This window comes from Victivallaceae bacterium (assembly GCA_036659455.1).
In the GTDB taxonomy this organism is placed as follows: Bacteria; Chlamydiota; Chlamydiia; order Chlamydiales; family Chlamydiaceae; genus JAVXCN01.
Genome location: JAVXCN010000001.1, coordinates 576886 through 634238 on the forward strand (window position 1 = coordinate 576886; position 57353 = coordinate 634238).

Annotated in this window: 66 protein-coding genes and 2 tRNA genes (2 of these 68 only partly in view); 13 read left to right on the plus strand and 55 right to left on the minus strand. The window is 39.8% G+C overall.

Annotated elements, in window-relative coordinates; genetic code table 11:
- The 3 genes from dnaB to RSA43_02685 all read left to right on the plus strand — a co-directional run.
- Positions 1-1274, plus strand: the 3' portion of a protein-coding gene (dnaB, locus tag RSA43_02675) for a replicative DNA helicase (GenBank protein ID MEG2496189.1). Its footprint begins 136 nt before the window's first position; the window shows 1274 of its 1410 coding nt (coding positions 137-1410); its start codon lies off the left edge, out of view; its stop codon occupies positions 1272-1274.
- A 214-nt stretch (positions 1275-1488) separates the two neighbouring features.
- Positions 1489-3324 carry a tRNA uridine-5-carboxymethylaminomethyl(34) synthesis enzyme MnmG gene (gene mnmG, locus RSA43_02680; protein ID MEG2496190.1) on the plus strand — a complete coding sequence of 612 codons (1836 nt, stop codon included), beginning with the start codon at positions 1489-1491 and terminating at the stop codon, positions 3322-3324.
- Positions 3311-4039 (plus strand): lipoate--protein ligase family protein, encoded by a 729-nt coding sequence (locus tag RSA43_02685; protein ID MEG2496191.1) that lies wholly within the window; start codon positions 3311-3313, stop codon positions 4037-4039. Before mnmG ends, RSA43_02685 begins: the two co-directional genes overlap by 14 nt.
- Here RSA43_02685 and ndk read toward each other — a convergent pair.
- The 5 genes from ndk to RSA43_02710 all read right to left on the minus strand — a co-directional run bounded on the left by ndk (position 4020) and on the right by RSA43_02710 (position 7742).
- Positions 4020-4454, minus strand: a complete 435-nt coding sequence (gene ndk, locus RSA43_02690; GenBank protein MEG2496192.1) for a nucleoside-diphosphate kinase — start codon at positions 4452-4454, stop codon at positions 4020-4022. The two genes, RSA43_02685 and ndk, sit on opposite strands and share 20 nt — an antisense overlap.
- 75 nt (positions 4455-4529) lie before the next feature.
- Complete coding sequence (ruvA, locus tag RSA43_02695) at positions 4530-5141, minus strand: Holliday junction branch migration protein RuvA (GenBank protein MEG2496193.1); 612 nt, start codon at positions 5139-5141, stop codon at positions 4530-4532.
- Positions 5134-5667, minus strand: coding sequence for a crossover junction endodeoxyribonuclease RuvC (gene ruvC, locus RSA43_02700; GenBank protein MEG2496194.1), 534 nt, complete (start codon positions 5665-5667; stop codon positions 5134-5136). Before ruvC ends, ruvA begins: the two co-directional genes overlap by 8 nt.
- Entirely contained in the window at positions 5664-6878 is a 1215-nt protein-coding gene (locus RSA43_02705) for a hypothetical protein (protein ID MEG2496195.1), read from the minus strand. The genes ruvC and RSA43_02705 overlap by 4 nt, the downstream gene beginning before the upstream one ends.
- 129 nt (positions 6879-7007) lie before the next feature.
- On the minus strand, positions 7008-7742 hold the full coding sequence (locus RSA43_02710) for a hypothetical protein (protein MEG2496196.1): 735 nt from the start codon (positions 7740-7742) through the stop codon (positions 7008-7010).
- A 294-nt stretch (positions 7743-8036) separates the two neighbouring features.
- On the opposite strand from RSA43_02710, the gene RSA43_02715 reads away from it, so the two are divergent.
- On the plus strand, positions 8037-9035 hold the full coding sequence (locus tag RSA43_02715) for an aspartate kinase (GenBank protein MEG2496197.1): 999 nt from the start codon (positions 8037-8039) through the stop codon (positions 9033-9035).
- A gap of 125 nt (positions 9036-9160) precedes the next feature.
- Entirely contained in the window at positions 9161-10207 is a 1047-nt protein-coding gene (asd, locus tag RSA43_02720; GenBank protein ID MEG2496198.1) for an aspartate-semialdehyde dehydrogenase, read from the plus strand.
- Between the two features lie 14 nt (positions 10208-10221).
- On the opposite strand, the gene RSA43_02725 is transcribed toward asd, so the two are convergent.
- The 42 genes from RSA43_02725 to RSA43_02930 all read right to left on the minus strand — a co-directional run bounded on the left by RSA43_02725 (position 10222) and on the right by RSA43_02930 (position 41310).
- Entirely contained in the window at positions 10222-10797 is a 576-nt protein-coding gene (locus RSA43_02725; protein ID MEG2496199.1) for a hypothetical protein, read from the minus strand.
- Positions 10798-10933: 136 nt separating this feature from the next.
- Positions 10934-11016 (minus strand) — tRNA-Leu (locus RSA43_02730).
- A 51-nt stretch (positions 11017-11067) separates the two neighbouring features.
- The gene (locus tag RSA43_02735) at positions 11068-11907 is read right to left on the minus strand and encodes a hypothetical protein (GenBank protein ID MEG2496200.1); all 840 of its coding nucleotides are present in this window, start codon (positions 11905-11907) and stop codon (positions 11068-11070) included.
- A 20-nt stretch (positions 11908-11927) separates the two neighbouring features.
- Positions 11928-12932, minus strand: a complete 1005-nt coding sequence (gene gap / locus RSA43_02740; GenBank protein MEG2496201.1) for a type I glyceraldehyde-3-phosphate dehydrogenase — start codon at positions 12930-12932, stop codon at positions 11928-11930.
- Positions 12933-12983: 51 nt separating this feature from the next.
- The gene (gene rplQ, locus RSA43_02745; protein ID MEG2496202.1) at positions 12984-13412 is read right to left on the minus strand and encodes a 50S ribosomal protein L17; all 429 of its coding nucleotides are present in this window, start codon (positions 13410-13412) and stop codon (positions 12984-12986) included.
- Between the two features lie 7 nt (positions 13413-13419).
- Positions 13420-14550: a DNA-directed RNA polymerase subunit alpha gene (locus tag RSA43_02750; GenBank protein MEG2496203.1), complete on the minus strand. Its 1131-nt coding sequence runs from the start codon at positions 14548-14550 to the stop codon at positions 13420-13422.
- A gap of 15 nt (positions 14551-14565) precedes the next feature.
- Positions 14566-14964 (minus strand): 30S ribosomal protein S11, encoded by a 399-nt coding sequence (gene rpsK, locus RSA43_02755; protein ID MEG2496204.1) that lies wholly within the window; start codon positions 14962-14964, stop codon positions 14566-14568.
- A 36-nt stretch (positions 14965-15000) separates the two neighbouring features.
- Positions 15001-15369, minus strand: coding sequence for a 30S ribosomal protein S13 (gene rpsM / locus RSA43_02760; protein MEG2496205.1), 369 nt, complete (start codon positions 15367-15369; stop codon positions 15001-15003).
- Positions 15370-15439: 70 nt separating this feature from the next.
- Entirely contained in the window at positions 15440-16795 is a 1356-nt protein-coding gene (gene secY / locus RSA43_02765; protein ID MEG2496206.1) for a preprotein translocase subunit SecY, read from the minus strand.
- Between the two features lie 13 nt (positions 16796-16808).
- Complete coding sequence (rplO, locus tag RSA43_02770) at positions 16809-17249, minus strand: 50S ribosomal protein L15 (protein ID MEG2496207.1); 441 nt, start codon at positions 17247-17249, stop codon at positions 16809-16811.
- Positions 17246-17746 carry a 30S ribosomal protein S5 gene (gene rpsE / locus RSA43_02775; protein MEG2496208.1) on the minus strand — a complete coding sequence of 167 codons (501 nt, stop codon included), beginning with the start codon at positions 17744-17746 and terminating at the stop codon, positions 17246-17248. Before rpsE ends, rplO begins: the two co-directional genes overlap by 4 nt.
- A 12-nt stretch (positions 17747-17758) precedes the next feature.
- A complete protein-coding gene (gene rplR, locus RSA43_02780) occupies positions 17759-18130 on the minus strand; it encodes a 50S ribosomal protein L18 (GenBank protein ID MEG2496209.1) in 372 nt (123 codons plus the stop codon).
- Positions 18131-18154: 24 nt separating this feature from the next.
- A complete protein-coding gene (rplF, locus tag RSA43_02785) occupies positions 18155-18706 on the minus strand; it encodes a 50S ribosomal protein L6 (GenBank protein ID MEG2496210.1) in 552 nt (183 codons plus the stop codon).
- A 23-nt stretch (positions 18707-18729) separates the two neighbouring features.
- The gene (rpsH, locus tag RSA43_02790; GenBank protein ID MEG2496211.1) at positions 18730-19131 is read right to left on the minus strand and encodes a 30S ribosomal protein S8; all 402 of its coding nucleotides are present in this window, start codon (positions 19129-19131) and stop codon (positions 18730-18732) included.
- Between the two features lie 15 nt (positions 19132-19146).
- Positions 19147-19686 (minus strand): 50S ribosomal protein L5, encoded by a 540-nt coding sequence (rplE, locus tag RSA43_02795; protein ID MEG2496212.1) that lies wholly within the window; start codon positions 19684-19686, stop codon positions 19147-19149.
- A gap of 1 nt (position 19687) precedes the next feature.
- Positions 19688-20029: a 50S ribosomal protein L24 gene (gene rplX / locus RSA43_02800; protein ID MEG2496213.1), complete on the minus strand. Its 342-nt coding sequence runs from the start codon at positions 20027-20029 to the stop codon at positions 19688-19690.
- On the minus strand, positions 20030-20398 hold the full coding sequence (gene rplN, locus RSA43_02805; GenBank protein ID MEG2496214.1) for a 50S ribosomal protein L14: 369 nt from the start codon (positions 20396-20398) through the stop codon (positions 20030-20032).
- Between the two features lie 27 nt (positions 20399-20425).
- Positions 20426-20683, minus strand: a complete 258-nt coding sequence (gene rpsQ / locus RSA43_02810) for a 30S ribosomal protein S17 (protein MEG2496215.1) — start codon at positions 20681-20683, stop codon at positions 20426-20428.
- Positions 20676-20900, minus strand: a complete 225-nt coding sequence (rpmC, locus tag RSA43_02815) for a 50S ribosomal protein L29 (protein ID MEG2496216.1) — start codon at positions 20898-20900, stop codon at positions 20676-20678. The genes rpsQ and rpmC overlap by 8 nt, the downstream gene beginning before the upstream one ends.
- A 5-nt stretch (positions 20901-20905) precedes the next feature.
- Positions 20906-21322 (minus strand): 50S ribosomal protein L16, encoded by a 417-nt coding sequence (gene rplP, locus RSA43_02820; protein ID MEG2496217.1) that lies wholly within the window; start codon positions 21320-21322, stop codon positions 20906-20908.
- A 43-nt stretch (positions 21323-21365) separates the two neighbouring features.
- On the minus strand, positions 21366-22016 hold the full coding sequence (rpsC, locus tag RSA43_02825) for a 30S ribosomal protein S3 (protein MEG2496218.1): 651 nt from the start codon (positions 22014-22016) through the stop codon (positions 21366-21368).
- A 16-nt stretch (positions 22017-22032) separates the two neighbouring features.
- Positions 22033-22365 (minus strand): 50S ribosomal protein L22, encoded by a 333-nt coding sequence (gene rplV, locus RSA43_02830; protein MEG2496219.1) that lies wholly within the window; start codon positions 22363-22365, stop codon positions 22033-22035.
- A gap of 20 nt (positions 22366-22385) precedes the next feature.
- Complete coding sequence (gene rpsS, locus RSA43_02835) at positions 22386-22652, minus strand: 30S ribosomal protein S19 (GenBank protein MEG2496220.1); 267 nt, start codon at positions 22650-22652, stop codon at positions 22386-22388.
- A gap of 5 nt (positions 22653-22657) precedes the next feature.
- Positions 22658-23512 carry a 50S ribosomal protein L2 gene (rplB, locus tag RSA43_02840; protein MEG2496221.1) on the minus strand — a complete coding sequence of 285 codons (855 nt, stop codon included), beginning with the start codon at positions 23510-23512 and terminating at the stop codon, positions 22658-22660.
- Between the two features lie 32 nt (positions 23513-23544).
- Entirely contained in the window at positions 23545-23877 is a 333-nt protein-coding gene (gene rplW / locus RSA43_02845) for a 50S ribosomal protein L23 (protein ID MEG2496222.1), read from the minus strand.
- Positions 23878-23897: 20 nt separating this feature from the next.
- On the minus strand, positions 23898-24554 hold the full coding sequence (rplD, locus tag RSA43_02850) for a 50S ribosomal protein L4 (protein MEG2496223.1): 657 nt from the start codon (positions 24552-24554) through the stop codon (positions 23898-23900).
- 14 nt (positions 24555-24568) lie between these two features.
- Complete coding sequence (rplC, locus tag RSA43_02855; protein MEG2496224.1) at positions 24569-25249, minus strand: 50S ribosomal protein L3; 681 nt, start codon at positions 25247-25249, stop codon at positions 24569-24571.
- A 368-nt stretch (positions 25250-25617) separates the two neighbouring features.
- A complete protein-coding gene (locus tag RSA43_02860; protein MEG2496225.1) occupies positions 25618-26592 on the minus strand; it encodes a hypothetical protein in 975 nt (324 codons plus the stop codon).
- 81 nt (positions 26593-26673) lie between these two features.
- Positions 26674-27624 carry a methionyl-tRNA formyltransferase gene (gene fmt / locus RSA43_02865; GenBank protein MEG2496226.1) on the minus strand — a complete coding sequence of 317 codons (951 nt, stop codon included), beginning with the start codon at positions 27622-27624 and terminating at the stop codon, positions 26674-26676.
- The gene (lpxA, locus tag RSA43_02870; GenBank protein ID MEG2496227.1) at positions 27614-28459 is read right to left on the minus strand and encodes an acyl-ACP--UDP-N-acetylglucosamine O-acyltransferase; all 846 of its coding nucleotides are present in this window, start codon (positions 28457-28459) and stop codon (positions 27614-27616) included. The genes fmt and lpxA overlap by 11 nt, the downstream gene beginning before the upstream one ends.
- Positions 28460-28471: 12 nt before the next feature.
- A complete protein-coding gene (fabZ, locus tag RSA43_02875) occupies positions 28472-28942 on the minus strand; it encodes a 3-hydroxyacyl-ACP dehydratase FabZ (GenBank protein ID MEG2496228.1) in 471 nt (156 codons plus the stop codon).
- Positions 28943-28972: 30 nt separating this feature from the next.
- On the minus strand, positions 28973-29821 hold the full coding sequence (gene lpxC, locus RSA43_02880; GenBank protein ID MEG2496229.1) for a UDP-3-O-acyl-N-acetylglucosamine deacetylase: 849 nt from the start codon (positions 29819-29821) through the stop codon (positions 28973-28975).
- Positions 29822-29841: 20 nt separating this feature from the next.
- Complete coding sequence (lnt, locus tag RSA43_02885; GenBank protein MEG2496230.1) at positions 29842-31560, minus strand: apolipoprotein N-acyltransferase; 1719 nt, start codon at positions 31558-31560, stop codon at positions 29842-29844.
- Positions 31496-31963 (minus strand): acyl-CoA thioesterase, encoded by a 468-nt coding sequence (locus tag RSA43_02890; protein ID MEG2496231.1) that lies wholly within the window; start codon positions 31961-31963, stop codon positions 31496-31498. The genes lnt and RSA43_02890 overlap by 65 nt, the downstream gene beginning before the upstream one ends.
- Before the next feature lie 166 nt (positions 31964-32129).
- Entirely contained in the window at positions 32130-33557 is a 1428-nt protein-coding gene (locus tag RSA43_02895; protein MEG2496232.1) for a DUF687 family protein, read from the minus strand.
- The gene (locus RSA43_02900) at positions 33518-33856 is read right to left on the minus strand and encodes a hypothetical protein (protein MEG2496233.1); all 339 of its coding nucleotides are present in this window, start codon (positions 33854-33856) and stop codon (positions 33518-33520) included. Before RSA43_02900 ends, RSA43_02895 begins: the two co-directional genes overlap by 40 nt.
- A 330-nt stretch (positions 33857-34186) precedes the next feature.
- Positions 34187-35068, minus strand: coding sequence for a DNA cytosine methyltransferase (locus RSA43_02905; GenBank protein MEG2496234.1), 882 nt, complete (start codon positions 35066-35068; stop codon positions 34187-34189).
- Between the two features lie 299 nt (positions 35069-35367).
- Positions 35368-37260 (minus strand): DUF687 family protein, encoded by a 1893-nt coding sequence (locus RSA43_02910; protein ID MEG2496235.1) that lies wholly within the window; start codon positions 37258-37260, stop codon positions 35368-35370.
- 42 nt (positions 37261-37302) lie between these two features.
- A complete protein-coding gene (locus RSA43_02915; protein ID MEG2496236.1) occupies positions 37303-39348 on the minus strand; it encodes a hypothetical protein in 2046 nt (681 codons plus the stop codon).
- A gap of 34 nt (positions 39349-39382) precedes the next feature.
- A complete protein-coding gene (locus RSA43_02920; GenBank protein MEG2496237.1) occupies positions 39383-40132 on the minus strand; it encodes a DUF3820 family protein in 750 nt (249 codons plus the stop codon).
- Between the two features lie 33 nt (positions 40133-40165).
- Positions 40166-40615 carry a tRNA (adenosine(37)-N6)-threonylcarbamoyltransferase complex ATPase subunit type 1 TsaE gene (tsaE, locus tag RSA43_02925; protein MEG2496238.1) on the minus strand — a complete coding sequence of 150 codons (450 nt, stop codon included), beginning with the start codon at positions 40613-40615 and terminating at the stop codon, positions 40166-40168.
- Positions 40594-41310 (minus strand): DUF2709 domain-containing protein, encoded by a 717-nt coding sequence (locus RSA43_02930; protein ID MEG2496239.1) that lies wholly within the window; start codon positions 41308-41310, stop codon positions 40594-40596. The genes tsaE and RSA43_02930 overlap by 22 nt, the downstream gene beginning before the upstream one ends.
- Positions 41311-41557: 247 nt before the next feature.
- Between RSA43_02930 and RSA43_02935 the strand changes: the two genes are divergently transcribed.
- Positions 41558-41638, plus strand: a tRNA-Leu gene (locus RSA43_02935).
- The gene (gene trxA, locus RSA43_02940; GenBank protein ID MEG2496240.1) at positions 41612-41980 is read left to right on the plus strand and encodes a thioredoxin; all 369 of its coding nucleotides are present in this window, start codon (positions 41612-41614) and stop codon (positions 41978-41980) included. Before RSA43_02935 ends, trxA begins: the two co-directional genes overlap by 27 nt.
- Here trxA and RSA43_02945 read toward each other — a convergent pair.
- Genes RSA43_02945 through hisS form a run of 5 tightly spaced genes read right to left on the minus strand, consistent with a single transcriptional unit; the run spans position 41958 to position 46503 of the window.
- On the minus strand, positions 41958-42428 hold the full coding sequence (locus RSA43_02945; protein ID MEG2496241.1) for a tRNA (cytidine(34)-2'-O)-methyltransferase: 471 nt from the start codon (positions 42426-42428) through the stop codon (positions 41958-41960). The genes trxA and RSA43_02945 overlap by 23 nt on opposite strands.
- A 2-nt stretch (positions 42429-42430) precedes the next feature.
- Entirely contained in the window at positions 42431-43249 is an 819-nt protein-coding gene (locus RSA43_02950; GenBank protein MEG2496242.1) for an FKBP-type peptidyl-prolyl cis-trans isomerase, read from the minus strand.
- Positions 43250-43302: 53 nt separating this feature from the next.
- Positions 43303-43455: a hypothetical protein gene (locus tag RSA43_02955; GenBank protein ID MEG2496243.1), complete on the minus strand. Its 153-nt coding sequence runs from the start codon at positions 43453-43455 to the stop codon at positions 43303-43305.
- Positions 43455-45224: an aspartate--tRNA ligase gene (aspS, locus tag RSA43_02960; protein ID MEG2496244.1), complete on the minus strand. Its 1770-nt coding sequence runs from the start codon at positions 45222-45224 to the stop codon at positions 43455-43457. The genes RSA43_02955 and aspS overlap by 1 nt, the downstream gene beginning before the upstream one ends.
- Positions 45214-46503 carry a histidine--tRNA ligase gene (hisS, locus tag RSA43_02965; GenBank protein MEG2496245.1) on the minus strand — a complete coding sequence of 430 codons (1290 nt, stop codon included), beginning with the start codon at positions 46501-46503 and terminating at the stop codon, positions 45214-45216. Before hisS ends, aspS begins: the two co-directional genes overlap by 11 nt.
- A 309-nt stretch (positions 46504-46812) precedes the next feature.
- On the opposite strand from hisS, the gene RSA43_02970 reads away from it, so the two are divergent.
- Both RSA43_02970 and dnaE read left to right on the plus strand, forming a co-directional pair.
- On the plus strand, positions 46813-48144 hold the full coding sequence (locus RSA43_02970) for an MFS transporter (GenBank protein ID MEG2496246.1): 1332 nt from the start codon (positions 46813-46815) through the stop codon (positions 48142-48144).
- A gap of 45 nt (positions 48145-48189) precedes the next feature.
- Entirely contained in the window at positions 48190-51930 is a 3741-nt protein-coding gene (gene dnaE, locus RSA43_02975) for a DNA polymerase III subunit alpha (protein ID MEG2496247.1), read from the plus strand.
- Positions 51931-51943: 13 nt separating this feature from the next.
- Here the strand turns inward: dnaE and RSA43_02980 are convergent, their stop codons facing one another.
- Positions 51944-52816, minus strand: a complete 873-nt coding sequence (locus RSA43_02980) for a hypothetical protein (protein ID MEG2496248.1) — start codon at positions 52814-52816, stop codon at positions 51944-51946.
- A gap of 245 nt (positions 52817-53061) precedes the next feature.
- On the opposite strand from RSA43_02980, the gene RSA43_02985 reads away from it, so the two are divergent.
- The 3 genes from RSA43_02985 to RSA43_02995 are packed head-to-tail and all read left to right on the plus strand — an operon-like array spanning position 53062 to position 55022.
- Positions 53062-54033, plus strand: a complete 972-nt coding sequence (locus RSA43_02985) for a tetratricopeptide repeat protein (GenBank protein MEG2496249.1) — start codon at positions 53062-53064, stop codon at positions 54031-54033.
- Complete coding sequence (locus RSA43_02990; protein MEG2496250.1) at positions 54002-54607, plus strand: hypothetical protein; 606 nt, start codon at positions 54002-54004, stop codon at positions 54605-54607. The genes RSA43_02985 and RSA43_02990 overlap by 32 nt, the downstream gene beginning before the upstream one ends.
- Positions 54594-55022, plus strand: coding sequence for an ATP-binding protein (locus RSA43_02995; GenBank protein MEG2496251.1), 429 nt, complete (start codon positions 54594-54596; stop codon positions 55020-55022). The genes RSA43_02990 and RSA43_02995 overlap by 14 nt, the downstream gene beginning before the upstream one ends.
- On the opposite strand, the gene RSA43_03000 is transcribed toward RSA43_02995, so the two are convergent.
- Positions 54998-55435, minus strand: a complete 438-nt coding sequence (locus RSA43_03000; protein ID MEG2496252.1) for a hypothetical protein — start codon at positions 55433-55435, stop codon at positions 54998-55000. The two genes, RSA43_02995 and RSA43_03000, sit on opposite strands and share 25 nt — an antisense overlap.
- Before the next feature lie 179 nt (positions 55436-55614).
- Between RSA43_03000 and RSA43_03005 the strand changes: the two genes are divergently transcribed.
- Positions 55615-56916 carry a D-alanyl-D-alanine carboxypeptidase family protein gene (locus RSA43_03005; GenBank protein MEG2496253.1) on the plus strand — a complete coding sequence of 434 codons (1302 nt, stop codon included), beginning with the start codon at positions 55615-55617 and terminating at the stop codon, positions 56914-56916.
- Here the strand turns inward: RSA43_03005 and RSA43_03010 are convergent.
- A protein-coding gene (locus tag RSA43_03010; protein ID MEG2496254.1) for an RsmB/NOP family class I SAM-dependent RNA methyltransferase crosses the window boundary here: on the minus strand, positions 56911-57353 show its 3' portion. It continues 655 nt past the right edge of the window; 443 of the gene's 1098 nt are visible here — the last part of the coding sequence; its start codon lies off the right edge, out of view; its stop codon occupies positions 56911-56913. The two genes, RSA43_03005 and RSA43_03010, sit on opposite strands and share 6 nt — an antisense overlap.

Consider the following 57353-nt stretch of genomic DNA (forward strand, 5'->3'; position numbering starts at 1 on the left):
ATGATTTTTATTACTTGGAACATAAAATAATTTTTCAAGTCATGCTATCAATTTATAGAGAAGACAAACCCGTCGATCTGCATTTAGTCAGCGAAGAATTAAGAAGAACCGATCGACTGGAAGCAATAGGCGGGGTCGCATTTCTCATTTCTCTTGTTCAATTCGCCGGAACCTCCGTACACATTGAAGAATACGCTCGTTTGATCAAATCCAAATCAATTCTAAGACAAATGATTCAAGTATCGACTGATATAAGAATAAAAGCGATGGAGGAACCGGATGACGTTACGGAAGCTCTCGATGAAGCTCAACACGCTTTCTTTTTGATTAGCCAAAAAACCGATAACCAAAAAGGCGTTTTAATTTCGGATTTATTATCGGGAAGAATCAACTCTAAACCTTATTTGGATGAGCTGGAATCAAGACAAGCTACTTTTCAAGAAATTGGAGCAGGACTGCAACCTAAAATTACGGGAATGCCGTCGCATTTCATAGATTTAGATCTTTTGGTTAACGGATTCTCGAACTCCAATTTGATGATTTTAGCCGCTCGCCCCGCTATGGGTAAAACGGCCTTAGCCATTAACATTGCAGAAAATATTTGTTTATACGAGAACCTCTCAATAGGTATTTTTTCTTTGGAAATGACAGCCCAACAGCTACTGAACCGAATCATTTGTTCCCAAGCAGGAGTTGAGCATCAAAAAATAATATTAGGAAACCTTAATGGTGCGGAATTTCAAAGGATATTCGAAACAGTCAAAAAACTCCAAAATAAAGACCGGACTATTTTCATAGACGATCACCCCGGACTTAAGGTAACCGATTTAAGAGCTCGAGCTCGTCGTATGAAAGAAAATTACGATATTCGATTCCTGGTTATTGACTATTTACAGCTCCTTTCCGGGTCGGGTTCTTTCAGAACACAGGAAAGCAGACAAAACGAAATTTCCGAAATCTCCAGAATGTTAAAAAATCTGGCACGAGAACTCGATATACCTATCTTATGCTTATCCCAATTATCCAGAAAAGTGGAGGATCGGGCTAATCATAGACCTATGATGAGTGATTTAAGGGAAAGCGGAAGTATAGAGCAGGATTCGGATTTAATTATGTTTCTCCTTCGAAGAGAATATTACGATCCGCATGACAAACCGGGGATGGCGGAGCTCATTGTCGCTAAAAATAGACACGGTTCCATAGGTTCCGTTAATTTAGTTTTCGAAAAAGAATTTGCACGTTTTCGGAATCATGCTTCTTTCGATAATGACTAAAATATTATCGGTATATATCCGTTTCTTGGCTTTTCTCTCAGAATTCCGGAATGAAATCTTGTATTCTTAATCAAAAGGTGTTATGGTCGTCCGTTTTTGAATCTTGAACTCAAGAGTATATGTCTTCCGTAAAGAAAAAACGAAAATACAAGATCGCTAAACATAAGCGCAAAAAAAGAAGTCGCCAAAATCGCCATAAAAACAAATAGTTCCTATGTGGGTCTATCCTACCGCTTATGATGTGATTGTAGTCGGAGCTGGTCATGCCGGTTGCGAAGCCGCTCATGTTTGTGCAAAGATGGGAACTAACGTTCTTTTGGTTACCTCTAATTTGGATGGCATAGGAAAGATGAGTTGCAATCCGGCTATCGGCGGGGTTGCTAAGGGGCACATCGTTCGTGAGATAGATGCGTTAGGCGGAATAATGGGAGTTGTTGCAGACGGCTCCGGCATTCAATTTCGTATGCTCAACCGCACTAAGGGACCCGCGGTCCATTCTCCGCGCGCACAATCCGATAAATCGATTTATCATTCTTTAATGAAAAATATCTTGGAAAATACTCCGAGGTTACATTTACTTCAGGCTTCCGTTGAAGATTTATACTTTGAAAATGATTGTATTTCAGGAGTAGTTACCCGTGAAAACGTCATTTATAAATCACAAATCGTGATTCTGTCGGTCGGCACTTTCATGCAAGGATTAATTCATATAGGTCATCTGAATTATTCCGGAGGTCGAGCCGGAGATCCGTCATTTTCCGGAATATCTTCAATATTGGCTCGTCTTGGTTTTACCATAAGCCGGTTGAAAACGGGAACTCCTCCTCGAATTCTTGCATCATCCGTCAATTTTTCGGTTATGGAAGAACAACCCGGTGAAGAAGGCGTTTGTTTTTCTCATTATACGAAACCTTTTATTCCTTCTCTTAAACAAGTTTCCTGCTATTTAACCCATACGACTGAAAAAACAAAGTGCATTATAGAACGCAATTTAGAAAAATCGGCTCTTTACGGAGGTCGTATTACCGGTACGGGTCCCCGCTATTGTCCATCCATAGAAGATAAAATCGTTAAATTTTCGGATAAGTCAAGACATCATATTTTTTTAGAGCCGGAAGGGCTTCAAACGCAAGAAATTTATATCAATGGACTATCGACTTCTTTGCCCTGCGAAACGCAATTAGATCTCGTGCGATCTGTCGAAGGTATGGAACAGGCCGTTATTACTAGACCGGCTTATGCCATTGAATATGATTTTGTCTCCGGCAACCATATTCGACCATCATTAGAAACGAAGATCATCGAAAATTTATTTCTCTGCGGACAAATTAACGGAACTACGGGTTACGAAGAAGCTGCCGGACAAGGTTTAATCGCCGGCATCAATGCCGTTTTAAAAATCAAAAAACAGGCCCCTTTCATTCCTAAGCGCCATGAATCTTATTTAGGAGTCATGATCGATGATCTCACAACGCAAATATTAGATGAACCTTATCGCATGTTTACGAGTCGTTCGGAATATCGTCTATTGTTAAGACAAGACAACGCTTGTGAACGTTTAAGTGGCTATGCATACGAATTAGGTTTGATTTCTCAACAAAAGTATTCTGCCGTGCAAGAAAAACAAACTCTTGTCACGAATGAATTAAACCGTTTAAGAAAAATTTTCAAAAAAGAAGATAAAAACACGGTTTCTTTATTTAAAATTCTCAGTCGTCCCGAATGCTCTTATTCACAACTACTGGAATCTTACCCGGAAGACGTTATTGATTTTACTAAAGATCTTCGTACGATTATCGAAACCGAAATAAAATATTCAGGTTATATAGACCGACAAAAAATAACGATCGCCAATCTCACAAAAGCCGAATCCACTCGCATTCCCGAAGACTTTAATTATGAGACCACACTGGGATTGAGTCTTGAAGCTAGAGAAAAATTCTTTAAATTTCAGCCTACAACCATCGGAGCAGCTTCCAGAATTTCAGGCATTGCCTCGGCTGATGTACAAATTCTTATCATAGCACTTAAAAAATATGCTTCCTCCTAAAATACTGTTGCTTCAAGTTTCCGGTTTGGATATTGAAACTCAATTACAAATAGAAGAAGCTTTTCTTAGAGTATCCGATCAAAATCTCTGCTTAATTAATTCTTCTCCTCCTCCGGCAATCGTACTCGGAATTTCTTCCGATATCGATGAGGTCTTATTCAAAGAAACGGTTATTTCCGACAACCTAACAGTTATTAGAAGATTCAGCGGAGGAGGAACCGTATTTATTAATGACGATGTTATTATGGTTTCATGGATTTGCAGTACGGAAACGTCTTCTCTTATCAACCCACAAGAATTAATGGCGCTGACAAAGCAACTTTACGCGAAAACTTTTCCTCCGGACTTCGATGTCCGAAACAATGACTATGTGATCGGACATAAAAAGATTGGCGGTAACGCTCAGTATATCCAAAAAAAGCGATGGGTCCATCATTCGTCTTTCCTTTGGGATACTAATATTAAACTAATGAATCGTTATCTTAAAATTCCTCCAAAACAGCCGGAATACAGAAACAACAGAACTCATGAAGAGTTTTTAGTACCTTTAAAGAATTTCTATTCTCAACCTTCCGTATTTTTAGAACGATTATTATCGGATCTCCGAGAGCATCAAACATTCCTCTCTATCGAATTGGAAGAAATCATTTCGATAATAAATCGTCCTCACAGAAGATCTACTGCTAAAATTCATTTTAACCGACAACCGGATTAACAATCTCAAGGTCATTGAAAAAATATTTAATCTCAATAGCAGCATTTTCTTGAGAATCGGAACCGTGAACGGCATTCATTCCTACGGATTCACCGAATTGTTTTCTCAATGTTCCTTCAACTGCATTCAAAGGATCGGTGGCTCCCATAACCGTTCTATTTCTCGTGACGGCATTTTCGGCTTCCAGAACCATAACCACAATAGGACCGGAAATCATAAAATCCACTAACTCCTGAAAAAAAGGACGCGCTTTATGAACCGCATAGAAACCTTCGGCTTCATGTTGAGATAATTGTATCATCTTCATTGCAGCTATTTTAAATCCTTCCTGTTCAAATCGGGCAATGATTCGACCGATATTGGATTTTCCTACGGAATCGGGTTTAATAATCGATAATGTTTTTTCTAAAACCATAAAACTAAATTTTCCTTATTATTGAATGAAAAAGAAAGGAGTATATCGTAAGAATAAACAAGTAATCTATAAAAATTATCTCTTGTTTTTGAGAGCCAGCTTAAGTAGAACGGAAGCATCTCTTTCTGCAGGCACTAAATCGAGAGTTTTAGCCAACATTGATTCTGCCATAGATCTCGGATACCCCAGCCTAAGCAACGTTTGAAGAACCGTTTCATGAGAACCGTCGATAGTTTTAACCGGTTGTTCTTCACCTTCAACAACAATGGATTTAAAGAGAGTAGGTATCTTATTTTTCAAATCCACCATTAATTTTTCAGCCGTTTTTTTACCTATTCCAGGGACCGTAGCTATTGCTCGAACGTTTTCCGTTTTAACAATCTCCAGCAAATCCGACAGACTGAACAAATTTAAGACATTCAAACCTGTTTTAGGACCGATTCCGGACAGAGATACTAAAAAATTAAAACATTCTCTCTCCCCACGTGTTATAAATCCGTAGAGAGACGATTCGATTTCTTTGACGACTAAGGAAACATAAAGCAACAATTTTTCACCCAACCGATTCTTCAGTGATCGAGCACTTCTTTCGTTGAGATAGATTTTATATCCTACCCCGGAAACGTCCAGAACCGCTATCAAAGCATCATCGACACAAACCAGTTCTCCCTTTAAATAATCAAACATGCTTTGCCAACCGTTTCGATAAATTGCTCAAGGATGTAGCATGAATATGACAAATCGCAAGAGCCAAGGCATCCGCCTCATCTTCTTGATCACAACCTAATGACTCCGGAAGAGATAATATCCGACTTACCATAAACTGAACTTGATTTTTCAAAGCACTTCCATTTCCAACAACGGCCTTTTTAGCTTCTCTCGGAGAATATTCAAATACCGGAATGCCTTCAAGAGAAGCAGCCAATATAATAATGCCTCTTGCCATACCCAACTTCAATGCGGTCTGAGGATTCAATTTAACGAACTGCGTTTCTATAGAAACGGTATCGGGACGAAAAGAAGCTATAATTTCTTTCATCTCGGTGAATAAAATCTTGTATCTATCGGCCAGAGCAAATTTTTCTTTCACTAAAATGCGCCCGTATCCTAAGGAATTCATCTTTCCGGAAGACATGGCATACGAAATCATACCATAACCCGTTTTAATCGTGCCGGGATCGATACCTAGAATTTTTAAATCAGGATCGTTCATAGATAATTATCAGTCTCATTGGACAAGAGACTTTCAATACCTTCCTCTTCCGCTTTACGATTCAAAAAATCTCTCAGATCATTAAGAGTCGCTTCAAACTTAACGTTCTTATCATGGACTTTTTCGAAATTTTGATCTTCATCCTTAACGGTTACGTCTACTTCTTCCAACGATCCTTGAGTCGTTTCTATCGACTGTTGCAACAATCCCATCTCCTCTATACGTTCTGACAAACGTTCTTTGAGTTTAATGAAAGTTTTCCCAGGATCGGACACTTGTTGTTTTTGATCTCTCAAAATTTCCAACTCCAACAAAATGTCTTTAAAATCGTGTTCCAAGTCTCTTAAATGTAATATTTTTTTTCTTGATAATTCAAGCTCTTGCTCTCGAGATTCTAATTGAATTTTAAGATGATCGGCACGCTCTCGAAAATCTTGGACTTCACATTCTTTTTCAGAAGTTAACTTGTCCAATCTGTTCGTCAGATCCAAAATCCGTTTCTTCAAAGATAAATTTTCATCCCTTAACACCGTTAACAAGTCATCCTTCTGTTCCAACAATTTGATGTATGCCGTAATGCGTTCGGAATCAGCCGGACATAAATTTTCTTTGGATAATTTTACTTCCGATTCTTTGCCAGCTTTATCCATAATCAAGAACTCCAATTGTTCTTCTAAGCTTTTTATTTGATTTTCGTAACACAACCGTCTCCCTTCGGCTATCTCTAAGCGCTGGGATAACATGGTCAAATCCCTTTTTAGACCGGCAATTAGATTTTCGTGAGCCCTACAATCCTGCATCTTTACTACGAGATGTTCACGAAGCCAAGCGTTATCCTCTTGCAATTCTTCTTTATAAAAATTTTCTCTATCCTCCGAATCATCTTCATTAAGATCCGAAAGTCCAATGTCGACCGTTGATTTTTCAAGATCTAAGATTTCTTCAGATACAAAATCATCTTCCGACCGAACGGAAGGATCCACATTCTGAAAGCTTTTTTTTTTAATATCAATTTTTAAATCATTACTCATTCCGTCGCAGATTTCCGAAAAAATACGAACTGAAACATCAGATTCCTGCGCGGACTGAACGGCTTGATACAAACAATCAAGCAATAAAAAAGATAATGCATCTTCTTCTTGCTGATTTTTTAAATAAAATTTGCTTATTACAAATCGTTTAAATCTACTTAATAAAGTATAAGTAAACATTAACATCCGCACCAAACAGCAAATTCCCTAATAACCTTCGTATATCATAAAAATGAAAGTTTATGAACGGAATGTTCAACTATTTTTTTCTTTGAAAGAAAACTTTTTGAATCCCAAAAATTTATCCGTTTAACGGATATGAAAATAAAACAAATGCTTTTCCTGACATACATCATACTCGAAAACAAGGTATCTTAAGCGTTTCATCAAAGCTCTCGGTAACTTAATTTCTAAATTAGCGGAATGAATTTTTCCGGGGAAAACAGTAACTGTCTGAAAATAATGCTTTTTAAGTCCCGTTTTTACGAGTTCATGATACCCATTTAAAGAATCTCTAGTCATAACGGATTCTTTTGCCACTTGATCACAAGCTTGTCGCCGTTGGTATTCGTTATTACTTTGTCCTTCAAAAACGGTAACACCGTTGGGTCCGTAACTTGTTCCCCTTTTATAAGTTTTTCCGGCATCCTGTGCCGACCACATTTCAAATAAGGAGGAAATATCTGCCAACAACCCGTTCCATCTATGATCACTATCGGCGGTTTTCAACTGTTTCTCTAAGCTGATGATTTGAATGGCTCGTCCGTCTTGATCGTACACTTTCAAATTATGAGGATAGATATTAACAGGTTGTGTCCCGTTATTAAGAATTGAAAAGCAAAAACATCCTTTTCTTCCGTATAAAGAATCTTTTCTGCATGTCATCGAAAGACAATTTTTTTTCGATGAGACTATACTTTTATGGCCTTGAAAAAAATATTCTTCTTGATGCCGATTCGATTTTGAAGGAATGATATGGCTTTTTCCCAAGCAAGATCCAGAGCAAACGATTAAGAACAAAAAAACAGAAATAATGGTATTCATGAGTTACAACCAAGTGACTATCAAAGACTAAGATTATTATGTTTTCGAAAAGAAAATTCAATATAAAATCGATCCATCCAACGCAAAGATTTCCGATTTGTATTTACTTCAATAATTCTTTTTGATAAAAAACCTGCTCCATAAAAGCTATTTTATTCGATAGGGCACTGGATTCTTAAGTTAAGCCAAGCTTATGCTTGCCTTCCGAAATCGAGTTTAATCTCATTAATTGATTTCTAAACGTGCTAACCGATGCGGTTGCGTATCAAGAAAAAGATATCAGAGGTATCTCTTATGCAGTCTAGCAGACAATCCATGGTAAAAAAGGTTCTTAAATTCGGAGGTTCTTCCTTAAATAATCCTGCTTTTATTGAAAATGTTCTCGACATCATATTAACGACATATGCATCGACTTCCCAATTAGTCGTCGTTTTTTCCGCATTCGGAAACGTCACCGATCAATTAATCGAACTTGGTCAAAAAGCTAAAGCACAAACCGGATACTCTAATTTATCGGAAGAAATCAAACAAAGACATATCGATACTGCAATCGCACTGCTACCACACACACACGTACCATTCTTATTGGATAAACTGGATACCGTTTTCAATGACCTGAATACTTGTATATCGACAATCATCCGAAACGGCGAGTTATCTAAAAAATCTCTGGACGAACTTATGGGTTACGGAGAAAAAATGTCGACACTCATTCTTTGTGAAGCTCTAAAAAAATATATCGTAAACGCACGTTTATTAAATGCCGAAACGATCATTGTTACGGATAGGAATTTCGGACAAGGCCATATCAATTTTAAGATAACGAATGACAGGATCATAAATTACTTTAAATCAAATGTTTCGGTAGTTATTGTCCCAGGATTTATAGCTGCGACGAAAAAAGACGAACCGATCACTTTGGGAAGAGGGGGGTCCGATTATACGGCAGCAGTTTTAGGAGCCGCTCTTGATTCCGATGTCGTGGAATTATGGACCGATGTTGATGGTATTATGACTGCCGATCCGAAAAAAGATTGTCATGCATCCGTAATTCCTGAACTGAATTACGAAAAAGCTATGGAGTTATCCTTATTAGGGGCTAAAGTCATTCACTGTTTTGCATTACTTCCCATAAGTCAAAAAAACATCCCTATTCTTATTAAAAACAGTTTCCGTAAAGAGGCTCCCGGAACCCTAATCCGGAATTCATCTCTAATCGTTAATCCTATCTCTTCTTTTCCCGGGTACATATCTTCTCCTGAAAGTTCGAAAATAAAAACGAATTTAAATTGAGCTGGTTTTATTTTCGTTTGGGATCGCATAATCAACGTCAATTACGAATCAATTAAGCAACCGTAAATAATTTTAAGAAAGTAAAATTAAACTATGTCTATATTAAAAGCGATATGGGGAATCATATGAAAAAAATCCCCGTAGGAATCTTGGGCGCTACGGGCATGGTAGGACAAAAATTCGTTGAATTGCTATCTCATCATCCTTGGTTTGAAATTATCCTATTATCCGCTTCACCGAAATCTCAAAATAAGACTTATCAACAAGCGACACGTTGGCTTTTGCCTACACCTCCTAAACGAAAAATTGCTCGTATTATTGTTTCCGATTATTCGGATACTTCCAACTGCGTTCTTCTTTTTTCCGGATTACATAACTCTGTAGCGGGAGAGATCGAAACGAATCGAGCATCGCAAGGTTACATAGTTATTTCCAATTCCTCACATCACAGAATGGATCCGGACATTCCCCTAGTCATACCGGAGGTCAATCCTTCCCACTTACATTTAATCACCCAGCAACCTTTTTCAAAAAAAGGATGTCTTATTACCAATCCTAATTGTTCGGTAATAGGCTTAACCATGGCCTTAAAGCCTCTTTTATTCCTGTCCGAAATCGAAAAAGTACAGATTACCACTTTACAAGCTCTTTCGGGAGCCGGATATCCCGGCGTTTCAGGGCTCGATATCATTGATAACGTGATTCCGAATATTCCCGGAGAAGAATCAAAATTGGAAACGGAACCCCTGAAAATCTTAGGTTCATATCACGAAGGTGTGCTTCGCCCCTATCCTATTGAAATTAGCGCTCACTGCACACGAGTTCCTGTTCTGGACGGTCACTTAGCTTGCGTATCAGTCAAATTCAAAGACAAAGTCACTCAAAAACAATTACTCAATCATTGGAAAAATTTTTCCGGAGACCCACAAAAACTCAAATTACCTTCCGCACCCAGACACCCCATCATTTATTTCAATCATGACGATTATCCGCAACCTCGTCTTCATCGTCATTTAGGACGAGGAATGAGCATAAGCATCGGAAGACTGCGTCCCTGTAACGTTTTAGATTGGAAGTTCGTCATTCTCTTACATAACACAATTCGAGGAGCCGTCGGTAGTGCCGTGCTGAATGCCGAATTGTTAATAAAGCAGAAATTAATAGAAAACTAACACTTGTTTATTGCTTAGGTCGATTTTGCCGGAACCGCAGATAATTTCCCGATTAATGTTTTAATCAAAGCATTCGATTCTTCGGAAATCGTCCAACAATGGCAGCTCTTTCTTTTTTTGAAACAACAGCAATCGGCCTTTTGGGGATTACGTTTTAAGAAACGCATCCGAATCACACCACGTAAAAAGAAATTTTTATTGAAATAAGTCTCAAGAGCTTCTATTCGTCGGCTTCCTTGATTATTTATTGACCACCATTCGATAATCGCACACCATAGTTCAGACACGTCTTGGTTATTAGCAGCATCGGGATGTCCTGCCATCTTGATTAAATCGAATGTCACTTGAACTGAATGATCCAGCATAAAGCATCGAAAAAATAAATCGCTTTTGAAAAGAGATATATTATCAAAATATTCTTGAAGTTTCAAAACATTCCATTCTCTTCCGGCAACATGAACTTTGCATTTTTCAATAGATTGAAATTCTTTCTGAAAATATCGTTGCATTTCAAGTAACACTGCTCGAAGTTTTTTGACTGCGGCTGCATCTTCTTTGATCATTCCTTCAACGACTTTTGCAAAATGCATAGAAGCTCCTGCTGAAAGTCCAGCTAAAACAAAGCATATAATGCTTTTTAAGAAACTAAAGACGAAAAATAAAGAAGAGAAAAAGCATTCGAAAATATAAGACACAGACAACAATACGGAACATCTAACCGGAAAATGCTCAGAACAAGACTCGAACTTGCACGGGCTAACGCCCAAGGGATTTTAAGTCCCTAGTGTCTACCATTCCACCATCTGAGCAAACAGATATTAAGACTAAATAACTTGGAACTTAAGAGTCAACAAATATGATTAAAAATCGTCGGTTTCAAAAACGGAATTCACGGAAAAAGTGTCTTCCTCTAGGAAAGGACTTTCAGGACAAGAAACATTCGTCAATGATATCGGATCGAATGAATCGACTTCAGCTATTAAAATATGTTTCCCGTTGCATGACATTTCCTGATCATTGTCTCCAATAAGCGCCTCTGAAACGCATGGTTTCTCTTCTCTAAATACGGAAGGATTAAAACTCCCTATAACTTCCGAAATCAAAAGAGCCGGAGGAGGTATCAGACAAAATTTCTTATCACTAGCGGGAGATTCTTCATTAGAACTTTCGGAGGATTTGACTCTCTCTTCGGAACTCTCCTTAAACTTCTTCTTGTTATGCTTCTTTTCCTTCCAAGACTTTTTAGACTTCGAGCCGGAAGCCGCTTCCGCAACCGATACCACCATATCCTCAGGCGATGCCCCCGTATAACTATCGATAACCTCTTCGATAATTTCGACTAATGGAGCCTTTTCTTTTTCTACCGCTTTTCCGTTTAGGGGTTGTAAAGCCTTATCTTTCGGGATTTTTAATGATGCAGCTCGTCCTCCCGCAATCTTAATTCCTTTTTCAACAACCAGGGCTTTAAGATTAACTCGAGCATCTCTTATTTCAAAAACCTCATAATCCGAAATCGGCAATAAAAACGATTTAGTCCTATCGGAATTTCTAAAAAAACAACTTCTACCCAACGAAACGACTTCCAAAGCATCAACGACAAGAGGCTCAAAAGATGGATTTTTAGCACTACGAATCGTAAGCTTATAGCCTTCTCTGGAAGTTACAACAGTTTCTATTACGGGTTCTCTCGTAAAATACACTACTTAAACCTTTCACTTCTTTATAAATGGGCTACCATATACTGCATTAAGTCTACTACTCGACAAGCATACCCATGTTCATTATCATACCAAGACACCAGTTTAAAAAACCGATCGTTCAAGGCTATTCCCGCACCTACATCAAAAACGGAAGAATACGAAGAACCTATAAAATCCGAAGACACTACTTGCTCTTCCGTATAACCTAAAATCCCTTTCATAGGACCTTCCGAAGCCGTTTTTACGGCCGTACAAATATCTTCATAAGAGGTCGCCTTAGAAAGTCTTACCGTCAAATCAACTACGGACACGTCAGCTACCGGAATTCTAAAAGCCATTCCGGTCAATTTACCTTTCAACTGCGGTAAACAAAGCGTAACGGCCTTAGCGGCTCCCGTAGAAGCCGGAATAATATTCTGAAGACATCCGCGCCCTCCTCTCCAATCTTTCTTAGAAGGACCGTCAACGGCAGGTTGAGTAGCTGTCGCCGCATGAACGGTAGTCATTAATCCTTCTTCTATACCGAAATTATCGCATAAAACTTTCGCAAGAGGCGCCAAGCAATTCGTAGTACAAGAAGCATTCGAAACAATATGATCCTTACCGGAATCATAAGTCGTTTCATTAACTCCTATCACAAAGGTAGGGACATTTCCTTTCGCCGGAGCGGAAATAAGAACCTTATGAGCCCCAGACTCAAGATGCAACCTTGCATCTTCTTCTTTAGTAAATAAGCCGGTTGATTCAAGAACAACATCGACTCCCAGATCTTTCCAAGGCAATTTCTGCAAAGAACGCTCCTGCAAAAACTTAATCGACGATCCGTTAACGTTAAGAACATCACCGTTAAGTTCCATCTTTTCAGAAAAAAGACCGTGAGTCGAATCATGCTTAAGGAGATAAACTAAGTTATCGGGAGGGACTAAGTCATTAACAGCAACTACTTCCAATGGAGATTTTATGCTCAAAATACGTCTCAAAACAAGACGTCCTATCCGACCGAAACCATTGATTGCTACTCTCATACCCCTACAGTACTCCCTAGTTTCTCATAACAGAATTGTCTTTAAATGAAATTAATCACTCAAAAATTCTATAATACATTTTTGAGCATTATCACCAACCCTATTTTGCGTTCTGAAAATACGAGTGTATCCTCCTTGACGAGAAATAAAGCGACTACCCAAAACACCAAACAACTTATCAATCACCTGTCTGTCAATATTATAAGACGAGATATCACCTGCTTTAACGGCTCTACGCTCTTTCGAATCCAAAAAATTAAAGCGAATCATCAACTTAGCTATAGCGCGACGCCGCGCAGCCAAATCATTTTTTTTCGCTAATGTGATCATCTTATCGGCATGACGACGCAATTCTTTCCCCTTAACTAAGGTCGTTTCAACCCTTTCAAAATGAATTAAGGACTTAAGCATATTGGCGATCATACATCGATTATGTGCAGAGGTTCTACTAACTCTAAATTTTTTTCTACCGTGTTGCATCGATCATTTATCCTTTAGTATTCTTAGATCGTACCCTTTCAGCATACCATTTAATTTTTTCTTTCACATTTTCCAAAGAAATTCCGAACTGAGTCAAATCCATCCCCAATTCAAGTTTCATATCTTTCAATTTATTCTTGATTTCACATAAAGATTTTTTACCGAAATTCCTGAACTGCAACAACCTAGGCTCCGGCATAATAACCAACTCACCAATCGTCTCGATATTTGCGTTAGACAAACAATTAGTCGAACGAACGGAAAGCTCAATTTCATTAATACCCAAAACAAGTTTATGTAAAATTTCATCTTTGCTTTCTTTATCGACTAAAATATTCTCCTCAAAAACGATTTTTCTCTCGTCCATTTTTTCAAAAACGGCTAAATGTTTTGCCAAAATTTTTGTAGAAAAGGCCAATCCTTCTCTAGGAGAAACTCTACCGTCGGTTTCTACTTCCAAAACCAAACGATCGAAATCGGTATCTTGACCGACTCGCGTATCTTCAACAAAATAGTTCACTAAAACAACAGGAGAAAAAGATGCATCCAAAACAATTTCATCAACCGTTTTATTTTTTATGCTTACTCTTTCCGAAGGCGAATACCCTCTTCCGAATGCTACCTTTAACATGATTCGAGCACTCATCGGCTTCGTTACCGTAAAAATAAGATGTTCCGGATTAATAACCTCAAAGTCCCCTTCCGGAATCAAATCGGATAAAATGACTTTTTTTCCTCCGCCACAAACAGCCAACTCTGCGGCATCTATATTTAAATCCGTAGTCAGCGTTCTTACGCCTCTTCCTAGAGGACTTCCTTCAGAAGCGAATTTTTTCAGCAAAGCGCCTTTAAGATTCAAAATTATATTGGTTACATCTTCAACAACACCCTCCAAAGCCATGTACTCGTGCGACACACCGTCCATCGAAAACGAAACTATGGCAGGGGCTTCTATACCGATCAGGAGAATCCTCCTCAAAGCATTTCCTAAAGTATGCCCCATACCTCTTTCCAAAGGCTCCGCGATAAAACGTGCCTTCACGCTCATATCGTCTCCTTTCAAGGCATCCATTTTAACAAACTCGGGCAATTCAAATTTATCGTAAAGCAGTGAAACCGCTTGTTCTTGCTCCGTCATTATAATAATCTCCTCCTAAACCCTACGTCTTTTTCTAGGTCTACAACCGTTATGAGGCAACGGAGTAACGTCTCGGATAACCGAAACAACCAATCCGGAACTTATCAAAGCTCTTACGGCCGATTCTCTTCCGGCACCGGTTCCTTTAAGGTTAACCTCTACTTCCTTCATTCCACTATTACCCATCGCAATCTTCGCGGCATCCTGAGTAGCTACCGTTGCAGCAAACGCCGAAGACTTTCGCGACCCCGAATATCCGACTTTTCCTGCAGAAGCCCATGCGATAACATTACCGGCAGGGTCACTAACCGATACCACGGTATTATTAAAGGTTGCCTTAACATGAACTATTCCGGAAGGCACATTCCTAACGACTTTCTTTTTTGAACCTTTAACGCCTTTCTTGACTTGCATTTGTTTCTTAGCCAAAACAAACTCCTTAATTAAAAATTATTTTTTCTTACCCGCAACGGTTTTTCGCTTACCTTTACGCGTACGAGAATTCGTTTTAGTACGTTGCCCTCTAACCGGTAACGACAGACGATGCCTTAACCCTCGATAAGAATGAATTGCAATCAAACGTTTAATGTTGGACTGAACCCGTCTCCTTAAATCTCCCTCAACGACATATTCGAACTGCAGTAGTGTATTAAGGCGCCCAATCTCCTCATCCGTTAAATCGGAAGCTCTTATATCCAGGTTCAAATTCAATTTTTGAATAACTTCCATAGCCAAAGCACGACCGATACCGTAAATATAAGTCAAACTAACAAACAATTTTTTCTTTGCCGGAATATCTATACCAATAATACGAGGCATTTAATTTTCTCTCTGTTAAAAATGAAAAATGCTAATAGAAAAAGAGTTATTTTTCAATATGTTCCTTATCTTACTTTCCTCGACTTTTCTTCATCAAACCGTCATAACGTTTCATTAATAAAAAAGAGTCGATTTGCTTCATAGTATCCAAAACTACACCTACTATGATCAACATAGCAGTACCTCCGAGAAAATAACTCACTGTTGTATCAACTTTCAAATAACGACCCAAGATCGAAGGAAGAACGGCTATAACCGCTAAAAACACGGCGCCGATAAAAGTAACCCTATTCATAGTATATTCCAGGTAAGCTTTAGTAGCCTTTCCTTGCTTTACACCGGGAATAAAGGCATTGTTTTTCTTCATTTCCGAAGCTATTTGTTCCGGATGAAACTGAGTCGCAGTCCAAAAGTAGGTGAAAAATATGATCAAAAAAACATAAAGGAAAGCGTAAAACCAGCTACCGGGCGATATCATTCTCGTGATTGACGAAAATGAAGAATTCGGACCCAAAAACTGTCCCAAAGTGGCCGGAAACATCAATAAGGATGAAGCAAAAATCACGGGGATCACACCGGCATAATTCACCTTTAGAGGAAGATACGAACCACCGCCATGAACCTCTCTCCTACCCACAAATCTTCTGGCATGCTGAACAGGAATTTTTCTCATTCCTTCGATAATCAAAATAGTAGCTACTAGAGTAAAGATAAATACGACTACCAAAATCAACAAAGACAATAAATTCAACTCACCGGGACCTTCCGATAAAAAATTAAACTTACCGATTATCGAACCGATAACCGTAGGAAAAGAAGACAGAATTCCGAGAGCTATGATCAAACTGATTCCGTTACCGACACCTTTATCGGAAATTTGCTCGCCGACCCACATCAAAATTAAGGTTCCGGTTGTCATAAAAACGGCTGTAGTCAAATAAAACATCCAAGGTCCGGTGAAAAACGTCTCCGTGAGCATAGCCGGAAGAACGATACCCGGAACGGCTAGATTCATTTTCAAAGCAAATCTGGCAAAGAGAAAAGATTGTATAAGAGCTAAAAAAACGGTAAACAACCTTGTATATTTACCGATCTTACGTTTTCCCAATTCGGGATTTTCTCTAATTTCTCTCTGAAGAGAAGGTAAAAAAATCAGAATGAGCTGTACAATGATGGAAGCGGAAATATAAGGAACTACACCTAATGCGGTAACCGTCATTTGCGCAAAAGCTCCTCCCGAAAAAATATCGACCATCTGAAATAAATTTTGTCCGCCTCCGATAATCTGATTGAAATAAGAAAGAGCCAACGCTCCGTTTATTCCGGGGACCGGCACAAATACTCCGATTCGACAAGCTGCTAAAAGAATAAAGGTCAAAAATATTCGTTGTCTTAACTCCGAAATTCCCAAAATTCTTCTAAACATTGCGATCATCCGCTTAATCTCCTCCGATTCCCAAAAGTTCTTTAACTCCCGAAGACAAAACAAGTGCCTTATCCGAGAAAATCAAGTCTTTTGTCAACTCTCCTTTGAGAATAATTTTAACTTTTTTAACGGTTCGCGGAACCAAATATTTTTCCTTAAGAACATCTAAAGTCACGGATTCACCTACTCCGAAAACCTTCTCAAGACGACCCGTCGTAACTTCGGCAACCTTCGTTGCAAACCGAACATTGGAGAACCCTCTGGTCGGCAATCTTCTGTAAAGAGGGACACCACCCCCTTCGTAACCGAATCTTCTCTTATATCCGGAACGAGAGCCATCACCTTTATGTCCCCTACCTGAAGTTTTTCCTAACCCCGAAGAAGGACCTCTTCCCAATAGTTTTCTACGAGGTTTTTTATGACCAAAACTGTTTAAAGTCATCATTCGATTCATACAAGACCTCTCTCTTTAAACACGACATCCTTAACCGTTAAATTCGAAAGAGCTTTAAAAGTCGCTTTTACCTGATTAATAGGATTATTGGAGCCGATGTTCTTAGCCACAACGTTTTTCAGGCCAGCCATTTCCAAAATCAAACGAACACGTGATCCCGCAACAATACCGGTTCCGGGTTTAGCGGGCTTTAAAAGCAAATTAGCTCCATCAAAATTAACCATAATTTCATGAGGTATGGAACCGGACTCGCCCTCTAAAAAATCAAGTTTGATAAGATTTTTTTTAGCGGCCTCTCCACCTTTCCGAATAGCATCGGTCAACTCGTTGGCTTTTGCAAAACCGTAACCGACCGTTCCCTTGCCGTCACCGACTAAAATCAAAGCCGAAAAACTGAACTTGCGTCCGCCTTTAACAACCTTAGAACATCGATTGACGAACAAAACTTTTTCTTCGAGGTGATCTTCTCTATGAGAATTTTTAGATGATGATGTCATTACTTATCCTTCTTAAAATTGCAAACCGCATTCTCTGGCTCCTTGAGCCACCATAGCTACTATGCCGTGATACTTGAAAGGCCCTCTATCAAATACGATTCCTTCGAGATTTAAAGCTTTTCCAAGCGCGGCAATTTGCCCACCCAAATACTTTGCCGTCTCTTTATTTTTTTGGGTATACGAAGTGTCTTTCACGGATTTAGAGCGAGTTGAGATCGCTGCCAACGTTCGACCTTCATCATCATCAATCAACTGAACATAAACATGCTTATTAGTTTTAACTACACAAAGTCTAGGCCTTAAAAGAGAACCTCGTAATTTCTTACGAACTCGCAAACTCCTACGACTCCTCATTAAACGTTTTTTAGCTAAAGAACTTTCCATAACTCTATCTTCTTGCCTAATTACCTATTTTTTTCCCGTTTTAGCAGTCTTTCCTGCTTTTCGACGTACATATTCATTCGCATAACGAATACCCTTACCTTTATAAGGTTCAGGGGGACGTTTCGAACGAATGCTTGCCGCAAACTGTCCTACAAGCTGCTTATCAAGCCCTCGAATCAAAATAATCGTATTTTTTTCAACGCTTACTTCTAAAAATTGAGGTATCGGCATTTTTACCGGATGAGACACCCCAATGGACAAATCCAAAACGGCATTCTGAACGACAGCCCTATATCCTACCCCATTCATTTCCAATTTTTTCTCGAAACCTGAACAAACCCCTTTGACCATATTATCAATTAAAGCCCAATACAATCCTTGAAACTTACCGGGCTTTTCAACCACATTTTCAGCAGGACTGACCGTAATCTTGTTATCTTCGATAGAAATCACCACTTCGGGCATTAATTTTTTCAAAAGAGTTCCTTTCGGACCCTGAACCGTAATTTCGGTTTCGGTACAATTTACTTGAACTTCCTTAGGAAAATGAATAGGTTCTCGAGCTTTACGTGACATAACTTTACTTAGACCTCAACTTATTACCAAACCAAACAAAGCAACTCGCCACCGATATTCTTGGCACGAGCGGAAGATCCGTCAAGAATACCCTGAGATGTTGACAAAATAGATATTCCCATATTCCCGAAAACATAAGGAATCTTATCAACAGAAACATATACCCTTAAGGAAGGCTTGGAAATTTTCTTTAAAACTCTAACGATAGACTGACGATTTTCCTTATATTTTAAGAAAACTCTCATCGTTCTTTTTTTATTTTCTTCTTTTACTAAATAATGAGCTATGAAACCGTTCTTTTTGAGAATCTTAGCAACTTCTTCCCTCATTTTACTATGCATCACATCAACGAAAAGATGCTCTGCCTTCAAAGAATTTCTAATTCTCGTTAAAAGATCCGCTATAGGATCGCTTACTGAAGTCATCCTTCCCTCTTAATATTAAGTCTTTTTAAAACGAAGGCCAAGCAGCCCCAATAATTCCAAACATTCTTCATCGGTAGAGGCCGTAGTCACCCAAGTAATATTCATACCTTGGCTACGCTTAACCAAATCCAAATTAACTTCAGGAAAGATTTGTTGATCATCAATCCCTAAAGAATAATTACCTCGACCGTCGCCTTTTCTCGTAAAACCTCTAAAATCTCGAATACGAGGCGAAACGATGTTACAAAATCGATCCATGAAATCGAACATTCTGACACTTCGCAAAGTTACTTTTGCCCCAATGCCTTGTCCTTCTCTTAGCTTAAATCCGGCAATAGCATTTTTCGATTTCGTGATAAGAGGCTTTTGCCCGGAAATCATAGTCAATTCCGAAATATGATCCTGAAAGGCATTTTTATCCTTAGAGGCTTCAGCTAATCCCATACTAATCACAATTTTTTTTAAGACAGGGATTTGCATACAATTAGAGTAGCTGAACATATCGTTTAATTTCGTTCTAACGTCTTTTAAATAAAAATCCTTCAATCTGCTCATACTAATCTTTCTTCTCCTTTACAACACGATACAGCACCTCTTTGCCGTCCGGCTGACGATTCCAGATCTCTTTGCGACCTTCATTAAAACGAACAATTAAAGAAGACTTTTTGCCATCAATCGAAAGTCTCACGTTTGAAATATGGACCGGGCATTCGATATTAATACGTTTTCCTTTAGGATGCTCACGAGATTTTTTAATGTTCTTTACTCGAACATTTACGCCTTCAACAACAACCTTATCCTTCATAAAAGCAAGGACTGCACCAATTTTGCCCTTATCGTTTCCGGAAAGCACAAATACTTTATCGCCCTTACGGATCGTTTTACTATGCGTATTCATCTATATAACCTCCGGCGCCATGGAACTGATTTTAACATAACCTCTGTCCCGTACTTCTCTAGCTATAGGACCGAATATCCTCGTTCCCTTAGGATTTCCCTTGTCATCGATAATCACGCAACTGTTCGTATCAAATCGAAGACTGGATCCATCCGATCTTAAAATAGTTTTCTTAGTTCTTACTATTACGGCCTTAACGACATCGCCCTTCTTAATAGAACTATCAGGTTCGATATCTCTTACCGAACAAACGATTATATCTCCGACGTGCGCGTACCTTCTCTTAGAGCCTCCGAGCACTTTAAAACACTTAACTTTTTTAGCACCGGAATTATCGGCAACCTTTAATTGACTTTCCTGCTGAATCATAAACCTGCTCTGCTTAACAACCTACGCCTACACGCATTCTAAAATCCGCCATCTCTTCAAACGCGAAATAGGCCTGGATTCCACGATACGAACGGTGTCTCCTTTCTTAATGCCCTCAACCAAATTATGAGCATAATACTTCTTTGAGGTCCTAACAACCTTCGAATATTGCGGATGAGCAAAAACTCTCTCGACTCTAACTATAGCCGTCTTATCCATTTTAGTAGAGACCACTACTCCCGTCTTAGTTTTTCTGTTACCTCGAATTTTTTCTATCTCAACCATAACACCTCATTTTCTCCGATTTTACGGTCATTACTTGAGCAATTTCTTTCCGAATCGCTCCGAAACGATGTACCTTTACTTGTCTATTCATAGCTTTATCGGCCCTCAACAAGAATAATTCTTTTTTGAGCGATAAAAGCTTATCGTTAAGAGCAATCGCATCCAACTCACGCAAACCACCGATAAGACTCATTCGATCTTTTTTTCGTTCCTTCATAATCATCAAACCCTCTCAACTCGCTTAACAAAACGCGTCTTTAATCCAAGCTTAGCTGCTGCTCTTCTTAAGGCATCTTGAGCCTCTTCTCTAGAAACGTTTGCTACTTCAAATAATACTCGACCGGGGCGAACAACGGCTACCCAATGATCGGGAGCTCCTTTTCCCTTACCCATCCTAGTCTCGGCAGGTTTCTTGGAAACGCTCTTATCAGGAAATATACGAATCCAAACCTTACCTCGTCTTTTCAAATGTCTATTGATGGCTACACGACATGATTCTATCTGCCTACTGGTAATCCACCCTCGTTCTAACGTTTGCATGCCGAACTCACCGAAATCGACGAAATTAGCGCCTTTACTTAAACCTGCAAACTGTCCCTTTTGTTGTTTACGGAACTTCGTACGCTTAGGTAACAACATCGTGCCTCTTCAACTCCTTAATTTATTCACCCGTCCGACAATACTATTCTTTGCTTTTCTTAACAATCGAGGACTTCTCGCCTAAATTAATCCAAACTTTAACACCGATACTACCGTATGTCGTCTCGGCCCTAGCGGTCGCATAATCAATGTTGGCTCTAAGCGTATGCAGAGGTATTTTCCCTTCTTTATACCACTCGGACCGGGCTATTTCGGCTCCTGCCAAACGACCGGAAACCTGAACCTTAACCCCCAAAGCTCCGGCATCCATTACAGACTGAATAGCCTTCTTCATAGCTCTTCTGAACGCAACTCTCCTTTCGATTTGCTTTGCTATACCGTCAGCCATTAATTTGGCATTTAACTCAGGTCTCTTGATTTCCTCGATTTCTAACCAAATTTGCTTACCGGTCAATTTATTGAGCTCTGCCTTAAGAATGTCGACTTCCGCTCCTTTTTTACCGATAACCAAACCCGGACGAGAAGTGTGAATCGTGATTTCGACTTTTTCACTCATACGCCGAATACTAAACCCGGCAGCTCCTTGACACGAAGATTTTTTCTTTAAAAATTCTCTAATCCTGAAATCTTCAATCAAAAATTGACCGAATTCCTGATTATTTCCGTACCAAATGGACTTCCAGTTCTTATTAATTATCGTTCTGAATCCAATCGGACAGCCTTTCTGACCCATATAACTCTCCTAAAACCTATTTTTCACCGATTATCACAGTTAAATGACTAGTGCGCTTTAAAATAGGCGCTTTCCCGCCTCTACTTTTGGATTTGGCCCGTTTATAACGAGGCCCTTCATCAATACGCACTTCCAACACATTCAAATCGGAACGCTTAACGTTTTCCTGAAGTTCAGCCCCCGCCACGGCACTATCCAACACCTTTTTAAGCAATCTTCCGGCTTTTACCTGAGAGAAACCCAACTGCACGGCAGCATCGACGACGGACAACCCCCTAATTAATCCTGCAGCTAATCTAGCCTTTCTAGGAGGCACTCTAACATAACGAGCTTGAGCCTTAAACAACATCTTCTTTTTCTCCCTAAATTCTAACCCTTCTTAACGGGATGACTTTTAAACAACCGTGTAGGAGAAAATTCTCCCAGCTTATGCCCGACCATTGTTTCGGAAACGAACACAGAAAGAAATTTCCTACCGTTATGCACTTCAAAGGTCAAACCGACCATTTCGGGAATAATCATAGAACGCCTAGACCAAGTCTTGATAGGCATTTTCTTATCTGCTTCATTCATTCGACGAACCTTCTCCAATAGATGATGATCCACAAAAGGCCCTTTTCTTAATGATCTACCCATAACAACTACTTCCTACGATCTTTAACAATCCATTCATTAGACTTACGTTTATTTCTAGTCTTTAAACCTTTAGTCATTTTTCCCCAGGGAGTTTTAGGAATATATCCGTTATGTCTTCCTTCACCGCCACCATGTGGGTGATCAACGGGATTCATCGCCGTACCGCGAACGGTTGGCCTGACACCTTTCCAACGCATACGACCGGCTTTACCTTCAACTCTGAGATTATGATCTCCGTTAGATAATTCACCGATAGTCGCTCTACAATTTTCATTAAACAACCTAAATTCACCGGAAGGCATTTTTAACGTCACATAGCCGGAAGATTTGGCAATAATTTGAGCGGAAAGACCGGCCGATCTAACCATCTTTCCCCCTTTGTTGGGACGCAGCTCGATATTATGAATCGCGGTACCCAGAGGGATGCTTTTAAGACTCATGCAACAACCGATTTTATGAGGACTGCCTTCCCCGGAAACCACGTTATCTCCCATTTTAAGCCCCTTCGGAGCTAAAATGTATCGCTTTTCACCATCGTAATAATTCACTAAAGCAATATGAGCGGAACGATTGGGATCATATTCGACAGTAGCAACCCGAGCAGGTATACCATCCTTACCGCGTCGAAAATCGACAACACGATAGAGTTGCTTAGCCCCTCCGCCTTTATGACGACAACTGATATGCCCTAAATTGTCCCGACCACCGGTTTTCTTCTTAAAAAAGGACAATCCTTTATGAGGCCTTATGCTTTTTCTTGACTTCGTTCCGGAAAGATCGCCTTCCATTGTCAACTCATTATAAACAGGCAAAACAAGCTGTCTAGTCCCCGGAGTTTTAGGTTTAAATTTCTTAAACATATTCTTTTATTATCCTTATAAACTTCTTTCCACTAAACAATGGAACAACCTTCTTTCAAAGTAACTATAGCTTTCTTGAAAGAAGACGTTTTCCCGGCACGCCCTTTTCGCGCTCTTTTAGGCTTTGGCTTGACCGAAACGGTATTTACTTTTAAAACTTTTATATTCTTCGCAGAATAAATTTCCTCAATAGCCTTCGCCACTTCGATTTTATTAGCCCGAGAATCGACAACAAAAACGTACTTGGGACAACGACAATGAGAACCTTTCTTCTTTCCGACTCCGTCACCCAAACTCAAAGATTCTAACATTTTCGATTTTTCCGTCACATAATGACGCTTAACAAGATCATAAGGATTTTTCATTAACAGCAACCTCTAACTCTTTATGCGGATAAATAACCAACCAATTCAGTAAAAGCCGATTCGCTCACAATCACGTTATGAGAAGAAATAACGTCGTATCCGTTGAGATTTATGCTTCGCACATACCCGTTAAAAGACTCTAAATTTCTCATGCTTCTTTGAAAGTTGTCTCCATTGACATTATGAAGAGCGTCAATCGCCAATAAACCCCTAAATTCAACTCCGCAATTTCTAAGAAAATCAATGACTTTTTTAGTTTTAGGAATCTCAAAAGACGAAAAAACATCATCTTCGACTAACAAAAACTTTCCGGATTGAATTTTTTGAGCCAATAAAATCCTGACGGCCGCTCGTCGCTCTTTTTTGTTAATTCTTATATGCTGATCGAATTTAGGCTTGGGCCCGAAAACTATACCCCCTCCTCTAAACTGAGGAGAAGCTAAACTACCCTGACGAGCATTACCTGTCCCTTTCTGCTTAAAAGGCTTTTTGGTAGAATGACTAACCTCGGATCGCCCTCGCGTACAAGCGGACCACTGTCTTTTATTAGTCCTAAGAGCCAATATATAATCTTTGACCATCTTTGAAAAACCGGTCTTCTCCTTGAAAAAATCATCAGAAACTTCAATATCACCAGTTTTTTTACCAAAAAAATCAAATTTCGAAATAGAAACCACGTCGCCTCCCTCAACTACCCTTTAATAATTTCCTTTTTCACATCATCGTATGGGCAACAAACAGACAACCACGCATCCTTGCCTCCAGGAATCCCTCCCTTGATAAAAAGAAATTTATTTTCAAGATCGACTTTAATTAACTTTAGATTTTTAACCGTTACGGAATCGCCCCCAAGACGACCGGGCTTTTTTCCTCCCGGAAGACAACGGCCGGGCGTACTTCTCATTCCATTAGATCCGCCATGTCGATGAAACCCGGATCCATGACTGGCCGGCCCTCCCCGAAATCCAAAGCGCTTCATAACACCCTGAAAGCCTTTTCCTTTAGAAACTCCCTTAACGATAATCTCTTTTATTCCCGAAAAAATTTCGATACCTACAGCACCGTGAAATTTGACTTCGTCAAGCTGATCGGAAGCCAAACGATTTTCATAAATTTTACGACAAACCGGAACATCGGACTTCCGAAAAATACCGGACAAAGGCTTACCTACTCTTCGAAACGCCGTCCTTTCGTCTTTCACCGTCATCTCACCCGTAGACATTTTAAGAGCGTTATATCCATCTTTCTCAGCACCCTTAACCTGAAGAACAAAGCTGCTCTGCACTTCGACAATGGTACATGGAATTAAATTTCCCCTATCATCGAACAGATGCGTCATTCCCTTCTTACGTCCCATTAAACTAAAATGCATTCAAAAATCCTCGCCTATTGACTAAATTTCCAGCTTCTCAAAAAAAACACCCTCAGAGCCATTAAAAGAAGGTCACCGTTAACATTATCGAAACACCTTCAAGACCAACCGAACAATTGCCCTATTACGACGACTGCGATATCCTACCGAAATAACGGACCCACACCCATAAAGATTCTCCGGAAAGAACAATCTTTCCGCTCTTCTCGGGGAAAGAAAGAAGAGAGGTTATCAAACTGACAACATTTTGACAACAAGAAAAAAGATGAGATTTTTATTAAAAATTTTGAAGACAAATAAATGAAAATAAAAAGGAAACAAAAAAGCCGTCGAAAAGAAAAACGACGGCTTTAAAAGTAAAAGAAAAATTAAGCAGTTCGCCAAATTTTGTATAAACCGACGAAACCGATAAGAACTCCTAAAGCGGCTTTTGCTTCGAGAGGCAAAATCGAAACTATCGAAGGAATAATTTTGAAGATGTCCAAAATCATTTCCATCAACTTTTCCATCAAATTCACAACATGACCGATAATGAAATATTGATGAACCATTTTTAATCGGGGCCTAGCCGTGACATCCAGAGCTTCTCCCGATTCGGCCACGAGATCACAACTTTCCAATACCCTTCGATAGGCTTTATTTTCATGCACTAAAGCACAGCTGCTACCTATCAACCCGGCAGCATGATTAACCGCCATTAACCAATTGAATGCTTGACTAAAACCTTGTTTGACAGGGGGCGCCATAAAGCTTGAGCACCTATTGGCAAACAAAGTTCCCCTAACCGGCCCAAACGCCGTCACATAAGTCGCTGAACTGACTAATCCGCAGGCATGGTCGACAAGCCCTAACGCCATCTCACCTCGCCCACAGTAGAGCCTGTTATAATCGACTATTGACACCCTGGACTCATTGCCATCCTGCGGGTCTTCTTTAGCTCCGATCGCCACAAACGATTGTTTTTTAATAAGACCCATAACTAAAGTCTTACAATTTTTCCCGGAATCAACCATAGCAGGAATACTGCCGTTTAACGCATTAGCCAAACCGATAACACTTCGTGCATCCGTGAAGAGACCCAAAGCCGTACTCGCCCCAGCCACAGCCTCGGCCGCCCCCGTTCTCATAGCAATTACCCTGCTTAGTTCTGTGACGGCAGCTGCAGCCTTGACTGCCTTATCCACGCCTTTCGTACGGTTAATGAACGACGAAAGTTTGTTTGTCGATGACGTGAAAAATGTCTTGACGGAGCCTGAGCCTCTAAGTTCCGGTAAACTTAATTGAACAAGAGGAGAAGTAGCGGCACCACGATACACTGCCGCCAAAGGAATTCTTAAAGCCATAAACTATACTATCTCCATTTAATTCATAAAATTCAAATATCAATATTATACAGATTTAAATATTAATTATGAATTAAAACATCATAAGACAGTTAAGGTATTAATATCGGAAATACCGTTTAGAAAATCCTTAATATGTAATATTTTTTTTGATTCTATTTGAACCTTAATGGGAATGATACTTCCCTCTCGACAAACGATTACCATCTCACTTTTGGAAGGCCTTAAAATCGTTCCCGGAGGTAAATCGTATCGGACGTTGCTTTTTAAAACTTCATGAAAAAAAAGCTTTTTTTCTTCTCTTTTAATCTGAATCGCAGACCAAGGCAACAGTGTAGGCAATAATGCACGAATCTTATTATAAACGGTAGAACTATCGATATCCCAGGAGATCCGACTTTCCTCCTTAAGAATCTTCGGAGCAAAAGAGACTTTCGACTCATCCTGAGCAACTCCGATTAACTGCCCTGACACCACTCCTGAAATGGTTTTCGTCAACAAAGGACCGGCTACCAAAGACAAGCTCTGAAGCAAGTCTCCCGAGGTCATATCTTCCTTTATCTCCATTATCTCTTGAGACAGAATAGCACCCGTATCCATTCCGGCGTCCATACGAATAACCGTAAGCCCCGAAAGAGTCTCTCCGTTCATAATCGCTCTTTGAACGGGGGCTGCTCCACGATAAGCAGGCAACAACCCGGCGTGAACGTTAAGACACCCGAAGCGCGGAAGATCCAAGACATTTTGACGAATTATTTCCCCATAGGCTACTACAATAAATAAATCGGCTTCGATAGATCGTAAAACTTCCACAAACGACTCCGTAGAGCATTTTATGGGTTGAAAAACGGGTATACCAAGACTAATCGCCAGCTCTTTTACCGGAGAAGAAACAGGCATAATCGAACGCTTAGAAGGCTTATCGGTCCGTGTAATAACGGATGCAATATCAACGGTATCGGAATCGTAAAGAAACTTCAAAACGGTTGCCGAAAATTGCGGAGTCCCAAAAAAAACTATCTTAGGAATCAATTAATATCTCTTGTTCGTCTTCCGCTTCCGTCAAGGAATCTTCATTGAAAGCCGAATAGGAACTTTCAATACCTCTTTTACTTTTTTCACGACAAAAATCGACAAAATGCAAAACTTCGGGAACATATCCCCATTCCTGCTGTACACGATCCAAGCCGTCGGCAAAAGAATATTTCGTTCTATACACTAAACGAAAGGCCTTAATTAAAGCGTTTCTGGTTTCGAAAGAAAACTGCCTTCTTTGCAATCCGATCCGATTGATCCCCGAAAGTACATAAGGATGTCCGCTGCCAATCGTATAAGGAGGAACATCTCTTCTCAATCCGCTTAAGGCACCGATCATTGAATGGCTTCCGATTCTAACGAATTGATGAACTCCCACCATTCCTCCGATCACGACATGATCTCCCACTTGAACATGACCGGCTAAAAGAGTGTTGTTACTCATAACGACGTGGTTGCCTACCGTACAATTATGCGCAATATGAACACCGGGCATGATTAAACAATTATTACCGATGGAGACGCGCGTGCCTTCCACGGTAGAAGAAGTAATTATGGCAAATTCCCTAATTTCACAATTCTCTCCAATCGTAACATAAGTTTTTTCGCCCTTAAATTTTAAGTCCTGAGATTTGTTTCCGATCATAGCCGAAGGCCAAATGGTGGTTCCTTTACCTATAACCGTGTGTCCGTCAATATAAGCATACGATTTGACAGTCACTCCACTTTCTAACGTTACGGTGCCTTTAACCACGGCATACGGCTCTATCGTAACGTCTTCACCGATTTTTGCACCGTCTTCAACTACTGCCGTTGGATGAATAATTGTCATAATTCTCCGAAATTACATTGAGTCCTTATCTACCAAAGCAAAACTACATTCTGCTTCGGCAGCCACCTTGGAACCGACGACCGCCTTCACTTTTGTTTTTCCGCCTTTACCGGTGATAAGAGCAAAATTAGAGTGCAAAATCAGCGAATCTCCCGGGACCACAACATTACGAAACCTGGCTTTTTCAATACCTAAAAACAAAGCCAGCTTCTTGTTACGCCTCTCACCGAGTTTTAATCCCAAAAGAATTCCGGAAGCTTGAGCCAAAGCCTCCAAAATCAATACTCCCGGCATAATCGGAACTTCAGGGAAATGACCTACAAAAAACGGTTCGTTAACAGTCACATTTTTTTGAGCGACAATTGCAGACGACTCCAAATCGACGGACAAAACCTTATCCACCAAAAGAAATGGATAACGATGAGGCAGTAAAGCAATAATTTCCTTAAAACCGATTACGGGCTCGTCCCGAGATGTTTCCATTTCAATATGCTTGTTCAAAAAAACTTCCCACTAATACAACATATTTGCTATTTTTTTTCCAAGAGCCACGTTTGATGAATGTCCGGATCCGATGGCAATAATATGGGCTAAAAAATTTTTTCCCACTAAAGACAGATCCCCTATCAAATCGAGAATCTTGTGCCTAACGGGCTCGTCCGGGAAACGAAGACTTTCGTTACTGATGGCAACTTTTTCATTAAAAACGATTGCATTTTCCAAACTACCGCCTTTTATAAGCCCACGATCCATTAAAAATCTAAGCTCATTATATAAGGCAAAAGTACGACAACCGGAAATTTCTTTTTTAAAAAACTCCGGCTCTATCTTACACGAATAATGTTGAGTGCCGATCATTTTGATTTTCGGATAATGCAATGTATAACTAATTCTAAATTCTTGAGAAGGAACTGCCGCTAAAAAAATTTCATCTTTTTTAAAACATACGGTTTTCATCAAACGAAACGTCCTTACGGGTTTATTTTGTTCAATGATACCCGCCTGTTCGATAAGATTGATGAAAACAGCGGAACTGCCGTCTCCTGCCGGAATCTCTTCTCCTTCAATACGAATAACAGCATTGTCAATCCGATAAGCTTTAAGAGCAGCCAGTAGATGTTCTACAGTACAAATGCTTTCCTGCCCGTTGCTTAACGTCGTACATCTTCCCGTACTGCTTACCCTGACCAAATCGGCCGGAATCTCCGTTTCCCGACCGGAAACGGAATCGAATTTTTTAAAAACAATACCCGAATCTTCACCCGAAGGTAAAAGAGAAAATGTCGCCGCTTTTCCTAAATGAATACCCAGACCGGAAAACCGCACCTCTGTCTTTAGAGTCCTTTGCGCACGCTCAACCATGAAAAAACTCCCGCACGGGGTCAATTTATCTTATTTCTCCGTTTTTGACAATAGGGAGGCGTAGGGCATAATAAAAGAACGAACACGAACAACGTCGCAAAGAGACTCCAATACATTAAACAAGCATCTCCTAAAAACGAATAAGGTGTCGTATAAGAATACAACGGTAACTTTACGATTAAAACTTCAGGCAAAGCTTCACGAAAGCTATTTTCGGAAGGCAGCTTCGCTACAATTCTACCTAAAGAATCCACACCTCCCGTAACACCGGTATTACAGGCTCTTACACTCGATAGCCCTAACTCTATGTTTCTTAAAACACCGTGTAAAAAATGAAATTCCGGTAATCGAGAACGGGGATACCACATATCATTGGTTAAATTAACCAAAAAAGAAGCGCCTTTTAATTTATAGATTCGAATCAGGTCCCCGAAAGTTTCTTCATAGCAGATAGAAACTCCGAATGGAGGAAGACGAGACGATCGCATCAATTCGGTATTTCGTCCTCGATCTTTAAAATAAGGCGAAAAATATTGCGGAAAATATTTTCCGACGATAAACGCTCCTACACGTCCTCCGGGAAGATATTCTCCGATAGGGACCAGAATCCTTTTATCATAACGAAACATTTCTCCTTCATCGGCCGATAATAAAACGGCCGAATTATAAAAAAAACGTCTTCCGGAATTATAAATCGAAACCTCCGTTCCGATAACGATACCGCAATCAAAATAAGAACTTAACCATTCGAAATAATCTCGGTAGTTTAATTCGGGTTTAGTGAAATTTAATCGGACCGCACCGAAATTGCGCGTGATTATGTCTTGAAATTCCGTTAAGGAACAAGCATGACTTTCCAATCCGCATGGTATCATCGCCTCAGGGAAAACAATCAAATCGGGTTTAACCGTAATTCGTCGGCATAAGGCCAACAATCTTTCTCGTAGAACTCCCATTCCTCCCGTCTCGGGTTTAAAAGCCGGTTGAACGAGTGCAACGGACAAATATCGATTATCGCTTAATAATTTTCCGGCATGAAAATGATAAAATGCACCTCCCGCCAAATAAGGTATACCGTTAATCAAAATCCATCCGACTAAAAAACTTCGACGCAGACTCCGAATACAAAAATAAAATGTTAAGGAACTGCTCATGACCAACAAAGTCAACCCGAAAACACCTAAAAAAGATGCACATTGGGCGTAATAAGGATTACCCGTTAAACTGAACCCGGAAAAATCGAATGACAACCCCGAAAAAAATCCGAGATAACGCAACTTCTCTAAAAACACCCATAGAAAAGCACCGCCGATAATGACGGTTAAAGGTCGACAAGTAAAAATGAGCCTTCTTAAACACAAGAAAAAAAATACGAAAGAAATACCGAGAAAGGTTGATACAAACAACCAAGGAAATAAGATGAACTTGCCTACGTATTTGTCCGATACGAGCCAACTAAAATGATATAACTCACCGAAAAAACACCATAAAAAGACGGCCCTGGCTCCTACGCGAACCGGACAATCCGAAATCGCCGATAACAGACAACCGTATCCTAAAGAAGCCGTTAGGGAACAAGCCCAAAGACTCAAATCGGGCTGTGCGAAAAGAAAAGCCATCCAAGAAACAACAAACAGCAAAGCTCTGATCGGCAATTTCAAAGAAAATAACGAATTAGCCCACGTTAAGCCTTTTACGACGTCTTGTATCGGCATCCTGATATCTTCTCTTTTCATCATCGGTTTCCGGGAAAATCTCCGGCACCGTTACGGGACAATTAAACTCGTCTAAAGCAACGAAAGTAAAATAAGCGGAAGTGATGTGCCGTCTTTCTTGTTTTAAAGGCGTTTCCGCCCACACCTTAACTCCGACTTCCAAAGACGTTCGCCAAGTCCGATTAACGGAAGCTTGGCTTATCAATGTTTCGCCGAGATAAGCAGGAGCATAAAACCTCACGGCATCTACAAAAACCGTAACACAAAGACGTTCGGTATGTCGTTCGGCTATAACCAAAGCCAACCGATCCAACATACTCATAACCATCCCACCGAATACCGTATTATTAGTATTCAGATCATTAGGAAACACTTTATAAACCTGTCCGTTAACGGCACTAGCCGCCACGGACTTTTTCTTTCTCATCGATCGCAGCTCCGCATATCTTTGATCAAATTCCCTTAAAACTAATCGAAGTCTATTCCGCTCGGAAAAAAAGTCAAGATATTCGCAAAAAGAACACGACAATGACCGAAATCGACGGATATTGCAGGTTATACCGCTTTAGATTGCACATCAATCTCCTACGATCTTAGACCTCTTCCTCTTCCTCTTCGGAATCACTTTCGCTCGCTTCGACCAACCCCCGGTGTTCAGGAGCCTCAACTACGAGTTCTTCTTGAGGTCGATTTCTTAACATCCTACTTAAAGATATGCTATTCAAAACCATCGAAGTCAATCCTAATGCTCCGCACAAAGCTAAAGTGATCGCATAGGCCGTTGCCGCAGGGTCCAATCCGGGTTCCGTAGCGGGTACTCCGGTTGTCGCGTTAAAATCTCCGGTTGTCGCGTTAAAAGGAGTACCGCCGAAAGCAGTCTCCAAGGAAGGATACATCGAGAAATTAAAGAAGAGGTTAGCCGCGACACCGACAATTTGACCCGCAATTCCCCACAGTACCGTTCCTTCCACTCCCCGAGCAAAACCCACCCGCGCGGCAGGAGAATTTTCTCCCGAACGCACTGCAACGGCTGTTTCTTCTGAAGAACCGACAAGAAAAGTTTGAAGACGCCCTCTCAAAGGAGATATCCATACTACGGATTGATCAACAAGAAATGCCGGAGTAAAATAGACAGCTAATATACCGTAAGCAATCCGCAATACCGGCATTAACGAAGGATTCAAAGCATAGGCCCAAAGAAAAGCCGGACCGTATAAGGCCTGTACCGTCTCCATAAAACCGGTTCTTAAGGCAAGGGTTCTCGCTCTATTGCCGCGGTTCTGGCTTCTCGGGACATAAACCAAAACCGTATTTCTGATTGTATTGACTGCCACAAGCAAACAGAACCCGTTATATAAGTGCAGACGCATACTGCCGGAAAAAACTCTCATTAAAAATACGGCATCTACTGCCAGAAGCGTCTGTCTTGCGGTATCAACAACGGCTATACTCCAACTTAATGGGTCGTTTGGATGAGAAGGAACGAAGGCCCCTTCGTATAAATTCTCAATATCCTCTTGTCGAAGAATCCCGTCACGCAAGGCGTGTTCAAAATCTTCGGCTATAACAACATGTTCCGCAACCGAATCTCCTCTCAAACCGACGGATGCCGGAATAGCAGGGTTTTCGCCCGAAAAGAGTAGCCATTCATATCTAATAGTACCTATAAACGTAGAACTGGCGAAACAATTGTCAAAGCAACCTATCGATTCCGGATGACGCTCAACAATCGTAACCGGGGTAGAAAGAGACCCTGATAACGAAGTTAAATCTCCTCTAGATCTGTAATAAACGATCCGGTGACATCTATCTCGAGGAATAATCGTCGACGGTGCAATCGCTACGACGGTAATTAGATAAGCCTGCTGATAGCCTTCCAAAGCAGCTGCGACGGTTGCCGTTGAGGCTCCTGCACAAAATTGCAACCGAGGTTCACCGGGATGCTGCTCAAACCAATCATCCCACCCCTCTCGTAATAACCTTACGGCATCGAGATCAAGTCGAGGAAATAACCCACCAATCCCCCCCCCCCCGGTTGATAAACAACGTCAAGATTGACGGCCCCTCCTATAATTTGGCTTAACTGAACGGCTTGAGCGCGAGTTTCTTCTATTGTAAGATTATTTTGATTAATGAACCCTACGGGATAAGCCCCTATGACTACAGGTTGACACGATCCGACTACGAACCGGGAGGCTCGTTCTTTCTGAGAAGGCTGCCGGATTGTCGTATCTATGGATAATTCGTCGTTTTCACCTTGATCCTCTTCATCCAAGGAAGAAACACCCGAAACACCTGAATTATTAATTGGAGAGACCATATTAATTTACCTCAATCGATGCTTTTAAAATGATATTATAGCTGCCTGAAAACATCCCTAAGGATAAGGATACTGTCCGACACGCAAGTGACTTTCCCGTTACGATTTAAAGACTTTCTAAAAATCTTTAAAAATAGTGATGAAATTAATCGAAACCGGAGACAAGATCATAAAATGAAATCTCCCTGTTTCGGTCACAGTCAATGCTAACGAAGGAAAGTGTTGTCTTTTTTCATAGACCCGAAGAATCAAAAATTTTCGGACTCTTTAATGCTACTTTCGCCGGTGCCAACAATAATTAACCAAAGTAACGGGGATATGGTAATAAAATTAAAAATTTAAATCCAAAAATTTTACTAATGCTTCAACGGTTTTACTAATAGCAGGCACTGCTACGCTATTACCAAGTTGTTTTATGGCTTGCGTTTCGGAAACGGGAAATCGAAAATCCTCAGGAAATCCCATCATTTTTAAGCAGTCCTTTAATCGTAATCTATATTCTTTATTATCGACCAAATACGTATCCCAATTTCTTCTGTCATGTATTTTGGAACCTCTTCCTCCGACTCTAAGAGTAAATCCAATCACTTTATTACAAGATTTGCCGAAAATATCCTCCATAGTCAAAGTCAAAGGAATTTTTGTCGGAAACACGAAGTCCACGGTTCGATCTTTGAAACCGACCATAAACAGTCTCGGACGATGTTGAGGCAACCCGAAATCGGATGCTTTGATTATTTTATGAAAGAAAGAATATCCGAGTTCTTCTAAAATTTGTCTAATAATAGAAAATGTCCGACCTCCGTTATGACTTAACAAATATCTCACATTCTCCAAAAAAAAAGCTTTAGGCAACTTTATTCTTAGAATTTCAGCAATATAGAAAAAAAGAGTCCCTCTCATATCGTCAAATCCTTTCTTGTTTCCTGCTTGTGAAAACGGCTGACAAGGAAAACCCGCACAAAGTAAATCATGATCGGGAATGTCTTCCGGATTGATTCGAGTAATATCCTTCGGAAAAGCAGACACTTTATAATTTGCCGAATAGGTAGCTCGAGCCCCTTCATCCATTTCACAGGCTAAGACACATTCGCCTCCGTTACGAATCCCTGCCAGATGAAATCCTCCTATACCGGCAAACAAGTCAATAAATTTAAACTTTACTGAACGATCCTTAACACCGATGACACGATCCGTCTTTCGACTGCCCATGTTAATACCTTTTCATACATTATCTTCTTTTTTACCCTTTTCAGAATCGTTATTGTCGGACACAACCGATCTAAGATTTTCCGCTAATACCGTCAGGGGATCCCATATTTAGTTGTTAATATTAAAAAAATCAGTCACTCTACAGGACACCGCTTAATAAGCTCTTGCCGTCTGTGGTTCCGATTACGAACTTCGATAAAAAATCCTATCGATCGCATAACACCGGTTAAAACGAAAGCTATGTTCAATTTATCGGCACGCGTTAAATATTTTCATCATGAAAACAAGAAATAACGGCATTATTGATCCACACTTGAATCATCAAAAAAAACATCATCATTTTCAGGAGACATATCTAATCCCCCTTCCCGGAGCTCGACTATACCCATCTCCACCCGTGTATGATCATAATTATAAAGTCCTCTGAAAAGTCTTCTTGTCAGCCTAATATTAGCGATTACGGAAGTTATGGAAAAACACCCGGTTATACTTATCAAAACCATTAATCTTCGAAAATTGCTGCCTGTTAAGCTACCCGTAGATAACACGGGAGCAACAATTGCACCTAATAAACCGCCCATACCGAACAATATGGCACTACCCGTTCCGATCTGCATCATACTTCCTACAATTCGATTAACTATTCCGACTCTAGTTGCCTCAGAATTTTGATATCGACTACTCATTAAATAACTATCACTAACTATAGTCCATCTTCTTTGCACGCGATCTCTTAACGGGGCATAACATCTAAACATCACGTCCACGAATAAACAAGAACTTGAAATAACAATGCAACTTCTTCTCGATATGTTGGCAAGAGCGGAAGAAGAGCTTAATCCGGAAAATAAACACAATCGAAAACAAGAAACGAAAAAACCAATGCTCCCCCCTCTTAAAGCAAGTATTCTTAAGGAACAAGAATTTCTTGTGAAATCTCTACGGACTACATAAGCCCCTAGACTGCTGAAAATCCCTAGACTCTGTAAAAGGGGGGCTCCGTGTCCTATTACTGAAGACAAACTCAAATTCCTGATCATAACCAGAGCTATTTCCGTAATCAATAACGATATATCCCTGATCAAATTATGAGCAACTGCCGTGCTTGCCTCCCGATCCAAGGGAAACTCATCTAGGGCGGCTGTGCATAAATTATTTTCGGCAACAATTCTTAAATCGGGACCATAATTAACAACAATAAATTCATTTAAAATACAACGTCTCGTAATATTTCCCGTAGAATCTCCGAATTCAAGAGATCTCCAAAAAGCCGCTACCGCTTCCTCGGAATTATCGACCTGTTGTGCGAAAGAAACACGATCCAAAAAACGCTCTCTAAGACCCTGTACCTGTGAATCGAAAGCATGTGTCAACATTCCGAACATTTGCAGTTGCTCTCTCATTTCAAAACACGCTCTCTCTAAAGCCAGAATATCATCAAATGACGGATCATGCATGGCATAACCAAACAGCCCCCGACTCTCGGACTCTCGTTCCAGCAACGTGAAATGAGGGAAAGCACTCCCAGGACCTCTAACCATGGACGTAACGTCATATACCGTTCGATAGTGTCTAACTCTAAAACAAGAATTTGGATTTATCATGCAAGAAGGAGCTATAGCTACTACAAAAATTCTGGCAGCATATGGGTATCCGACCAGAGCAGCTCTAACAATATGTGCACCCCCTCCCGCACAAAATTGTAATCTTAAAGATTCGCGAGAAGATGTTCGCGCAAAATAGGCATCCCAGCTCCATCGCAATAGAATAACGGCCATTTCCAAATTCGATGAACGACTCGACTCCCATCCTAAAACCGAAGGATTATATATGACATCAATAGGCCAAGCCCCTAATGACAACAAATGACAGGCTTGCATACGACATTCGAGCAAAGTCGTATTGCCTTGATTAATGAAACCGACCGCAGAATAAGAAGGAGAACAACTACAATCGGAAACTAAAAATCGACAAGGCTCGGCAGCGAAAACCGGAATAACCGCCTCAGCTATCGTCTCAATACTCAGCAGGAAATTTTCCGAAACGGAGTTAGGAGGATCAGCAGGAGAAATCGGAGTAACACCAATAACGGATTGAACATTACCGGAATTATTGGAACTTACTGAAGAATCATTATTTGAATCTACGGTTAAAGAAGATGTTTCCGAATTTAAATTATTTTCAATAGTCACGACTAATTAAACATACCTTCCGCTAACAATATTATTTCAATATCATAGCGCTCCTTCTTCCGAATTGTCATCTTCCCCTCCCCAATGCTCGTCGTTATTTGCAGGTAAATATAGACTTCGTCTCATACCGTTAAACGATACGGAAGGAGCATTAGGAACGGGTGTTTCAATCCGATTATCTCCGCGTAACCTACGCATCATTCTTCGAACTTGCACTATGTTACCGACTATAGTCGCCGCCGAAACCAATCCCGTAAATCCGACTAAAGCCATCTGTGCAATACTCCCGCCGCTAAGATCTGCTGCCGTCTCAGCCGTCATTGTCGTATTATTCACTCCAGATTCTGCTGTATAGTTTGAATCAGGCTCGTCTAACGACGAGAATACGGGAGCCAGAAGCGGATATAAAGTACTTGCCGCAACAATGAGTCCCGCAAGTCCGCTACTGACCTGAATCGCACCCCTAAAAACTCTTCTGATAAGACCGAGACGCTGAGCTGACGCATCAGTGGCTCGATCCGTTACGATATCTTCAATTTCTACTTCCGTCAAAGACGACTCTATACGTCCCCTTAAGGGAGAATAAAGCCTGGTTATCATTTCCGTTATTAACTGAGTCCCGGTAATGATAAAGTATCCGCCTACTCCCGTTACAACGAATGCGGGAGGATGATATCCCGAAATTATCAAGCCTGAAAAGGCGCCTACTTGATAAAGATAGCTAATATAATCGAGCAAATGTAATCTTAAGGACGCCTGTCTCAATAAAGTTCTGTTACCATCCGGGTCTCTACGAATAACGTAAACCCCTATTCGCTGTAGTATGCTTACTACGTGACAAAGCGGCACACCTACACTCACCAGCATAAAATTAGAATAACCGGAAGCAATAGAGAGGATAATGTTCGCAGGTATCATGCAAGCATCTCTAAGAAAATTTATATTTCTCAACACTCTTTCACGTCTATCTCTCGGATATTCATCCAGACTTAATTCAGGTAAATTATCCCCGGAATTCAAAACACACTCTTGTTGATAACCGGTTATAAATCTCATTATCAATTCCCGTCTTGTACGCCTAAGTATTGCATGGTCTCGATTAACGGCATGATGAGTTTCCAAGCCGCGCTGTTGGACTATAGGTCCCAAAATTTGCTTGGAATCAAGACATCGATCTCTTAACTCCTGAACTTCTAAATCAAAGTTGGCGGGTAATGCTCCTGCGATACGCAGCCGTTCTCGTAACTGAAAACATAACGCCTCTAAAGAAACCCAATCTTGAAAAGTAGAACTATAATCTCGATTGTCAATATATCCACGACTCGTAGCCGAACGTTCAACAACGGCAGTTTCGGGGTAGGAGCCGCCTCGTTCATGAATCATCGAAACACAATCGTTTGCAGCACGATAATGCCTAACCGAAAAACAAGCATCGGATCGGATTAAACAAGAAGGAGCGAAAGCCACCACAAAAATTCTTTGAGCATGTTGATATCCTTCTAAAGCCGCTCTCACGACATTTACACCCTCTCCCACACAAAATTGCATCCGAAAGGCGCCGGGAGCACGCGATTCCGTCGAAAACGCTTCCGAAGTGTTAAGGGATGTTATATCCGAAGACGAATCAAAAAATTCATCCCAACTACGTCGTAGTAACAAAACGGCTTCAGTAAATGCAGAGGTGCCGGAACGGCGTGAAAGACGCGGATGATATATAACGTCCAGTGTTCCGTCACAATATGAAAATAAATGAGTGGCATTCATACGACATTCAAGTAAAGTAGTATTCGCAGAACCAATGAATCCTAAGGATGCGCTATCTTGACACCATGTATCGGTAGAAACAAAAAATCGGCACGCCTGCGTCTCTATATGAGCGGGAGAAAAGGGAGATGCCGGAATGGCAGCCGTAATGGAATCTATTCTATCCAGTACTGACGAAAAACCAGAGGCACTCTCTACTTCGCTACCTATTAAGACTATTTCATCTTCATCACCGGCGACTAAATTATGGCTTGCTTCTGTATTCATCAAATTGTTTGCAGACGTCCCCGTCCCTTGAGCTGACTCATTTTCCAAAGGTCGCATATTACATCTCCGAATAAAAAAATTTTTAAGTTATTTAAAGATCCGCAAAAGGATTTCCGGATCGATTGAACGTATTACCTTTATTACGTAATTTAATTTCATTCCGAATGGAATATAAAAGATCGGCATCGAAATCCATCTTTGAGGCCCATAAAAGATATGGCATCGGTATTTCGGAAAATACGCATCCCTTGTGTTTTCCTAAGGGCATATATTTCATCTTTATCGGCTTGGACAAAATACCAAGCACTTGATCTAAAGTGCGGAACCGACGGCATAAATGCTTAAACACTTCTATATTAATTTCAACATCTCTCATAGCTCTATGAAGAGAGCCTCGATCGATATTAAAATGCATCGCCAATGCTTCCAACGAATTATTCGGACTGTCACCGTAATCCTTAGCAAGACGTAACGTATCAACCACCGAATACTTCGATACAAACTCCTGACCGACCCTTTTGGCTTCCTTAGCCAATAAGTCTAAATCATATCCGACATTGTGTCCTACGATTAAAGGATTCTCTCCTAGAAATCGGAGCAAGGTCGGCAAAATAGCCGCAATTTTCGGCTGTCCTTTCAACATATCGTCTGAAATATGATGGATCTTCATAGATTCAACCGATACGTTCTTTTCGGGATTTACCAAAGACTCAAAAGAATCGATACACTCGGAAAAAGTAAATCTGACCACTGCTATTTCTATTACACGATCGCGTTCCAGGTCTAACCCCGTCATTTCACAATCCAAGCAAACGAATTCAGTGTTTTTAAGTAAAGGCATGATAATCTGGGTACTCCGAAAAGTAATTATATTTTAGATTCGAAGAAGACTCCGATTATCATCAATCGAAATCTCTCTTTCATTCAGTACGTCGCAATAACTTATGTCGACGGTAATCGTCTTTTGAAAATCACAACTTAATTTTTCTCCCCATTCTATACAAACCACTCCTCTATCCGACTCAACGTCATCAAAAACAACCGGCACAATGTGTGGAGGGAAACGATACAAGTCGTAATGATAGACACATAACCTATCATTCATATAAATATTAAGACCCCCGAAAGAGGGACTGGTTACAGGCTCACGATAACCTAAACCGAAAAATCCTAAAACGAGTCCTCTTATAAAAGCCGTCTTACCGGAGCCAAAATCTCCGTAAAAAACAACGACATCCCCGCAATTGAGCGTTTTCCCAAGCTCAAAACCGACGTCTACGGTTGCTCGTTCATTTTTGGTAATTAATCGGCAGTTTCTACCCATTCTTTGATATAAGCATGAAACTCATTATCTTCGGCTAAGAGCTCCAGAAACGAGGTAATTTTTTCTTCTTCCAATGAATTTTGCAATAAATTCAAAAAAGATTCTTCCAATTGAAACTTATTCTGATTCTGTACTTCCAATAGACTCATCGGCTTCAGGTAGTTGGATTTAAAATCTTCAATGACATTGTCTAAACTGTTAAATAATTTTCCGGAAACGGTCGAAGAGAATACCGTCTTTTTTATCGGTTCCTTAAGAGGTTGGATATAATTTCTGATCACTTCAGGATCATCCGAAACAAAAAATCTCTTAACCTTAACTCCGCCCTGTCTTTCGGTATTTTCCTTACAAGTAGATAACCAATCATAAATCGCATCTTGAGGATTAGTGTAAACGTTATCCGCAAAAACCTTCCCTGTAAAAGGACAAATATAAATACGTTTCGTTTCACTATTAACGGACGGACGACCCGCGCCTATATAGATCTCGGCTTCTCGCCAAACCTTACCGGCTGCCTCAAGCTTAGACAAAGCTTCCTCAGCCGTCGAATAAATAACTTTATCTTTCACGAAAACAACGGGACTCAATCCCAAAGATTGGCCTAAACAAAACAGGTAGGCATCCAACAATTCGGGCTTTCTTTGAGTTTTTAAAAACCGGAGTAATTTTTTCTTGGTACTACCGGAAACATTCATAATAAACCTCTATACCAAAGTAAATCCAATCCCGTACGGAACTATGATAAACAACGAACCTATCGTTTCAAAACACGACTCTTTAGACGAAGAACAACGATCGGTAGTCCAACAGGATAGCTAAGTATAATCTTTTTAGAAAGAAAAATATCTTTCTCCTAATAAAAGGAAATTTCATTGTCCGGAGAATGGAAATTAAGTGAACTATTGTTTTTTTTACTTAAAAATCCTAAAATCATCTCACATTGCGACCATGGCGGAATGGTAGACGCGCTAGATTCAGGTTCTAGTCGGTTAACCGGTGGAAGTTCGAGTCTTCTTGGTCGCATTTAATCGTTACGAAGTGAGTGTTCTTATGGTAAAGGTATTGTCGAGTGAGACTTTCGTTGAGTTTATTGGAGAAGGACTTGTCCTTGTCGATTTTTTTGCGGAGTGGTGTGGTCCTTGCAGAATGCTAACCCCGATTCTTGAAGAACTTTCTTCCGAACTTTCCGGTGTTCTAAAAATCGGAAAAATCAATATTGACGACGAAAATACCATCGCTGCGAAATACGAGGTATCCTCGATTCCCACTTTAATACTTTTCAAAAACGGACAGGAAGCGGAAAGAATCGTAGGGCTCAAAGATAAAGCTTTCTTAATGTCTTTTATACAAAAACATGCCGTCTGATTTCTTTTTGACGAACCGATTCATAAAGTGCCACACCTACGGTCGTGGCCAAGTTTAACGATCTATTTCCGGGAATCATCGGTAGGGTATATAGGTTATTTCGATACCGATCTAAAATCTCCGAAGGAAGACCGCTTCCTTCGGAACCGAAAATCAAACATCTATTTTCAAAACTCAGGTCGGCCTCATAGTAGTTTTTCGTTCCCTTAGTCGAGAAGAAAATCAAATCACACAAAGAGTACTTGCTATTTAAGTACCCTTCTAAGTCGTTAACAAGATTGACCTTCAGTCGTTCCCAGTAATCCATGCCGGCTCTTTTTAAAAACCGATCTTCTAAAGAAAAACCTATAGGTTTAACTAAAGTCAACTCAGCACCGACGGCTACACAAGTTCTTCCTATATTCCCAGTATTCTGAGGAATTTCAGGACGAAAAAGAACGACTTCCATTTTTAAGAGGCAATATCCTCCTCTACAGCTTTGCTTGACACACCATCGGCTTTTACCAACTCAATATCAAAAATCAATAACGAGTTAGGAGGTAAATGTCCGGAGCATCCGTAAGCCAGATCGGGATGAATATATAATACTCTTTTCTCACCCTCTTTCATGCCTTTCATACCTAAAGAAAACCCGGGAATAGCTTGAGACAAGGGTAATAATAAAGGTTCGTTCAAATCACGAGAGCTAGAAAAAACTTCTCCTCCCATGAAAGAACCTTTATAATGAATTAGCGGAGTGCCATTTTCAACTACTTCAGCTCCAGTCCCTTCTTGTAAAATACGATACTGCAACCGATTCGCTTCCACTTCTACAATATCCGGCTGCATAGCATTTTCCTTTAAGAAAGTTTCGGCTAAAGCCAAATTAGTCTGTGCTTTTTTATCAAAAAAAGACTTCTGTAACTCGGAAATTTTTTCCTGATAAACTTCATCACTCAAAGGAGCCTCCTTACCGTCTAATTCATCTTTAATACCTTGAATGATTTCTTCCGGATTGAAACTAATTCCTTCGGTTGCCATTACTTGGCGAATTAAAAGATGACCGAAGGTTTTTGAAATCCGATTGAAATCTTCTTTCAAAGAAGTACTATCGCTATTAACGATGTTATTAACCGAACCATATTCTTTTACACTACAAGATTCTTCTTCGAGAGTAAGGTCTTTCCCAACCGTGGGTTGCAAGACTGCTTTCTTTTGCGGAGCAACACAGCTTGATACTATCGCCGCTAGCGATAGACATCCGAATAATAGTTTGAACGTTTTTTTCATTAAGTACTCACATTAACATGTAATTCTTTATTAACGACGTTATTAACCAACGCCTACTCTTTTAAACCAAAAGATGCTTCTCCAAGAACAATATCTTTTGCAACCGTAGAGGGTTGTAAGATTATTTTTTCTCCCGGAGCAACACAACTCGATACTACCGCTATCAGCGACAAATACCCTAATAACAATTTGAATGTTTTTTTCATTAAGTCCTCACATTAATATGTAATTCTTTTATATGTAATTCTTTTAATTGTTGAATCTCTATCTCTCCCGGGGCACCGGACATAACGTCCGCAGCTTTCTGAGTTTTTGGGAAGGCTATGACTTCTCTAATACTGTCGGAGTTCGATAAAATCATGATAATTCTGTCCAATCCCAAAGCTATTCCTAAATGAGGAGGGACTCCGTAACTTAAAGCTTCAACAAGAAATCCGAACTTATGATGAATCTCTTCTTTTGACAAGCCCAAAAGTTCAAAAATCTTAGCTTGAAGAACGGAATCATGTATTCTTTGCGATCCCGACGCTATCTCATAACCGTTTAAGACAAGATCATAGCCGGATGATCTCACGTTAAGAGGATTCTCGTCCAGTAAAGAAATATCCTCCTCTAAAGGAGAAGTAAAAGGATGATGTTCCGAACTCATTTTTCCCTCTTCCTCAGCAAATAAAGGGAAATCCGTTATCCAAACGAATTTATACTGATCATCGGAATACAAATTTCTGTCTTTAGCTATCAATCGACGCAAATGATCCAAGGCTTGATTCGCTACACTTTTAGGAGCAGCAATAAGGAAGACGGAATCTCCATCTTCTGCATTAAAATTTGTCGCTAAATCATAAAAATCGTTTTTATCCGCAAATTTAAGAATATTCGAAGTAACGTCTCCCGATTGATAGCGAATCCAAACGAGACCTTGAGCCCCATATCTTTTGACGAAATCCGTATAATAATCCAATTGCTTTCTTGAAATATCTGCTCCTCCGGGAACACGGAATCCCTTGACTAACCCACCAAGCATCAACTGTTGACGAAAAATCTCAAAGCTCGTTTTTTTCGCAAAATTTTCACAAGATTGCAACAACAAATCAAACCTTAAATCCGGTTTATCCGTACCGTATTTATCCATAGCTTCGTAATAAGACATCTGCATAATGGGCAGATCTATTTTCATACCCATGATCCCGAATACAACCATCATTAATTTCTCTATGATCGGGAATAGATCTTCGGAAGAGCCGAAGCTCAATTCAACATCGATTTGAGAAAATTCCGGTTGTCTGTCTGCTCTCAAATCTTCATCTCTAAAACAAGTGGCTATTTGAAAATAACGATCCAGACCGCCTATCATCAACAACTGTTTAAAAATCTGCGGAGATTGAGGTAATGCATAAAATCTACCGGGATAAATTCGAGACGGAACAAGATAATCCCTTGCTCCTTCCGGAGTCGATTTACCCAATACCGGAGTCGTAACCTCAACAAAACCTTCGGAATCCATGAAATTACGACAAGCCAACACGATGCGATGACGAAGCACCAATCTATCTAAAATTCGACCACGCCGCATATCCAAGTAACGGTATTGCAAACGAAGATCCTCATTGACTTTAATATTCTCGTCACAAATCGAAAAAGGAGGCACTTCGGCTTTAGATAAAATACGACACTTATCAATATTAATTTCTATCATACCGGTAATTAGATTTTTATTTTCCATACCGGCCATTCGCAGATTGACAATTCCTTCTACTTCAATAACCCATTCCGAACGCAGTTGACTCATATGCATGTGCAGATCCGAATTCTCTTCGGAACGACAAACCAACTGAGTAATGCCGTATCGATCTCGAAGATCAACGAATATAACACCACCGTGATCTCGATAACGATGAACCCATCCGGATAATTTGACAAATTCCCCCTTGTTATCCCCCGTCAATTCTCCACAAACACGCGTCCTATATTTCATATTTAGCTAATAACCTTTCTTTAAGTTCACATCGAGAAACATAAGTTTCTGTCCGTCGATTCATGTCTTTAAGAATAAATTTGTCATCTCTCAGCTCGGTTTCACCGACTGCAATAACGTACCCGATCCCTTCAGCCGCGGCAGATCTTAACATAATCTTAAGATCACGTCGAGTAAGATCAATATCCGTCACTATTCCTGTATCTCTCAATTCACGAACCAGTTCGAAACAAAAGCTTTCGAATTCTTCTCCTAAGGGTAATATTTTCAATAATGAAGAAGCCTTAGGCGACAAGTAATTCTGATCCATTAAAGTTTGGATCACCCGTTCCAATCCCGTACCGAAACCGCATGACGGCAGATCCGGACCGGACAATTTCGAAACCAATCCGTCATAACGGCCGCCGCCGCCGATGGCGTTTTGTGCCGATTTCAAAGGAGCCGTTACTTCAAAAACTATGTCCGTATAATAGTCCAACCCGCGAACCAGTTTATGATTAATCTCATAATTAATACCGACATCCTGCAACAATTCTAAAATTTTTTCGAAATAGATGGAGCTCGATTCATCCAAAAAATCCAATAAACGAGGAGCTTCCTCTATGATTCTCTGATCTTCCTGCTCTTTAGAGTCTAAAATTCTAAGCAAGCTTCCTCTATCGAAACGTTCCCGACTTAAGGAAGATAGATCGTCGTATTCAGCTTGAAAGAACTTTTTCAACACCTCATTATAAGCCGTCACGGAAACCGAGTTGCCTAACGAATTAATATGTAATACTAATCCTTTCAACCCAAGATCTCTGTAAAAATCCCATAGTAAACAAATCACTTCGACATCTCTATAGGGATGTCGAACTCCTATCGATTCGGCTCCGAATTGATGATGTTGTCTATATCTGCCCGCTTGTTGTCTTTCGTATCGAAACATAGGAAGAATATAAAAAAATTTCGATTCCTTACTTTTTTCATACAGCTTATGTTCAATAAAAGCGCGTATTACGGGCGCGGTTCCTTCCGGCCTTAGAGTTAAAGAACGTCCTTTTCTATCCAAAAAAGTATATGTCTCTTTTTTAATAATATCCGACCATTCCCCTAAAGAAGAGAATAACTCGGTTTTTTCCAAAACAGGCGTACGAATTTCGTTAAACCCGTACAAACCGGATTTTTCTCTAATGACATTTTCAAGATCGATCCAGTAAGAAGAATGTCTCCACTGATCCTTATCGGTACGCGAACAAGGAAAAATATCAAAAACGCCTTTAGGTGCCGAACATCCCATGGTAACGGTCCCCTCCACCGATCGCTTTCTTAAAAAATTATTTGGAGAATGTTATAAAAAATAAACGGAAGACGCAATATCTATATTATCTTAATGACTTGCTTTCTCAAAAATTAGGAAGGTTCGATATTTTCAATCAAAAATACCCCTTAGTTACATAACTAAAAAAATCCCTAAAAATTTTAAATCATCGTTGTTTCCTAACAATCGGAAATCACAACATACTTGTTTTTTCAAAACTCATATGTTAATCTGACGATTTTGACTCCGCAACTGTATCTTTGCCTCTAACATACAAAGGTTTTGCTTATGAGCTTGATCCCTAATTTTCTCCGTCCCCCTAAACACAGAGAAGAAATTAAAGATCCTGCCAAAGTTACCCAGAAATACAAATACTGGCGTATTCGTATTTTCTATAGCATGTTCATCGGCTATATTTTTTATTACTTTACTAGGAAAAGCTTTACTTTTGCCATGCCGGCATTGATTAATGACTTAGGCTTTTCGAAAGCTCAGCTCGGTTTGTTGGGCAGCATCCTCTACATTTCTTACGGGATAAGCAAGTTCGTCAGTGGTATCGCCTCCGATCAATCCAATCCCCGTTTCTTCATGTCATTGGGATTGATAATAACAGGATTGACCAATATCTTTTTCGGGCTTTCCTCTTCTTTGCTTCTTTTCTCCGTATTCTGGGGTATTAACGGTTGGTTTCAAGGTTGGGGATGGCCTCCTTGTGCTCGTTTACTGACGCACTGGTATTCCCGTTCCGAAAGAGGGACTTGGTGGAGTGTCTGGAGCACGTCGCATAATATCGGCGGTTTTCTTATTCCGATCCTAATGGCTTATCTCGTCAAATATTTTGACTGGCGTTGGGCCATGGCGATACCCGGACTTTCCTGTATTGTTATGGGACTTCTTTTGATGAATCGATTAAGAGATACGCCGCAATCCTTGGGATTGCCTTCAATTGAAAAATTCAGAAACGATTATCAAGGTGTGGAAGCGTCTCAAGAGAAAGAATTATCTACGACCCAAATTTTATTCGATTATGTCTTAACCAATAAATGGTTATGGTTATTGGCAGCAGCTTCTTTTTTCATTTATGTCGTTCGAATGGCCATCAATGATTGGAGTGCTCTTTTCCTGATTGATACAAAAAAATATTCCGTTCTGAAAGCCAATATCTGTGTATCGGTATTCGAAATCGGGGGATTATTCGGTATGTTGATTGCCGGTCGATTATCCGATAAATGGTCGCAAGGCAAGCGCGGACCGATGAATACGTTATTCTCATTAGGAATGGTTCTTTCGGTTCTGGGTTTTTGGCTCTATTCTAAAGAAAATTTCTATCTGGACGCTACATTCCTGTTCTGGATTGGTTTCTTCTTGTTCGGGCCGCAAATGTTAATTGGGCTTGCCGCAGCCGAATTATCTCATAAAAAAGCGGCCGGAACGGCTAGTGGATTTGCCGGATGGTTCGCATATTTCGGCGCAGCTTTTGCAGGGTATCCTTTAGGAAAAATTGCGGATCACGGATGGGACGGTTATTTTCTGACATTAACTGTATGTGGGTTGATTGCGGTCCTTTTATTTTTACCGACTTGGAATGCCGTTTCGGATTCGCCTACCGAACATAAATAATTAACTGCTCTTTATTACCGGTTGAACATAAGTTAAAAGAACGTTTTGTCTTGGATTCCTTTACATTGTCACTCTCAATATTCGATATTGGATTCTACATGCTCCATCGAAGCACTAGCTAAAAGGGCTGCGGATTTCAATATGCCCGCTATGGCTCTGACCGATCACGGTAACATGTACGGAGCCATCGATTTCTATAAAGAATGTCTCAAGCATGACATCAAACCTATCATAGGTGTTGAAATATATGTTGCACCCTCTTCACGTTTCAATAAAAAAAGAGAATCTCGAGGAGCTCCTACCGCCTATCATCTCATTTTGCTCTGCAAGAACGAAGAAGGATACCGTAACCTTTGTTATCTGACTTCAAAGGGTTTCACCGAAGGATTTTATTATCATCCCAGAATCGACAAAGAGTTATTAGCCGAACATTCTTCCGGCCTTATTTGTTTATCGGGTTGTTTATCAGGCTCCGTAGCTCAAGCAGCCTTGAAGTCCGAGGAAGAACTGGAACAGGAAATTTTGTTTTATCGAGATATTTTTAAAGATGATTTTTACTTAGAGCTTCAATTACATGAGATGATTCCTCAAGATATTGCTCTTATTTCCGAAGATTGGCTTAAGCAAGATTATTATTCTTTAATCGAGAGTCAAAAAAAAGTTAATGGGGCTCTTTTAACTCAAGGCCAAAAGTTCGGTATTTCTTGTGTAGCGACAAACGATTCCCATTATCTGAATGCCGAAGATTTTGAAAGCCACGAAATTTTGTTGAATGTCCAATCGGGAGAAACGACACGAATTGCAAAAAACGACCTTTACGTTCCCAATCCGAAACGCAAAGTTTATAAAAGTCGTGAATATTATTTTAAGTCTCCTCTACAAATGGAAATCGGTTTTAAAAATAATCCGGAAGCATTAACCAATACTCTTGAGATCGCAGATAAATGCTTTGTCCCCTTCGATTTTAATAAAAAATACTATCCCGTTTACATGCCTCCGGGATTCGAAGATAAAACGGATTACGATGAAACTCTTCGTTATTCCGCTTCGGGAAATTTTTTAAAACGTTTATGTAACGAAGGGATAGCTCGTAAATACACACCGGAGCTTTTGAAAATTTTAGCTGATAAGTTTCCCGGTCAAGATCCGATGAATATTATTCGAAACAGACTGGAAAAAGAATTATCCGTAATAATTTCCAAAGGCATGTGCGACTATTTGCTGATTGTATGGGACATCATTCAATGGGCAAAGAATCATAATATTCCGGTAGGTCCCGGAAGAGGGTCCGGCGCAGGCTCCATTATATTGTTTCTTATCGATGTAACCAGTATAGAACCTTTGCGTTTCGATTTATTCTTCGAACGCTTCATTAATCCGGAACGTATTTCCTATCCCGATATAGACATCGACATCTGCATGTCCGGTCGAGAGCAGGTAATTAATTATGCTGCCGAACGTTACGGAAAAGACAACGTCGCTCAAATTATTACCTTCGGAACCATGAAAGCCAAAATGGCCGTTAAAGACGTAGGACGAGTTCTCGATATTCCTTTAGCTGAAGTAAACGTTATCGCCAAATTCATTCCGGAAACGAATACCCCCTTGGAAAAAGCCGTTGAGATCGACTCCGATTTACAAAATTTATATCTAAGAGATAAGAAAGCCAAATTCTTAATAGATATGGCTCAAAAACTGGAAGGCTGTATCAGAAATACCGGAGTCCATGCCGCCGGCGTCATTATTTCCAATGAAAAGTTAATGGAAAGGATTCCCATCTGTTTGCCTAAAGATTCATCTATGATTACGACTCAATTTTCGATGAAACCTCTGGAAGCCATCGGAATGTTGAAAGTGGATTTCTTGGGACTTAAAACTCTAACCAGTATAGATATTGCCTTAAAATCCATTGCAGTCCAAGACGATAAAAAACTACGGGTTGAAACATTACCTCTCGACGATAAAAATACCTTCAAACTTTTGCATCAAGGAAAGACTTTAGGAGTTTTTCAAATGGAATCATCGGGGATGCAAGAGTTGTCCAAACAATTACAACCCGATTGCTTTGAAGAAATCATAGCTATAGGAGCCTTATATCGACCCGGTCCTATGGATATGATTCCTTCTTTCATTAACAGAAAACATAAACGTGAGCCGATAGAGTACGACCATCCTTTAATGGAAACCATTCTGAAAGAAACCTACGGTATTATGGTTTATCAAGAACAGGTTATGCAAATCGCACAAACTCTTGCAGGATATTCTCCCGGAGAAGGTGACGTTTTACGAAGAGCTATGGGGAAAAAAGACGCTTTACAGATGCTCCAAGAACGAGAAAAGTTCTGTCTAGGCGCCTATTCAAACGATCTTTCTGAGGAAACCGCAACGGCCATTTTCGACAAAATGGAAAAATTTGCCTCCTACGGATTCAATAAATCGCATGCTGCCGCTTACGGATTGATTACCTATGCCACCGCTTACTTAAAAGCCAATCATCCTAAACAATGGATGGCAGCACTACTTACGAGCGATAGAGATGATATCGACAAATTAGGTAAGCTTCTCAGAGAATGTCGAAACATGGGCATATCCATTCTTCCTCCCGATATCAATGAATCCGGAGTTGATTTCGTAGCGACTCAAAGCGGTATCCGTTTTGCTATGCCCGGAATAAAAGGTATCAGTTACAATCTCGTCGAAACGGTTATTGAAGAAAGAAATAAAAACGGTCCGTTTATAAGTCTAAAAGATTTTATGAAACGAGTAGACTTATCTCGAGTCACTAAAAAATCTTTGGATCTATTAATCGATAGCGGTTGTTTCGATTTTACCGGCAATAATAAAGACGCGTTAAAAATGCGACTGGAATCGACTTACGATGCCATCCATAAAGAAAAAAAAGAAGCAGCAACCGGTGTATTAACGCTTTTCTCTCTAATCGATGCTCCTGACAACTACGATGATTATGTAATTGACAATCAACAGACGACTTTGGTTCCGAGAAATGAATGTGCCATTCTTAAGAAGGAAAAAGAGCTTCTCGGTTTTTATTTGACTAAGCATCCCATGGATCGTTTTGCTAAATATTTTAAGTATTTGTCTTGCATTCCTTTTTCCGAAATACAAACTTTAGATCATGGGACCGTTTTTCGATCGGCTTTTATCATTGATAAAGTTACCGTCAAGGTCTCTTCAAAAGGACAGAAAAAATTCGCAGTATTGAAAATCAGCGATTTATCGGAATCCATTGAATTACCTATTTGGTCCGATTTATTCGATTCGAAATCTCATCTTCTTGAAGAAGACAATCTTATTTATGCAATATTGGTTGTCGATAAAAGAAGTGAAGTTCTACGATTGAGTTGTCGTTGGATGGATAGTTTGATATCGGTCATTCCGGATTCCGAAAATCCGGATAACGTTAGAAATATCGATGAGATTTATGAAAAAATCAAATACCAATTAGCTAAATCGAATTCGTTTAAGGACGGTTTTCTAATGTCAGAGAAAAAAAGTTCCGCTTCGGGATCGGAAAAAAGCGATCAAACAGCTTCCCCTATTCATCTGAAAATCAGTATTGATAAAATGACCCTCTCTCATTTCCTGACTTTAAAGACTTATCTTAAAAAACACCCCGGAAATTCTCCCGTCATACTGAACTTCTTTTTTAACGATCGAAAATTTGCCGTTATCCACCCCGGAAAAGCATTTTGTGTCGGGGTTACGGATATCGTATTAAAAGATTATCTGAAAAAAAACGGCTTTACCGTCGAGCTCTTGACGTAAAGAGTTTCGGATTTTACAATGACAGTTTTTTTCCGTTCACGGCATTAATAAACTCGCTTCTTAAAGCTCCGGTCTCGCTTTTCAAAGACACCTTATAAACAGGAACGAAAACCGTTTCGTGTTTAACGATAACGAAATTACTTCCGAAAGCCATTTTAGCTAAATTTCTTACCTGATCCGAAGAATACTCTCTGGGATAAAATTTTGATTTTCTAGGTGTCGAATAAGCTACTAACGAACTTTTTAATTTTGTCGTATTACCTTGTAACGCATTCAACGATCTAAAGAGTAACCCGATCTTATTACCGCTTACGAACACTAATTTTTTCTTGCAGCATTGTTTAATGTCAGCTTCAACATCCTTACATTCAAGTTCCAAAAGCATCCTTAACGATTCTTTTGAAGAAATACCGCCTAATAAAGCCAAAGCCTGTAGAATTTTAAAGTCTTTTTGATCGGCACGAAATAAAAGACAATCTTCAAAACCTTGAGAACAATCCCAAGTATCGGTATCCAAAACCATCTCTCCATTAACGAGACTCCATAGAATCACGCCTTCTTGAGTTCCGCTTCTTAAGCCTTCTCTAGCATATTTCACGTGCATAAGAAGATGGGGGAAAAAATTCAATTCGGTCCTCACTCCAAAATCATCGATCAACTCAATACCGGGGATGACATCCTGCGGTGAATATTTAGCCTCAAGAGCTTTGATTTTTTCCAAACCGAAAAAAGTTTTCACCAACCGCTCGGATTTACCGGCAAAAAAAGCAAATTTTTCGAATGCGTTACTAAAAAATCCTTGAGCAGGAGGAAGCCTGTCAAAAAAACCTGCCCCTCCAAAGAAAGTAACCGTCAAAATGCCTGTTAAAACGAACAATTTTTTCATATAGTACCTTCTTATTATTTTCTCATATAAAAAGAATTATTTCTTTGAAATTTTCAATAAACTCAAAAACGATTTTTAAACAAAAGAAAATTAAACATCTATGTAATACAATGCATAACTATTATTTTCATCATGACAATAAAATATAAAATCCTTGAACCGCAAATCAGGGAACTGTAGGATCATGTCCACCAGTGAGGTAGAGATGTCCTCCCCTCTTTTAACTAAAAAATGTCTGGCATGCAATGAAATATAAAATATTTTTTTTAGTGTTTATTTTCTTAATAATAGGCTCAACGTTTAACGTCAATGCACAGCCTTTTGAAATTTTTAAGGGCAAATTAGCTCCGGGAAGATTTATTCCTTCAAAGAGTGCCGATGAATATCACCTTCAGGCGGAAAGCTATTTTGAAGCCGGAAATTATCCTAAAGCGCTTTTATGTTACTTATTGATTATTCATCACTTCAAAAACAACGTTCATTGTTCTTCCGCTTTAAAGCAGGTGGCTTTTTGTTACGTACGTTTGGGAAAACCTGATCTTGCAGATAGATATCTTTCTCAATACGTGGAAATTAACGAAGGTTCAGCCAATTTTCAAGACGTCTGTCATCTTAAATACATGATTGCTCAAAGTTATGCCAAAGGCACGAAAAAACATCTTTACGGCTTGGAAGGATTACCTCGTTTGGAAAATGCCCAAGACGATGCCCTACGCATTTATAATGAGATCATTTCTTCTTTCCCTGCGGAAGAAGTTGCCGCTAAATCCTTATTCGGGAAAGCCGTTTTATTAATGATTCAAAAAAAATACGACGATTCGATAAAAATATTTCAAATGTTGATTCGTCAATTCCCGGAAAGTTCTTTAAGTCCCGATTCATTTGTTAATATATCCAAGATATATTTAATTCAAAGTTTGTCGGAACCTCAAAATTCAAAATACTTGTCCTCAGCCGCGAATAATTTAATACGCATGAAAGAACTATATCCGGGCGTAGTACAAAAAATCGCGGCTGCATCTTTAAATCTGCAAAAAATTCGGGAAAACAGCGCGGAAGGCCTGTATCGTTTAGGACGGTTTTACGAAAAAAAGAGAAAAATACTTTCTGCCCGCATTTACTATAAAAATGCGGTTAACACTTTTCCCGAAACTTTAGCTGCAGGAAAATGCCGTGAACGTATTGATGCTCACACGGGTCTTATTTTCGCTTCTTAGTCCTTTATTTTTGCGATTGTGGGTTTGTATTTTATGTTTATCAACCGGTTCCTGCTGTTATACCGTTCTTTCGAATCGTTGTACCGATGTTTCCGAACGTTTGAACTCTACGTTTTATATCGCGGGAATTCCTGATGACGAGCAGGGTATTCTTCAAGCCACGATTATTACGGAACTGATCAAAAGAAATTATCGATTTTGTCCTGATAATTCAAAAGCTTATTTAAACATTACCGTTACCGAACTAAAGAATATCGAAGAAAGCACCGGTTTTACTTTTGCTCCTCAAACACAAGAGCAACCGAAAAGACGATTTCTCGTATCAAATGAAAGCAAACTGATTTCTTGCGCCGTTATAACGGTAAAAAATCCGGCTGGAGTCATTATAACTTCATTTACGGTAGAACTGGATGCCTATTATGACTTTCAACCGGATTTAGGAGTCGAAAATTATCATAACTTTGCTTTAGGTCAATTCGAAATGCACGGAGAAGCTTATAAAACCGCTCAACAGACGGTTTATCGACAACTGGGGACCTTAATCGCTCAAAGGGTGTTCTATGAACTTACTTGACTTTTCTTTTCCGGCAGAGTTGCATTTTCTAAAAGATATTTTGAGTCAAATCAAACGTCTCGCCTATCCTTATATGCCGGTTCCAAAACAATTGTTTTATTTAGAACTTGCCTGTGAAGAAGCTATAATGAATATTATTTCATATGCTTATTCAACCGGTCCGGGAACGATAGATATTTCCTGCGCCGTCTCCGATGAAACCTTCGACGTTAAAATTCAAGATGAGGGAACATCGTTTAATCCTTTGGAAAACTCTCCTTCGACAACAGCAAATTCCTTGAAAGATAATTCGATGGGTGGTGTCGGTCTCATTTTATTATTCCATGCTGCGGATAAAACATCTTATCGAAGAGAGCAGAACAAAAATATCTTAACTCTTTCGTTCTATATTCAAAAATCCGAATCATCTTCATAAAACGAAGATAACTCCCTTTCATTCTCATCTATTTCACTAAGAGAGTTTTCCAAAAATTTTAAAATAACATCCGATCTGTTATGTCGACCGATGGCTTTAAAAGCAACTTCGGGCTTAATATCTCCTCCTTTATTCAGAGCAATCAAACAATAGGTAATCGATTCGCTGTTTAATATTTCCGGTACTATCCAAACCGTAAATTTTTTATTGAACAAAGTTAATTTATCAAGGGATTCCATAACAAAAAAATTATAATGCAATTTATCGACTCCGAACCCGCAATCGTAATCAGCTAAAAGTTCGTTCGATCCGACTCCGGATACATCCTTAATATCCTGAAAGCCTTCGGGTATAAACTGTTTTAAATTTGAAATGTATTTATGATAAACTCGGTCTAAATATTCAGGATCCATATTTTTTCTCCTTATATAAATGGTAGTTTCTTTTTTTTGAAGTAGTCAAGAGTTTTAATAAAAATGAAATTATGTGTGGACGATATTAAACTATTAATAAATAAAAATTAAAATAAGAACATATTATCCGTTTCAAACGGTTTACTGTTATCTAAATTTAGTAACGCTTACCACCGGTTATGTATAAAACATTTTGGATATTAGTCTTTTCGATTATCCGGTTTTCAATAACGACTTTCGGTTTAGAATTTCAGAATGAGAGCAAAGCTGTTTTAATAATGAATGCGCAAACAGGACACGTACTTTTCGAAAGAGACGGTCATGAGCTTTTGTATCCGGCAAGTACGACTAAAATAGCTACAGCGCTGTTCTTTATCACGAAATATTCTCACCTTCTTAATAATAAAGCCGTTATCAAGTCCGATTATTTAACCTCAATCACGCCTCAAACCAAACGACAATCGAATTACAGAAGTCCTGCTCATTGGCTTGAAACGGACGGCTCCCAAATAGGGCTTAAAATTAAAGAAGAAGTATCCGTTTACGATCTTTTAAATGCTACTTTGATTGCCTCGGCCAATGATGCGGCAAATTGTTTAGCCGGAATAGCTTGCGATAGTATTCCGCGATATATTGAAGATATGAATGACTTTTTAAGATCCCTAGGATGTCTTAAAACTCATTTTATGAATCCTCACGGCTTACATCACCCCAATCACATGACGACTGCCTATGATCTGGCTTTAATGACTAGGGAGGCTTTAAAAAATCCGCTGTTTCGTTCCATCACCTCCTCGCTCAGCTACAAAGCACAGGCAACCAATCTGGAATCGGAAAGAATTTTTTCACAAACCAATCGATTACTTTTACCTAAAAGCCTGTATTTTTATCCCTATGCCTACGGAGTTAAAACCGGATCGACAAAAGATGCGGGGAAAAATCTCGTAGCTGCAGCTTCCGATAACCGTAGGTCTTTGATTGGGGTTATCATGGGATGTCAAGAATCGTCGGATATTCTTTATAAAGATATGATTCGTCTTTTCGAAACTGTTTTTCACGAACCTCAGAAACGTTGCTATAGGCTTCAACCAGGCACTCAACTCAGCATTTCAATTCCCGGAGTTAGCCGTAAAATTAAGGTTATGCTTCAAGAAGGCCTTTCCTATAACATATTTCCGTCCGAGCCTTCATTGAATCCCCATTTATCATTTAAAAGAGCTTCCGTCGTATTACCATTACAACCGGGAGATCATTTAGGAACGTTATGTATCTTTGATCAAGACGGTGCGCTTTTAAACAAGGTACCCGTCGTTACGGATATCGCTATCAATCCGGACTCTTTATTTTTAAGATTCTTACATAAATTATTAAAAATAAAAGCCTCTCTCATAACCTTGTTAATAATTTTGCCGTTCCTAAGATTCGGCATCACAAAACGGCGTATGCGCAAATCGGCTTCCGGAAGATCGTCGTATTTATAAAGATAAATCTGCCATGAAAAATCCATCTCCCGTCCCTTTGGCAGGGAAGTGACGATAAAGAGGTTGAGTCAATGTCAACCCGTATTCTTTTTGAAAAAACTCTATTTGCTCCTCATTTTCCTGGGGCAGAATAGAGCAGGTCATATAAACCAATCTACCTGAGGGAGCTAAAAAAGAAACGGCTTTTTTCACGATTTCTCTCTGTAAAAGCAATAGCTTATTCAACCGATCCGAAGAAAACTCCCACTTTAGCCACGGCGATCTTCGATAAGTTCCCGTTCCCGTACAGGGCACATCGGTTAATACGACGGAATAGATTCCTTGCATGAATTGCGGATATATAATCTCCGTATTCACTACACCCGCTCTTTGCAGCCTTTGAACAGCTTTATTCAAGCAATGAGTTCTTATATCATGTAAAAACAAGCGCCCGGCTC

Bases quoted from the DNA above. Each gene is read 5' to 3' on its own strand.
- mnmG (MEG2496190.1), top strand. From the start codon at position 1,489: ATGTGGGTCTATCCTACCGCTTATGATGTGATTGTAGTCGGAGCTGGT.
- RSA43_02685 (MEG2496191.1), top strand. From the start codon at position 3,311: ATGCTTCCTCCTAAAATACTGTTGCTTCAAGTTTCCGGTTTGGATATT.
- ndk (MEG2496192.1), bottom strand. From the start codon at position 4,454: ATGGTTTTAGAAAAAACATTATCGATTATTAAACCCGATTCCGTAGGA.
- ruvA (MEG2496193.1), bottom strand. From the start codon at position 5,141: ATGTTTGATTATTTAAAGGGAGAACTGGTTTGTGTCGATGATGCTTTG.
- ruvC (MEG2496194.1), bottom strand. From the start codon at position 5,667: ATGAACGATCCTGATTTAAAAATTCTAGGTATCGATCCCGGCACGATT.
- RSA43_02705 (MEG2496195.1), bottom strand. From the start codon at position 6,878: ATGTTTACTTATACTTTATTAAGTAGATTTAAACGATTTGTAATAAGC.
- RSA43_02710 (MEG2496196.1), bottom strand. From the start codon at position 7,742: ATGAATACCATTATTTCTGTTTTTTTGTTCTTAATCGTTTGCTCTGGA.
- RSA43_02715 (MEG2496197.1), top strand. From the start codon at position 8,037: ATGCAGTCTAGCAGACAATCCATGGTAAAAAAGGTTCTTAAATTCGGA.
- asd (MEG2496198.1), top strand. From the start codon at position 9,161: ATGAAAAAAATCCCCGTAGGAATCTTGGGCGCTACGGGCATGGTAGGA.
- RSA43_02725 (MEG2496199.1), bottom strand. From the start codon at position 10,797: ATGCATTTTGCAAAAGTCGTTGAAGGAATGATCAAAGAAGATGCAGCC.
- gap (MEG2496201.1), bottom strand. From the start codon at position 12,932: ATGAGAGTAGCAATCAATGGTTTCGGTCGGATAGGACGTCTTGTTTTG.
- rplQ (MEG2496202.1), bottom strand. From the start codon at position 13,412: ATGCAACACGGTAGAAAAAAATTTAGAGTTAGTAGAACCTCTGCACAT.
- RSA43_02750 (MEG2496203.1), bottom strand. From the start codon at position 14,550: ATGACGGAGCAAGAACAAGCGGTTTCACTGCTTTACGATAAATTTGAA.
- rpsK (MEG2496204.1), bottom strand. From the start codon at position 14,964: ATGCAAGTCAAGAAAGGCGTTAAAGGTTCAAAAAAGAAAGTCGTTAGG.
- rpsM (MEG2496205.1), bottom strand. From the start codon at position 15,369: ATGCCTCGTATTATTGGTATAGATATTCCGGCAAAGAAAAAATTGTTT.
- secY (MEG2496206.1), bottom strand. From the start codon at position 16,795: ATGTTTAGAAGAATTTTGGGAATTTCGGAGTTAAGACAACGAATATTT.
- rplO (MEG2496207.1), bottom strand. From the start codon at position 17,249: ATGAATCGAATGATGACTTTAAACAGTTTTGGTCATAAAAAACCTCGT.
- rpsE (MEG2496208.1), bottom strand. From the start codon at position 17,746: ATGACATCATCATCTAAAAATTCTCATAGAGAAGATCACCTCGAAGAA.
- rplR (MEG2496209.1), bottom strand. From the start codon at position 18,130: ATGGAAAGTTCTTTAGCTAAAAAACGTTTAATGAGGAGTCGTAGGAGT.
- rplF (MEG2496210.1), bottom strand. From the start codon at position 18,706: ATGTCACGTAAAGCTCGAGAACCTATTCATTTTCCTAAGGAAGTTCAA.
- rpsH (MEG2496211.1), bottom strand. From the start codon at position 19,131: ATGACTTCAGTAAGCGATCCTATAGCGGATCTTTTAACGAGAATTAGA.
- rplE (MEG2496212.1), bottom strand. From the start codon at position 19,686: ATGAGCAGATTGAAGGATTTTTATTTAAAAGACGTTAGAACGAAATTA.
- rplX (MEG2496213.1), bottom strand. From the start codon at position 20,029: ATGAATACGCATAGTAAAACGATCCGTAAGGGCGATAAAGTATTTGTG.
- rplN (MEG2496214.1), bottom strand. From the start codon at position 20,398: ATGATTCAGCAGGAAAGTCAATTAAAGGTTGCCGATAATTCCGGTGCT.
- rpsQ (MEG2496215.1), bottom strand. From the start codon at position 20,683: ATGGTTGAGATAGAAAAAATTCGAGGTAACAGAAAAACTAAGACGGGA.
- rpmC (MEG2496216.1), bottom strand. From the start codon at position 20,900: ATGAAGGAACGAAAAAAAGATCGAATGAGTCTTATCGGTGGTTTGCGT.
- rplP (MEG2496217.1), bottom strand. From the start codon at position 21,322: ATGTTGTTACCTAAGCGTACGAAGTTCCGTAAACAACAAAAGGGACAG.
- rpsC (MEG2496218.1), bottom strand. From the start codon at position 22,016: ATGGGTCAGAAAGGCTGTCCGATTGGATTCAGAACGATAATTAATAAG.
- rplV (MEG2496219.1), bottom strand. From the start codon at position 22,365: ATGTTGTTTAAGGCTCAAGCTCGTTATGTTAGAGTGCCTCCTAGAAAG.
- rpsS (MEG2496220.1), bottom strand. From the start codon at position 22,652: ATGGGTAGATCATTAAGAAAAGGGCCTTTTGTGGATCATCATCTATTG.
- rplB (MEG2496221.1), bottom strand. From the start codon at position 23,512: ATGTTTAAGAAATTTAAACCTAAAACTCCGGGGACTAGACAGCTTGTT.
- rplW (MEG2496222.1), bottom strand. From the start codon at position 23,877: ATGAAAAATCCTTATGATCTTGTTAAGCGTCATTATGTGACGGAAAAA.
- rplC (MEG2496224.1), bottom strand. From the start codon at position 25,249: ATGCATTTTAGTTTAATGGGACGTAAGAAGGGAATGACGCATCTGTTC.
- RSA43_02860 (MEG2496225.1), bottom strand. From the start codon at position 26,592: ATGGCTTTAAGAATTCCTTTGGCGGCAGTGTATCGTGGTGCCGCTACT.
- lpxA (MEG2496227.1), bottom strand. From the start codon at position 28,459: ATGACAATTATTCATCCAACGGCAGTAGTTGAAGACGGTGCAAAAATC.
- fabZ (MEG2496228.1), bottom strand. From the start codon at position 28,942: ATGGAAACATCTCGGGACGAGCCCGTAATCGGTTTTAAGGAAATTATT.
- lpxC (MEG2496229.1), bottom strand. From the start codon at position 29,821: ATGGTTGAGCGTGCGCAAAGGACTCTAAAGACAGAGGTGCGGTTTTCC.
- lnt (MEG2496230.1), bottom strand. From the start codon at position 31,560: ATGATGAAAAGAGAAGATATCAGGATGCCGATACAAGACGTCGTAAAA.
- RSA43_02890 (MEG2496231.1), bottom strand. From the start codon at position 31,963: ATGAGAAAGAAAAAGTCCGTGGCGGCTAGTGCCGTTAACGGACAGGTT.
- RSA43_02900 (MEG2496233.1), bottom strand. From the start codon at position 33,856: ATGGTCTCTCCAATTAATAATTCAGGTGTTTCGGGTGTTTCTTCCTTG.
- RSA43_02905 (MEG2496234.1), bottom strand. From the start codon at position 35,068: ATGGGCAGTCGAAAGACGGATCGTGTCATCGGTGTTAAGGATCGTTCA.
- RSA43_02915 (MEG2496236.1), bottom strand. From the start codon at position 39,348: ATGCGACCTTTGGAAAATGAGTCAGCTCAAGGGACGGGGACGTCTGCA.
- RSA43_02920 (MEG2496237.1), bottom strand. From the start codon at position 40,132: ATGCCTTTACTTAAAAACACTGAATTCGTTTGCTTGGATTGTGAAATG.
- tsaE (MEG2496238.1), bottom strand. From the start codon at position 40,615: ATGGGTAGAAACTGCCGATTAATTACCAAAAATGAACGAGCAACCGTA.
- RSA43_02930 (MEG2496239.1), bottom strand. From the start codon at position 41,310: ATGAATGTTTCCGGTAGTACCAAGAAAAAATTACTCCGGTTTTTAAAA.
- RSA43_02945 (MEG2496241.1), bottom strand. From the start codon at position 42,428: ATGGAAGTCGTTCTTTTTCGTCCTGAAATTCCTCAGAATACTGGGAAT.
- RSA43_02950 (MEG2496242.1), bottom strand. From the start codon at position 43,249: ATGAAAAAAACGTTCAAACTATTATTCGGATGTCTATCGCTAGCGGCG.
- RSA43_02955 (MEG2496243.1), bottom strand. From the start codon at position 43,455: ATGAAAAAAACATTCAAATTGTTATTAGGGTATTTGTCGCTGATAGCG.
- aspS (MEG2496244.1), bottom strand. From the start codon at position 45,224: ATGAAATATAGGACGCGTGTTTGTGGAGAATTGACGGGGGATAACAAG.
- hisS (MEG2496245.1), bottom strand. From the start codon at position 46,503: ATGGGATGTTCGGCACCTAAAGGCGTTTTTGATATTTTTCCTTGTTCG.
- RSA43_02970 (MEG2496246.1), top strand. From the start codon at position 46,813: ATGAGCTTGATCCCTAATTTTCTCCGTCCCCCTAAACACAGAGAAGAA.
- RSA43_02980 (MEG2496248.1), bottom strand. From the start codon at position 52,816: ATGAAAAAATTGTTCGTTTTAACAGGCATTTTGACGGTTACTTTCTTT.
- RSA43_02985 (MEG2496249.1), top strand. From the start codon at position 53,062: ATGAAATATAAAATATTTTTTTTAGTGTTTATTTTCTTAATAATAGGC.
- RSA43_02990 (MEG2496250.1), top strand. From the start codon at position 54,002: ATGCTCACACGGGTCTTATTTTCGCTTCTTAGTCCTTTATTTTTGCGA.
- RSA43_02995 (MEG2496251.1), top strand. From the start codon at position 54,594: ATGAACTTACTTGACTTTTCTTTTCCGGCAGAGTTGCATTTTCTAAAA.
- RSA43_03000 (MEG2496252.1), bottom strand. From the start codon at position 55,435: ATGGATCCTGAATATTTAGACCGAGTTTATCATAAATACATTTCAAAT.
- RSA43_03005 (MEG2496253.1), top strand. From the start codon at position 55,615: ATGTATAAAACATTTTGGATATTAGTCTTTTCGATTATCCGGTTTTCA.